55 protein-coding genes and 1 riboswitch (2 of these 56 cut by a window edge) are annotated in these 57,671 nt (G+C 50.9%); of the genes, 29 read left to right on the top strand and 26 right to left on the bottom strand.

The features are described from left to right. Positions 1-99: the 5' end (the start) of a 30S ribosomal protein S21 gene (gene rpsU / locus C7B16_RS09865; RefSeq protein ID WP_001144069.1), read on the bottom strand. The gene continues 117 nt to the left of window position 1, outside the view; 99 of the gene's 216 nt are visible here — the first part of the coding sequence; its start codon is at positions 97-99; the stop codon falls past the left edge of the window. Between the two features lie 237 nt (positions 100-336). Here rpsU and tsaD point away from each other — a divergent pair, with 237 nt between their 5' ends. Beyond that, positions 337-1,350 carry a tRNA (adenosine(37)-N6)-threonylcarbamoyltransferase complex transferase subunit TsaD gene (gene tsaD, locus C7B16_RS09855; RefSeq protein WP_001264356.1) on the top strand — a complete coding sequence of 338 codons (1,014 nt, stop codon included), beginning with the start codon at positions 337-339 and terminating at the stop codon, positions 1,348-1,350. Between the two features lie 44 nt (positions 1,351-1,394). On the opposite strand, the gene plsY is transcribed toward tsaD, so the two are convergent. Further along, a complete protein-coding gene (gene plsY, locus C7B16_RS09850) occupies positions 1,395-2,012 on the bottom strand; it encodes a glycerol-3-phosphate 1-O-acyltransferase PlsY (protein ID WP_001272800.1) in 618 nt (205 codons plus the stop codon). A 105-nt stretch (positions 2,013-2,117) separates the two neighbouring features. Here plsY and folB point away from each other — a divergent pair, with 105 nt between their 5' ends. Then, complete coding sequence (gene folB, locus C7B16_RS09845) at positions 2,118-2,486, top strand: bifunctional dihydroneopterin aldolase/7,8-dihydroneopterin epimerase (protein ID WP_010378860.1); 369 nt, start codon at positions 2,118-2,120, stop codon at positions 2,484-2,486. A 90-nt stretch (positions 2,487-2,576) separates the two neighbouring features. Beyond that, positions 2,577-3,398 carry an undecaprenyl-diphosphate phosphatase gene (gene bacA, locus C7B16_RS09840; RefSeq protein WP_105263505.1) on the top strand — a complete coding sequence of 274 codons (822 nt, stop codon included), beginning with the start codon at positions 2,577-2,579 and terminating at the stop codon, positions 3,396-3,398. A gap of 181 nt (positions 3,399-3,579) precedes the next feature. Here bacA and cca read toward each other — a convergent pair whose 3' ends face one another. Both cca and C7B16_RS09830 read right to left on the bottom strand, forming a co-directional pair. After that, complete coding sequence (cca, locus tag C7B16_RS09835; RefSeq protein ID WP_107179612.1) at positions 3,580-4,818, bottom strand: fused tRNA nucleotidyltransferase/2',3'-cyclic phosphodiesterase/2' nucleotidase/phosphatase Cca; 1,239 nt, start codon at positions 4,816-4,818, stop codon at positions 3,580-3,582. 63 nt (positions 4,819-4,881) lie between these two features. Then, complete coding sequence (locus C7B16_RS09830) at positions 4,882-5,502, bottom strand: TIGR04211 family SH3 domain-containing protein (RefSeq protein WP_001125318.1); 621 nt, start codon at positions 5,500-5,502, stop codon at positions 4,882-4,884. Positions 5,503-5,743: 241 nt separating this feature from the next. On the opposite strand from C7B16_RS09830, the gene ygiF reads away from it, so the two are divergent. From ygiF to hldE, 3 genes are read left to right on the top strand one after another with little or no spacing between them, the layout of a single operon-like run. Next, complete coding sequence (ygiF, locus tag C7B16_RS09820) at positions 5,744-7,045, top strand: inorganic triphosphatase (RefSeq protein ID WP_107179611.1); 1,302 nt, start codon at positions 5,744-5,746, stop codon at positions 7,043-7,045. A gap of 22 nt (positions 7,046-7,067) precedes the next feature. Continuing rightward, positions 7,068-9,908 (top strand): bifunctional [glutamate--ammonia ligase]-adenylyl-L-tyrosine phosphorylase/[glutamate--ammonia-ligase] adenylyltransferase, encoded by a 2,841-nt coding sequence (gene glnE, locus C7B16_RS09815; protein WP_010378851.1) that lies wholly within the window; start codon positions 7,068-7,070, stop codon positions 9,906-9,908. 47 nt (positions 9,909-9,955) lie between these two features. Then, positions 9,956-11,389, top strand: coding sequence for a bifunctional D-glycero-beta-D-manno-heptose-7-phosphate kinase/D-glycero-beta-D-manno-heptose 1-phosphate adenylyltransferase HldE (hldE, locus tag C7B16_RS09810; RefSeq protein WP_001517119.1), 1,434 nt, complete (start codon positions 9,956-9,958; stop codon positions 11,387-11,389). 118 nt (positions 11,390-11,507) lie between these two features. Here hldE and ibsE read toward each other — a convergent pair whose 3' ends face one another. The 3 genes from ibsE to C7B16_RS09795 all read right to left on the bottom strand — a co-directional run bounded on the left by ibsE (position 11,508) and on the right by C7B16_RS09795 (position 14,123). Continuing rightward, positions 11,508-11,567 (bottom strand): type I toxin-antitoxin system Ibs family toxin, encoded by a 60-nt coding sequence (ibsE, locus tag C7B16_RS09805; RefSeq protein WP_001387082.1) that lies wholly within the window; start codon positions 11,565-11,567, stop codon positions 11,508-11,510. Between the two features lie 238 nt (positions 11,568-11,805). Next, positions 11,806-13,467, bottom strand: a complete 1,662-nt coding sequence (locus C7B16_RS09800; RefSeq protein ID WP_000341014.1) for a flotillin family protein — start codon at positions 13,465-13,467, stop codon at positions 11,806-11,808. Between the two features lie 26 nt (positions 13,468-13,493). Next, the gene (locus tag C7B16_RS09795; RefSeq protein WP_001517116.1) at positions 13,494-14,123 is read right to left on the bottom strand and encodes an OB-fold-containig protein; all 630 of its coding nucleotides are present in this window, start codon (positions 14,121-14,123) and stop codon (positions 13,494-13,496) included. A gap of 268 nt (positions 14,124-14,391) precedes the next feature. Here C7B16_RS09795 and glgS point away from each other — a divergent pair, with 268 nt between their 5' ends. Further along, positions 14,392-14,592 carry a cell surface composition regulator GlgS gene (glgS, locus tag C7B16_RS09790; RefSeq protein ID WP_001517115.1) on the top strand — a complete coding sequence of 67 codons (201 nt, stop codon included), beginning with the start codon at positions 14,392-14,394 and terminating at the stop codon, positions 14,590-14,592. A gap of 33 nt (positions 14,593-14,625) precedes the next feature. On the opposite strand, the gene ubiK is transcribed toward glgS, so the two are convergent. Beyond that, positions 14,626-14,925 (bottom strand): ubiquinone biosynthesis accessory factor UbiK, encoded by a 300-nt coding sequence (gene ubiK, locus C7B16_RS09785; protein ID WP_001517114.1) that lies wholly within the window; start codon positions 14,923-14,925, stop codon positions 14,626-14,628. A gap of 122 nt (positions 14,926-15,047) precedes the next feature. Further along, a riboswitch (FMN riboswitch) is annotated at positions 15,048-15,196 on the top strand. 103 nt (positions 15,197-15,299) lie between these two features. Between ubiK and ribB the strand changes: the two genes are divergently transcribed. Both ribB and yqiD read left to right on the top strand, forming a co-directional pair. Then, positions 15,300-15,953 (top strand): 3,4-dihydroxy-2-butanone-4-phosphate synthase, encoded by a 654-nt coding sequence (ribB, locus tag C7B16_RS09780; RefSeq protein WP_001076995.1) that lies wholly within the window; start codon positions 15,300-15,302, stop codon positions 15,951-15,953. A gap of 262 nt (positions 15,954-16,215) precedes the next feature. Then, the gene (gene yqiD, locus C7B16_RS25615; protein ID WP_000469265.1) at positions 16,216-16,386 is read left to right on the top strand and encodes a protein YqiD; all 171 of its coding nucleotides are present in this window, start codon (positions 16,216-16,218) and stop codon (positions 16,384-16,386) included. Between the two features lie 57 nt (positions 16,387-16,443). Here yqiD and zupT read toward each other — a convergent pair whose 3' ends face one another. Then, a complete protein-coding gene (zupT, locus tag C7B16_RS09770; protein ID WP_000115865.1) occupies positions 16,444-17,217 on the bottom strand; it encodes a zinc transporter ZupT in 774 nt (257 codons plus the stop codon). A 142-nt stretch (positions 17,218-17,359) separates the two neighbouring features. Between zupT and ygiD the strand changes: the two genes are divergently transcribed. Beyond that, complete coding sequence (gene ygiD / locus C7B16_RS09765) at positions 17,360-18,148, top strand: 4,5-DOPA dioxygenase extradiol (RefSeq protein ID WP_024193608.1); 789 nt, start codon at positions 17,360-17,362, stop codon at positions 18,146-18,148. A gap of 48 nt (positions 18,149-18,196) precedes the next feature. Here ygiD and dsbI read toward each other — a convergent pair whose 3' ends face one another. The 6 genes from dsbI to tolC all read right to left on the bottom strand — a co-directional run bounded on the left by dsbI (position 18,197) and on the right by tolC (position 25,315). Beyond that, the gene (dsbI, locus tag C7B16_RS09760; protein ID WP_105281573.1) at positions 18,197-18,868 is read right to left on the bottom strand and encodes a protein-disulfide oxidoreductase DsbI; all 672 of its coding nucleotides are present in this window, start codon (positions 18,866-18,868) and stop codon (positions 18,197-18,199) included. Between the two features lie 14 nt (positions 18,869-18,882). After that, entirely contained in the window at positions 18,883-19,551 is a 669-nt protein-coding gene (locus tag C7B16_RS09755) for a thiol:disulfide interchange protein DsbA/DsbL (protein ID WP_000040026.1), read from the bottom strand. A 17-nt stretch (positions 19,552-19,568) separates the two neighbouring features. Next, positions 19,569-21,365, bottom strand: coding sequence for an aryl-sulfate sulfotransferase (locus C7B16_RS09750; protein ID WP_000459873.1), 1,797 nt, complete (start codon positions 21,363-21,365; stop codon positions 19,569-19,571). Between the two features lie 483 nt (positions 21,366-21,848). Next, positions 21,849-23,009: a glutathionylspermidine synthase family protein gene (locus C7B16_RS09745; RefSeq protein WP_000442874.1), complete on the bottom strand. Its 1,161-nt coding sequence runs from the start codon at positions 23,007-23,009 to the stop codon at positions 21,849-21,851. Positions 23,010-23,014: 5 nt separating this feature from the next. Next, positions 23,015-23,686 (bottom strand): DUF1190 family protein, encoded by a 672-nt coding sequence (locus C7B16_RS09740; protein WP_107179610.1) that lies wholly within the window; start codon positions 23,684-23,686, stop codon positions 23,015-23,017. A 147-nt stretch (positions 23,687-23,833) separates the two neighbouring features. Continuing rightward, on the bottom strand, positions 23,834-25,315 hold the full coding sequence (tolC, locus tag C7B16_RS09730; RefSeq protein WP_000735302.1) for an outer membrane channel protein TolC: 1,482 nt from the start codon (positions 25,313-25,315) through the stop codon (positions 23,834-23,836). A gap of 204 nt (positions 25,316-25,519) precedes the next feature. On the opposite strand from tolC, the gene nudF reads away from it, so the two are divergent. Genes nudF through parE form a run of 5 tightly spaced genes read left to right on the top strand, consistent with a single transcriptional unit; the run spans position 25,520 to position 29,926 of the window. Continuing rightward, positions 25,520-26,149 carry an ADP-ribose diphosphatase gene (gene nudF, locus C7B16_RS09725; protein ID WP_107179609.1) on the top strand — a complete coding sequence of 210 codons (630 nt, stop codon included), beginning with the start codon at positions 25,520-25,522 and terminating at the stop codon, positions 26,147-26,149. Beyond that, complete coding sequence (locus tag C7B16_RS09720; protein ID WP_000833390.1) at positions 26,150-26,572, top strand: DUF1249 family protein; 423 nt, start codon at positions 26,150-26,152, stop codon at positions 26,570-26,572. A gap of 24 nt (positions 26,573-26,596) precedes the next feature. Continuing rightward, positions 26,597-27,424, top strand: coding sequence for a 3',5'-cyclic-AMP phosphodiesterase (gene cpdA, locus C7B16_RS09715; RefSeq protein WP_000444754.1), 828 nt, complete (start codon positions 26,597-26,599; stop codon positions 27,422-27,424). Further along, entirely contained in the window at positions 27,424-28,005 is a 582-nt protein-coding gene (yqiA, locus tag C7B16_RS09710; protein WP_000105734.1) for an esterase YqiA, read from the top strand. Before cpdA ends, yqiA begins: the two co-directional genes overlap by 1 nt. Positions 28,006-28,033: 28 nt before the next feature. Continuing rightward, positions 28,034-29,926: a DNA topoisomerase IV subunit B gene (parE, locus tag C7B16_RS09705; protein ID WP_000195279.1), complete on the top strand. Its 1,893-nt coding sequence runs from the start codon at positions 28,034-28,036 to the stop codon at positions 29,924-29,926. 55 nt (positions 29,927-29,981) lie between these two features. Here parE and C7B16_RS09700 read toward each other — a convergent pair whose 3' ends face one another. Next, positions 29,982-32,123 carry a TonB-dependent siderophore receptor gene (locus tag C7B16_RS09700; RefSeq protein WP_107179608.1) on the bottom strand — a complete coding sequence of 714 codons (2,142 nt, stop codon included), beginning with the start codon at positions 32,121-32,123 and terminating at the stop codon, positions 29,982-29,984. A 373-nt stretch (positions 32,124-32,496) separates the two neighbouring features. Here C7B16_RS09700 and C7B16_RS09695 point away from each other — a divergent pair, with 373 nt between their 5' ends. The 5 genes from C7B16_RS09695 to C7B16_RS09675 are packed head-to-tail and all read left to right on the top strand — an operon-like array spanning position 32,497 to position 37,174. After that, positions 32,497-33,306 (top strand): ABC transporter ATP-binding protein, encoded by an 810-nt coding sequence (locus tag C7B16_RS09695; RefSeq protein ID WP_000940884.1) that lies wholly within the window; start codon positions 32,497-32,499, stop codon positions 33,304-33,306. Next, positions 33,303-34,286, top strand: a complete 984-nt coding sequence (locus C7B16_RS09690; protein ID WP_107179607.1) for a FecCD family ABC transporter permease — start codon at positions 33,303-33,305, stop codon at positions 34,284-34,286. The genes C7B16_RS09695 and C7B16_RS09690 overlap by 4 nt, the downstream gene beginning before the upstream one ends. 8 nt (positions 34,287-34,294) lie before the next feature. After that, positions 34,295-35,332: a FecCD family ABC transporter permease gene (locus C7B16_RS09685; RefSeq protein ID WP_143192594.1), complete on the top strand. Its 1,038-nt coding sequence runs from the start codon at positions 34,295-34,297 to the stop codon at positions 35,330-35,332. A 10-nt stretch (positions 35,333-35,342) separates the two neighbouring features. Further along, positions 35,343-36,290 carry an iron-siderophore ABC transporter substrate-binding protein gene (locus C7B16_RS09680; RefSeq protein ID WP_001517110.1) on the top strand — a complete coding sequence of 316 codons (948 nt, stop codon included), beginning with the start codon at positions 35,343-35,345 and terminating at the stop codon, positions 36,288-36,290. Beyond that, on the top strand, positions 36,287-37,174 hold the full coding sequence (locus tag C7B16_RS09675) for a MurR/RpiR family transcriptional regulator (RefSeq protein WP_001517109.1): 888 nt from the start codon (positions 36,287-36,289) through the stop codon (positions 37,172-37,174). Before C7B16_RS09680 ends, C7B16_RS09675 begins: the two co-directional genes overlap by 4 nt. A 44-nt stretch (positions 37,175-37,218) precedes the next feature. Here the strand turns inward: C7B16_RS09675 and C7B16_RS09670 are convergent, their stop codons facing one another. The 4 genes from C7B16_RS09670 to qseB all read right to left on the bottom strand — a co-directional run bounded on the left by C7B16_RS09670 (position 37,219) and on the right by qseB (position 40,260). Further along, on the bottom strand, positions 37,219-37,533 hold the full coding sequence (locus tag C7B16_RS09670; RefSeq protein WP_000633738.1) for a putative quinol monooxygenase: 315 nt from the start codon (positions 37,531-37,533) through the stop codon (positions 37,219-37,221). A gap of 30 nt (positions 37,534-37,563) precedes the next feature. Continuing rightward, entirely contained in the window at positions 37,564-38,145 is a 582-nt protein-coding gene (gene mdaB / locus C7B16_RS09665; RefSeq protein WP_000065441.1) for an NADPH:quinone oxidoreductase MdaB, read from the bottom strand. Positions 38,146-38,254: 109 nt separating this feature from the next. Next, complete coding sequence (gene qseC, locus C7B16_RS09660; RefSeq protein ID WP_000673336.1) at positions 38,255-39,604, bottom strand: quorum sensing histidine kinase QseC; 1,350 nt, start codon at positions 39,602-39,604, stop codon at positions 38,255-38,257. Beyond that, positions 39,601-40,260 carry a quorum sensing response regulator transcription factor QseB gene (gene qseB, locus C7B16_RS09655; RefSeq protein ID WP_001221482.1) on the bottom strand — a complete coding sequence of 220 codons (660 nt, stop codon included), beginning with the start codon at positions 40,258-40,260 and terminating at the stop codon, positions 39,601-39,603. Before qseB ends, qseC begins: the two co-directional genes overlap by 4 nt. Before the next feature lie 151 nt (positions 40,261-40,411). Here qseB and ygiW point away from each other — a divergent pair, with 151 nt between their 5' ends. From ygiW to C7B16_RS09620, 7 genes are all read left to right on the top strand, one after another. After that, positions 40,412-40,804 carry an OB fold stress tolerance protein YgiW gene (ygiW, locus tag C7B16_RS09650; protein WP_000712662.1) on the top strand — a complete coding sequence of 131 codons (393 nt, stop codon included), beginning with the start codon at positions 40,412-40,414 and terminating at the stop codon, positions 40,802-40,804. 51 nt (positions 40,805-40,855) lie between these two features. Next, positions 40,856-41,338, top strand: coding sequence for an AraC family transcriptional regulator (locus tag C7B16_RS09645; protein ID WP_061091053.1), 483 nt, complete (start codon positions 40,856-40,858; stop codon positions 41,336-41,338). Positions 41,339-41,446: 108 nt separating this feature from the next. Then, positions 41,447-43,054, top strand: coding sequence for an ABC transporter substrate-binding protein (locus C7B16_RS09640; RefSeq protein ID WP_107179605.1), 1,608 nt, complete (start codon positions 41,447-41,449; stop codon positions 43,052-43,054). Between the two features lie 137 nt (positions 43,055-43,191). Beyond that, on the top strand, positions 43,192-45,450 hold the full coding sequence (parC, locus tag C7B16_RS09635; RefSeq protein WP_001281917.1) for a DNA topoisomerase IV subunit A: 2,259 nt from the start codon (positions 43,192-43,194) through the stop codon (positions 45,448-45,450). A 228-nt stretch (positions 45,451-45,678) separates the two neighbouring features. Further along, the gene (gene plsC, locus C7B16_RS09630; protein ID WP_000965727.1) at positions 45,679-46,416 is read left to right on the top strand and encodes a 1-acylglycerol-3-phosphate O-acyltransferase; all 738 of its coding nucleotides are present in this window, start codon (positions 45,679-45,681) and stop codon (positions 46,414-46,416) included. Positions 46,417-46,487: 71 nt separating this feature from the next. Further along, positions 46,488-47,900 carry a cell division protein FtsP gene (ftsP, locus tag C7B16_RS09625; protein WP_107179604.1) on the top strand — a complete coding sequence of 471 codons (1,413 nt, stop codon included), beginning with the start codon at positions 46,488-46,490 and terminating at the stop codon, positions 47,898-47,900. A 110-nt stretch (positions 47,901-48,010) separates the two neighbouring features. Further along, positions 48,011-50,230, top strand: coding sequence for a YgiQ family radical SAM protein (locus tag C7B16_RS09620; protein ID WP_016249218.1), 2,220 nt, complete (start codon positions 48,011-48,013; stop codon positions 50,228-50,230). Positions 50,231-50,274: 44 nt separating this feature from the next. On the opposite strand, the gene yqhH is transcribed toward C7B16_RS09620, so the two are convergent. From yqhH to yqhD, 4 genes are all read right to left on the bottom strand, one after another. Beyond that, positions 50,275-50,532 (bottom strand): lipoprotein YqhH, encoded by a 258-nt coding sequence (gene yqhH, locus C7B16_RS09615; protein ID WP_001517105.1) that lies wholly within the window; start codon positions 50,530-50,532, stop codon positions 50,275-50,277. Between the two features lie 35 nt (positions 50,533-50,567). After that, a complete protein-coding gene (locus C7B16_RS09610; protein ID WP_001248952.1) occupies positions 50,568-51,497 on the bottom strand; it encodes a YbjP/YqhG family protein in 930 nt (309 codons plus the stop codon). Positions 51,498-51,696: 199 nt separating this feature from the next. Next, a complete protein-coding gene (gene dkgA, locus C7B16_RS09605; protein ID WP_000184343.1) occupies positions 51,697-52,524 on the bottom strand; it encodes a 2,5-didehydrogluconate reductase DkgA in 828 nt (275 codons plus the stop codon). A gap of 103 nt (positions 52,525-52,627) precedes the next feature. Further along, entirely contained in the window at positions 52,628-53,791 is a 1,164-nt protein-coding gene (gene yqhD, locus C7B16_RS09600; RefSeq protein WP_001058791.1) for an alcohol dehydrogenase, read from the bottom strand. Between the two features lie 193 nt (positions 53,792-53,984). Here yqhD and yqhC point away from each other — a divergent pair, with 193 nt between their 5' ends. Then, positions 53,985-54,884 (top strand): DNA-binding transcriptional regulator YqhC, encoded by a 900-nt coding sequence (gene yqhC / locus C7B16_RS09595; protein WP_016249216.1) that lies wholly within the window; start codon positions 53,985-53,987, stop codon positions 54,882-54,884. A gap of 39 nt (positions 54,885-54,923) precedes the next feature. On the opposite strand, the gene yghB is transcribed toward yqhC, so the two are convergent. Together yghB and metC are read right to left on the bottom strand one after the other, a co-directional pair. Next, on the bottom strand, positions 54,924-55,583 hold the full coding sequence (gene yghB, locus C7B16_RS09590) for a DedA family general envelope maintenance protein YghB (protein ID WP_000268420.1): 660 nt from the start codon (positions 55,581-55,583) through the stop codon (positions 54,924-54,926). Positions 55,584-55,722: 139 nt separating this feature from the next. Beyond that, positions 55,723-56,910, bottom strand: a complete 1,188-nt coding sequence (gene metC, locus C7B16_RS09585; RefSeq protein WP_016262554.1) for a cystathionine beta-lyase — start codon at positions 56,908-56,910, stop codon at positions 55,723-55,725. A gap of 251 nt (positions 56,911-57,161) precedes the next feature. Here metC and exbB point away from each other — a divergent pair, with 251 nt between their 5' ends. Continuing rightward, positions 57,162-57,671, top strand: partial view of a tol-pal system-associated acyl-CoA thioesterase gene (gene exbB / locus C7B16_RS09575; protein ID WP_000527841.1) — the 5' portion only. It continues 225 nt past the right edge of the window; 510 of the gene's 735 nt are visible here — the first part of the coding sequence; it begins with the start codon at positions 57,162-57,164; the stop codon falls past the right edge of the window.

The raw sequence follows: 57,671 nt of genomic DNA, 5'->3' as shown, positions 1-57,671 counted from the left end.
ACGAACTTCCGCCAGAACACCTGCTTTTTCGCAGGAACGCTTGAAGCGACGCAGAGCTACGTCGAACGGCTCGTTTTCACGTACTTTAATTACCGGCATGTGCCTCTCACCTTTGATTAATTCGGTTTGCCGCTGGCATCAACGCCAGCTTATTTCAAAATGGTGCGGAATTTTACTGCAATTGCTGCTGCTTTGTAAAGCACCGCGGCCTTTTTTGAAAGGGACTTTTATAAGGGTGAGGAGTATACACGAGGCTTTCTCCAGGGGCGAACAAAGTTTTACATCAACCCGCATTGGTCCTACACTGCGCGGTAATAAAGCGAGGTAAAACAAGTCATGCGTGTACTGGGTATTGAAACTTCTTGCGATGAAACCGGCATCGCCATTTACGACGATGAAAAAGGTTTGTTAGCCAACCAATTGTATAGTCAGGTGAAATTACACGCTGACTACGGCGGCGTAGTGCCTGAACTGGCCTCCCGCGATCACGTGCGTAAAACCGTACCGTTGATCCAGGCGGCGCTGAAAGAGTCCGGACTGACAGCAAAAGATATTGATGCAGTGGCCTATACCGCAGGCCCTGGATTAGTCGGCGCGCTGTTGGTTGGCGCAACGGTCGGGCGTTCGCTGGCGTTTGCCTGGGGCGTTCCGGCGATCCCGGTACACCATATGGAAGGGCATCTGTTAGCGCCGATGCTGGAAGATAACCCACCGGAATTTCCGTTTGTCGCGCTGCTGGTTTCCGGCGGTCATACGCAGTTAATCAGCGTCACTGGTATTGGTCAGTACGAGTTGCTCGGTGAGTCCATTGATGACGCTGCCGGGGAAGCGTTTGATAAGACCGCGAAGCTGCTGGGGCTGGATTATCCAGGCGGGCCGTTACTGTCGAAAATGGCCGCCCAGGGTACTGCCGGGCGCTTTGTCTTCCCGCGTCCGATGACCGACCGTCCGGGGCTGGATTTCAGCTTCTCTGGCCTGAAAACCTTCGCGGCAAATACCATTCGTGACAACGGCACCGACGACCAGACGCGTGCTGATATCGCTCGCGCCTTTGAAGATGCGGTGGTCGATACGTTGATGATTAAGTGTAAGCGAGCGCTGGATCAGACGGGCTTTAAGCGACTGGTCATGGCAGGCGGCGTGAGTGCTAACCGCACGCTGCGGGCGAAACTGGCGGAAATGATGAAAAAGCGTCGTGGCGAGGTATTCTACGCGCGTCCGGAGTTTTGTACCGATAACGGCGCGATGATCGCCTATGCCGGAATGGTGCGGTTTAAAGCAGGCGCGACGGCGGATCTCGGCGTGAGTGTGCGTCCGCGCTGGCCACTGGCAGAGTTACCGGCTGCGTAAGGCTATGATTCAGCCTGTGAAAAGGATAAGCACGGGCTGAAAAATCACTCAGGATCTTTTTCGCGCTTTCTTTTGAATTTCGTCCAGATTTTTGTCTCCTGGTGACGCCACAGACGCTGGATGTTGTCATGATGACGCAGCAGGATCAGGCAAGAGAGCATCGAAACCGGGAAGGTGAATTGTGGCTTAAACCACCAGACATAAAACGGAGCAATCAGCGCGCTGACAATCGCCCCCAGCGACGAATATCCACTCAATAGCACGGTAAGCAGCCAGGTTCCCGCCATCACGCCCGTTAAATCCCAGCCAATCGGGGCTATTGCACCAAAAGCGGTGGCAACGCCTTTCCCCCCTTTAAAACCGAAGAAAACCGGCCAGATATGTCCAAGACAGGCAGCTATGGCAATTAAGCCTAACCAGAAGGGGCTGACACCTAATACATACGCGCCCCAAACGGGCAACATTCCTTTCAGAACGTCGAAAATCAGTACTGCTACGGCTGCTCCCTTGCCACCGATACGTAATACATTGGTTGCGCCAGGATTACCGGAGCCGCTGGTTCGCGGATCGGGCAGACCACACAAGCGGCAAACCAGAATGGCACTGGAAATGGAGCCGCAGAGGTACGCGATGAGGATCATTCCAGGCGCGATTGCACTCATAAGCTGTTCCGTTTTGAAAATTCGTGTTTAACGATGAATCCGTGGATAATACGCACATTTCGCCGGAAGTGGTATCCGGGTTAGCCAAAAAGCGAGCAGGTCGTGATGGATATTGTATTTATAGAGCAACTTTCGGTAATCACCACTATTGGTGTTTACGACTGGGAACAGACCATCGAGCAGAAGCTGGTGTTCGATATCGAAATGGCGTGGGATAACCGTAAAGCGGCGAAAAGCGATGATGTGGCGGACTGCCTCAGCTACGCTGACATCGCAGAAACGGTGGTTAGCCACGTCGAGGGGGCGCGTTTTGCGTTAGTGGAACGCGTGGCGGAAGAAGTGGCGGAATTGCTACTGACTCGCTTTAACTCTCCGTGGGTGCGCATCAAACTCAGCAAGCCAGGTGCAGTGGCGCGCGCTGTTAATGTTGGCGTAATCATTGAGCGTGGCAATAATCTGAAAGAGAATAATTAATTTTATAGCTGTTAAACCAAATGGTTATAAGCGGGTCATACTGCAGTAGTTTGGACAAGCGGTATATTTTTATAATTTAGGGGTTTATTGATGAGCGATATGCACTCGCTGCTGATAGCGGCAATATTGGGTGTGGTCGAAGGATTGACAGAATTTCTGCCGGTATCCAGCACGGGCCACATGATTATTGTCGGTCATTTGTTGGGATTTGAGGGCGATACGGCGAAAACCTTTGAAGTCGTTATCCAGTTAGGATCGATTCTGGCTGTGGTTGTCATGTTCTGGCGGCGTTTGTTTGGCCTGATTGGCATTCATTTTGGCCGTCCATTGCAGCGCGAAGGAGAAAGCAAAGGCCGGTTAACGCTGATCCACATTTTACTGGGGATGCTCCCGGCAGTTGTCCTGGGGCTGTTATTCCACGATACGATTAAGTCATTGTTTAACCCGATAAATGTCATGTACGCGCTGGTCGTTGGCGGTCTATTGTTGATTGCCGCGGAATGCCTGAAGCCGAAAGAGCCGCGCGCGCCGGGTCTGGATGATATGACATATCGTCAGGCGTTTATGATTGGCTGTTTCCAGTGTCTGGCGCTGTGGCCGGGTTTCTCCCGCTCCGGAGCGACTATTTCTGGTGGGATGCTGATGGGCGTGAGTCGTTACGCCGCTTCTGAGTTCTCGTTCCTGCTGGCGGTGCCGATGATGATGGGCGCAACGGCGCTCGATCTCTATAAAAGTTGGGGGTTCCTGACAACCGGTGATATCCCGATGTTTGCCGTTGGGTTTTTCACCGCCTTTGTGGTGGCGCTGATTGCGATTAAAACCTTCCTGCAATTAATTAAGCGGATTTCGTTTATCCCGTTCGCCATTTATCGCTTTATTGTGGCGGCTGCGGTGTACGTTGTGTTCTTTTGATGTGAAGAACAGTGTCGGATGCCTGGAATTGTCCACGATTGCGTAGGCCGGATAAGTCGTTCACGCCGCATCCGGCAATCAACGCCTGATGCGACGCTTGCGCGTCTTATCAGGCCTACAACCGTCGTTGACATGTAGCCGGATAAGGCGTTTATGCCGCATCCGGCAAAATGCCCAAAACTTATTCAGGCTTTGGGCAACGTTGTTCCTTCCAGGTAGCCACCGCCGCAATTCGGCGTCGTGTCAGCTCCTCGCGGATCTCCACGCCTTTAAATCCCGCGTCAACAACCGCCTTTGTTGGTACTGACTGCGCTACTTCCCACGCTTCACGTAACCAGCGTCCTTGTGGGTAATCTGCCGCTTCAAAACCGGTTCGACCGCGCACGTCTGCCTCGCTGGTCAGCGCCAGTTGCTCGACACGCTGCGGTTTACGCCAGGCATCGATGGAATCAAACAATTTGACGATGGTTTTCGGATTCAGCATTGGGAAGGTGTGGATGAGATCGTGAAACTCCGCGACCAGTTTGGCTAAATCGCGGATTTCATTAGGGACGCGCAGGCGCTGGCACAATTGTTCTACTAATTTCACGCCTGCCGGACCATGACCATGATGACGTGGCCACAGCTCCGGCGGCGTTAGCCCTTTACCGAGATCGTGGCATAACGTTGCGAAACGGACATCGACCTGCGGACTTAGCATCGCCGCCATTGAGAGTGTCATTAAGGTGTGAATACCAGTATCGATTTCCGGGTGCCATTTCGCCGGAGCGGGGACATCAAACAACGCGTCGATCTCCGGGAATAAAACGCGTAATGCGCCGCAATCGCGTAGTACCTGAAAGAACACCTGTGGATTGCGGGTTGTGAGGGCGCTTTCAGTTTCTTTCCACACGCGTTCGGGCGTCAGGTGTTCCAGTTCACCCGCGTGGGTCATCTCGCGCATCAACGTCATTGTTTCATCGGCAATACGAAAACCGAGATGAGCATAACGTGCGGCAAAACGCGCTACGCGTAGCACGCGTAGCGGATCCTCGCCAAAAGCGGGGGAAACATGGCGCAGAAGACGGCTTTGCAGATCGCCCAGACCGTTGTACGGATCGATAATATCGCCGTCATCATCCTGGGCCAGCGCATTGATAGTCAGATCGCGACGCTGAAGATCATCTTCCAGCGTGACATCAGGCGCGGCATAACAGGTAAAACCTGTGTATCCCGAACCGGATTTCCGCTCGGTACGCGCCAGCGCATACTCTTCATGCGTTTGCGGATGCAGAAAAACAGGAAAATCGCGGCCTACCTGCTGGTAGCCCGCGTCAAGCATCTGTTGTGGCGTGCTGCCGACAACCACCCAATCTCTGTCTTTGACCGGTAGCCCTAATAACGCATCCCGAACCGCACCACCGACCAGATAAATCTTCACGCCATTTTCCCTTCGTCAAATACACAATTCCTAATAATAAGATAGTGTGACGAAGAAGGCGATTTAGTTCATCCAGCGATCTTTACGTTTGCGCGTTGGGATCAGGTGCGGCAATACCAGACCGAGCAGCAAGCCAAGCCCCAGCACGCCGCCACCATACATAAACCACTGCATGATGATGGTGCGCTGTTTGTCATCCAGTTGCACGCTGGCGGCATCAACTTTTTTCTGGGCGACAATCAGTTCGTTTTTCAGCTTCTGATTTTCTTCTTTTAACCCGTTGATCACGCTGTCGCTCTGCGCCACTTTCTGCTGCATTTCTGCCGTGCGCTGATTCCAGGTGTTATCGATATTAGTGAGCTTATTGGTCAGGGTTTTGACCTGATTTTCCAGATCTGGCACACGGGAGCGTAGACTTGGCTCTGTGCTAAGTTGTTTCAACGGGATCCAGGCGGTACGACCAGAGCTGTCTTTCACCTGGGCGTAACTGGTGTTGGCGTCAGTTTGTAATAATGTCACTTCCTCACCGGCGTTAACCGTGCCCACGAGGCGATAATTATCTCCCGGGCCACTGCGGACCCAGGTATTCAGTTCGTCAGAAACATAGCGCTTTTCTTCCGCGTGAGAGACGGCAGTGGCGCTAAGCGCGAGTAAAGTTAGTGCGATCAGGCGTAATTTTGGCATCAGGCTGTCGTTATTGTCATGGAAAGTGGAACGATAGTAGTGGCATCAGTGTCGCTACGCAAAGCATTCGGCATCAATCGGAATCCTCTGTGTCAGCTCTTGCCACTGTTTCAAACTTTTACGCCCGTCAAAATGCTCGTTGCATGGCAATTTGGCGCAAAATACTATCTACTGACAAAAAAGATCGCATTTAGTTCGCCGTTCATCGTCACTTATGTGACATAACCGATAAGTAAAGGCCATGGCTCAGGAAATCGAATTAAAGTTTATTGTTAATCACAGTGCCGTTGAGGCGTTGCGTGACCATCTCAATACGCTGGGCGGTGAGCATCATGACCCCGTGCAGTTGCTCAACGTCTACTACGAAACGCCGGATAACTGGCTGCGTGGGCACGATATGGGCCTGCGTATTCGTGGCGAAAATGGTCGCTATGAGATGACCATGAAAGTTGCCGGGCGGGTAACGGGCGGGTTACACCAGCGACCGGAATATAACGTTGCGTTGAGTGAGGCGAACCTCGATCTGGCACAGTTTCCAGTAGAAGTCTGGCCAAACAATGAATTACCTGCCGATCTTGCTTCCCGCGTACAGCCGCTGTTCAGCACTGATTTTTATCGCGAAAAATGGTTGGTAGATGTTGATGGCAGCCAGATTGAGATTGCCCTCGATTTGGGGGAAGTGAAAGCCGGTGAATTTGCTGAACCCATCTGCGAACTGGAGCTGGAATTACTTAGCGGTGAAACGCGCGCGGTGCTGAAACTGGCGAGCCAACTGGTATCGCAAACCGGATTGCGTCAGGGCAGCCTGAGCAAAGCCGCACGTGGTTATCACCTGGCACAGGGCAATCCTGCGCGTGAAATTAAACCCACCTCTATTCTGCATATTGCGGCAAAAGCGGATGTCGAGCAGGGGCTGGAAGCGGCGCTGGAGCTGGCATTAGCGCAATGGCAGTATCATGAGGAGCTGTGGGTACGCGGCAACGATGCGGCGAAAGAGCAAGTGTTGGCAGCCATCGGCCTGGTTCGTCATACGCTGATGCTGTTCGGTGGCATTGTCCCACGTAAAGCGAGCACTCACTTACGTGATCTGCTGACCGAATGTGAAGCGACAATTGTTTCTGCGGTTTCTGCCGTAACGGCTGTCTACTCTACCGAAACGGCAATGGCGAAACTGGCGTTGACCGAATGGCTGGTAAGCAAAGCCTGGCAGCCGTTTTTAGATAGCAAAGCGCAGAGCAAAATGAGTGATTCCTTTAAACGCTTTGCTGATATCCATCTCTCCCGCCACGCCGCTGAGCTGAAAAGTGTTTTTTGCCAGCCGTTGGGCGATCGCTATCGTGATCAGTTGCCACGTCTTACGCGTGATATTGACTCCGTATTGCTGCTGGCAGGTTATTACGATCCTCTCGTCGCGCAAGCCTGGCTGGAGAACTGGCAGGGGCTGCGTCACGCTATTGCGACCGGGCAACGCATTGAAATTGAACATTTCCGTAATGAGGCAAACAATCAGGAACCGTTCTGGTTGCACAGCGGAAAACGTTAATCAGGCAAGGATAAAATCGCGTATGAAGCCGCTCTCTTCACCGTTACAGCAGTACTGGCAGACCGTTGTTGAGCGGCTGCCAGCGCCTTTAGCCGAGGAATCACTTAGCTCACAGGCGAAGTCAGTACTTACCTTCAGTGATTTTGTGCAGGACAGTGTGATTGCGCATCCAGAGTGGTTGGTGGAACTGGAAAGCGAACCACCGCAGGCCGACGAATGGCAGCATTACGCTGCATGGTTACAGAAGGCGCTCAGTGATGTAAACGATGAAGCCAGCTTAATGCGCGAACTGCGGCTGTTCCGTCGGCGCATTATGGTGCGTATTGCCTGGGCGCAAACACTGGCGCTGGTTGCGGAAGAGAACATTTTGCAGCAACTCAGCCATTTGGCGGAGACGCTGATTGTCGCGGCGCGTGACTGGCTGTATGACGCCTGCTGCCGCGAATGGGGAACGCCGTGTAATGCGCAGGGCGAAGCGCAACCGCTGCTGATTTTAGGCATGGGTAAGCTGGGTGGTGGAGAACTGAATTTCTCCTCGGATATCGATCTGATTTTTGCCTGGCCGGAACATGGTTGCACGCAGGGAGGACGTCGCGAACTGGATAATGCTCAGTTCTTTACCCGCATGGGCCAGCGGCTGATTAAAGTGCTGGATCAACCGACGCAAGATGGCTTTGTCTATCGCGTGGATATGCGGCTGCGCCCGTTTGGTGAAAGTGGCCCGCTGGTGCTGAGTTTCGCGGCGCTGGAAGATTATTACCAGGAACAGGGGCGTGACTGGGAGCGTTACGCGATGGTCAAGGCGCGGATTATGGGCGATAGCGATGGCGTTTATGCTAACGAATTGCGTTCGATGCTGCGTCCGTTTGTTTTCCGCCGTTACATCGATTTCAGCGTGATCCAGTCGCTACGCAACATGAAAGGGATGATTGCCCGTGAAGTCCGCCGTCGTGGCCTTACTGACAACATCAAACTTGGTGCCGGTGGCATTCGTGAAATTGAATTTATCGTCCAGGTGTTTCAGCTCATTCGCGGTGGACGCGAACCGTCGCTGCAATCACGCTCTTTACTGCCAACACTCAGCGCCATTGCCGCGCTGCATCTGCTTTCTGAAAACGATGCCGAACAATTGCGAGTGGCATATCTGTTTCTGCGTCGTCTGGAAAACTTGCTGCAAAGCATTAATGATGAACAAACCCAGACGCTTCCAGCCGATGAGCTTAACCGTGCGCGGCTGGCGTGGGCGATGGATTTCGCTGACTGGTTGCAACTGACCGGAGCGCTGATCGGACATATGACCAATGTGCGCCGGGTATTTAACGAACTGATTGGCGATGACGAAAGCGAAACTCAGGAAGAGTCGCTATCGGAGCAGTGGCGTGAGTTGTGGCAGGATGCGTTGCAGGAAGATGACACCACGCCGGTGCTGGCGCATCTTAGCGAGGATGATCGCAAACAAGTGCTGGCGCTGATTGCCGATTTCCGTAAAGAGTTAGACAAACGTACCATCGGGCCGCGCGGACGTCAGGTACTCGACCATCTGATGCCGCATCTGCTGAGTGACGTTTGTGGGCGTGAAGATGCCGCCGTCACGCTGTCGCGTATTACCGCCTTGTTGGTGGGGATTGTCACTCGTACCACTTATCTTGAGTTGCTCAGTGAATTTCCGGCGGCGCTTAAACATTTGATTTCGCTGTGCGCTGCATCTCCGATGATTGCCAGCCAACTGGCGCGTTATCCATTATTGCTGGATGAACTGCTCGATCCGAACACGCTCTACCAGCCGACGGCGACTGATGCATATCGTGATGAACTGCGCCAGTATTTGCTGCGCGTGCCAGAAGATGATGAAGAACAGCAGCTTGAGGCGTTGCGTCAATTTAAACAGGCACAGTTGTTACGTATTGCTGCCGCGGATATTGCCGGAACGCTGCCAGTGATGAAAGTGAGCGATCACTTAACCTGGCTGGCGGAGGCGATGATCGATGCTGTGGTACAGCAAGCATGGGGACAAATGGTTGCCCGCTATGGTAAACCGAATCACCTGAGTGAACGCGAAGGCCGCGGTTTTGCGGTGGTCGGCTACGGTAAGCTGGGGGGCTGGGAGTTAGGCTACAGTTCTGATCTTGATCTGATCTTCCTGCACGATTGCCCGATGGATGTAATGACCGACGGCGATCGGGAAATCGACGGACGGCAGTTTTATCTGCGTCTGGCGCAACGCATTATGCACCTGTTCAGCACACGTACTTCTTCCGGCATTTTGTATGAAGTGGATGCGCGGCTGCGCCCGTCCGGAGCGGCGGGAATGCTGGTTACCTCCACAGAAGCGTTTGCCGATTATCAGAAAAACGAGGCCTGGACGTGGGAGCATCAGGCGTTGGTGCGTGCGCGTGTGGTGTATGGCGATCCACAACTGACAGCGCAATTCGACGCGGTGCGTCGGGAAATTATGACACTGCCGCGTGAAGGTAAAAACCTACAAACGGAAGTGCGGGAAATGCGCGAGAAAATGCGCGCTCATCTCGGCAATAAACATCGCGATCGCTTTGATATCAAAGCCGATGAGGGCGGAATTACCGATATCGAATTTATTACCCAATATCTGGTGTTGCGCTACGCTCATGAAAAACCAAAGTTAACGCGCTGGTCAGACAACGTGCGCATTCTGGAACTGCTGGCGCAAAACGACATTATGGAAGAGCGGGAAGCGATGGCGCTAACCCGTGCTTACACTACGCTTCGCGATGAACTTCACCACCTGGCGTTACAGGAGTTGCCGGGCCATGTGCCGGATGAGTGCTTCACCGCAGAGCGTGAACTGGTGCGGGCAAGCTGGCAGAAGTGGCTGGTGGAGGAATGAAGTGTGATATTATCGCGCGCAAATTTTGAATCTCTCAGGAGACAGGAATGAAAGTAACGCTGCCAGAGTTTGAACGTGCTGGAGTGATGGTGGTTGGTGATGTGATGCTGGATCGTTACTGGTACGGCCCCACCAGTCGTATTTCGCCGGAAGCGCCGGTGCCTGTGGTTAAGGTCAATACCATTGAAGAACGTCCGGGCGGCGCAGCCAACGTGGCGATGAACATCGCTTCTCTCGGTGCTAACGCGCGTCTGGTTGGGCTGACAGGTATTGATGATGCGGCGCGCGCGCTCAGTAAATCACTGGCGGACGTGAACGTAAAATGCGACTTCGTTTCTGTGCCGACGCATCCAACCATTACCAAACTGCGGGTGCTTTCCCGTAACCAACAGCTTATTCGCCTGGACTTTGAAGAAGGTTTCGAAGGCGTCGATCCGCAGCCACTGCACGAGCGGATTAATCAGGCGCTGGGTTCGATTGGCGCGCTGGTGCTTTCTGACTACGCCAAAGGCGCGCTGGCAAGCGTACAGCATATGATCCAACTAGCGCGTAAAGCGGGCGTTCCGGTGCTGATTGATCCAAAAGGTACTGATTTTGAACGTTACCGTGGCGCTACGCTGCTGACGCCGAATCTCTCTGAGTTTGAAGCTGTTGTTGGTAAATGTAAGACCGAAGAAGAGATTGTTGAACGCGGCATGAAACTGATTGCCGATTATGAACTCTCTGCGCTGCTGGTAACCCGTTCTGAACAAGGGATGACACTGCTGCAACCGGGGAAAGCGCCGCTGCATATGCCAACTCAGGCGCAGGAAGTTTATGACGTAACTGGCGCAGGCGATACGGTGATTGGCGTGCTGGCGGCAACGCTGGCTGCGGGTAATTCACTGGAAGAAGCTTGCTTCTTTGCGAATGCGGCAGCAGGCGTTGTTGTCGGTAAATTGGGGACGTCCACGGTTTCACCGATCGAGCTGGAAAACGCAGTACGTGGACGTGCGGACACCGGCTTTGGCGTGATGACTGAAGAAGAACTGAAGCTGGCTGTAGCCGCGGCGCGTAAACGCGGTGAAAAAGTGGTGATGACCAACGGCGTCTTCGATATTTTGCATGCCGGGCACGTCTCCTATCTGGCAAATGCCCGTAAACTGGGCGATCGCTTGATTGTCGCCGTGAACAGCGATGCCTCCACTAAACGGCTGAAAGGGGATTCTCGTCCGGTTAATCCGCTCGAACAGCGCATGATTGTACTGGGCGCACTGGAAGCGGTCGACTGGGTGGTATCATTTGAAGAAGATACGCCGCAGCGCCTGATCGCCGGGATCCTGCCGGATCTGCTGGTGAAAGGCGGCGACTATAAACCGGAAGAGATCGCCGGGAGTAAAGAAGTCTGGGCCAACGGCGGTGAAGTGCTGGTGCTCAATTTCGAAGATGGTTGCTCGACAACCAACATCATCAAGAAGATCCAACAGGATAAAAAAGGCTAACTGGAAAGCGGTTCGCAGATCTCGCTTCGTGCCAGGTAGAGCTATTGGCGCTGTTGTTTTTTCAACCTAAGGTAAAGGAACAAGGGTAAGGGAGGATTTCTCTCCCTCTGATGAGTTGTTAGTAAGTCGGGAAACTTAACAGTAACAACACAACCAGTATGATGACGAACTTCATCATAACCCTTTCCTTCTATAAGGCCCCTTCCTTGGGAGGGGCTTTTCCGTTTCAACCCCTTACTGACTCTCCGAGTGTTGATGAGTGACAGACCCCGCACAATGCTTTCTCTGATGCAGTTTGGTCTTCCCCGAGCGGTCACGCAAAACGCTGCAACAGTCTGATCATTTGCACTTTTTGCTGGAACGTAGATATAAAAAATCCCCGGCTTTTTGAGCCAGGGATGTGAATATAAGAAGATTTATTCTACTTTATCTGCGACGGGAATCGATGAAGCCAATGGTGAAGTCAGTGCCGCCAGCGAACCGCCTGAAACACCGATTTCATTAAGTAGAGAGTCAATAAGCGGTGCCTGTGTACGGTAAGAAAGAGCGGCTGATAATGCCTGCTCCGCCAGGTTTCCTCCGCCAACGCTGCCTGATGTCGCATCACCCGCAGCGCCGCCACGATTTAAGCCATCGACCTGAATAATCTTGATACCGTCAATAGACTTCATCGGCTCAACGGATTTCTCGATTACAGCAGGCAGAGACTGCAATAGTGCCAGCTTGAATTTAAGGCTGGTTTGTTCGTCAGAAAGTACGTTGATGGCGTCGTTCAACGCTCGTTGCGCTTCTGCTTCTGCCAGGCCTTTTTTACGCGTAGCTTCGGCTAACTCAACAATGGCTGCCGCCTGCATTTCTGCAGCTTCTTTCTCTGCTTTCGCCCGCACGGTCAGTTCAACTGCTTTGGTTTCCGCATCCTGTGCTGCTGCAATCAGCGCTACCTGCTTGGCACGGTCAGCTTCGGCGGTCTGACGTGTCGTTTCTACGTTTTGCTGGGCGCTTACTGCTTCTGCTAAAGCCAGGTTGGCACGGGCTTCTGCCTGCGATTGTTGTTCCGATTTGGCCGCAATGGCGATCGATTTCGTTTGGTTGGCGATTTCGGTGACTTGTTGCTGTTCGATTTCTTTAATGCGAACTTCACGTTCAGCCTCAACTTTTCTGGAGCGGACGGCCTGCTCGCGGTCGATTTCGGTTTCCTGAATCTGACGTTCAGCAAGAATACGCGTTTGCTCTGCTTCACGCCGACGTTCAGCTTCAAAAGCAGCAATTTTTGCGTTCTGCTCGGCAGTGCGGGTTTTCACCTGCTGCTCCTGCTCAAGGGTCATAAACGCTTCTTGCTGTTCAATTTCCAGCTTCCGCGACAGCGCATCACGGTTTTTTTCACGAACCGCAACTTCTACATCTTGTTCAACCTCGTTACGTTCGCGGCGGCGACGTTCTGTTTCCTGGGTCAGCTTGGTCAAACCCTCAGCGTCAAAGGCATTATTCGGGTTGAAATGTTCTTTGGAGGTCTGGTTAAAGTTGGTGAGTGACACGCTTTCCAGTTCCAGGCCGTTTTTCGATAAGTCTTCTGCAACGGTATTTTGCACTCCCTGAACGAAGTTTTCGCGCGTATCTTGCAACTCATGCATCGTCATTTGTGCCGCTGTCGCACGTAGGGCATCGACGAATTTATCTTCGACCAGCATACGTAAATCTTCAGGCGACAGAGTGCGTTGCCCCAGCGTCTGAGCTGCGGTGGCAATTCCTTCAACTGAAGGTTTTACGCGCACAAAGAAAGCGACAACCACATCGACGCGCATACGGTCTTTCGTGATCAGACTATCAATTGTCGAGCGACTGACTTCCAGTTTCAATGTATTCATATTGATGGGGATTATTTCATGGAAGATAGGCATAACAATTGCGCCGCCGCTCATGACTACTTTTTGCCCGCCTAATCCGGTACGGACAAATGCCTGCTCGGCGGATGCCCGACGATAAAGCCGCGCGAAAATAATACCGATAATAAATAGAATGCATACGGCAACAATCGCGGTAAACATCCATGACGGAACTAAGTTGACAATATCATCCATTATTAAATTTCCTTTTAATTAAATAATTACAATATGTTTGGCCAGGGATTTTTTTCAGCCAAATACCGCGTTGTAGAAAGTCGACAAATAATTAATACTTTATCGCCTTTATTGAAGAATATCCCTTTTTCGGGTTCCAGTAATAAATAGTGTATTTGACCAAATTGATCAGTGAGTTTTCCTTCACAGGGTTTTCCGGAAGAGGCCTGATGACCAGTAATTAATGCCATGCAGCCAATATATTCTTCTTCTGTAATGGCAGTACTATGGTCGCGAGGGATCCAGGGCGCAATCACCTTGCCGGTATAATGCACCATGATAATTGTGAGCAGTAAACTAACTGGAACTACGAACAGGTTTGGGAGTGGTGTTTGCCAGAGCATGACACAGACATGCTGAAGAAGAATGCCAATGAGGCCAAAAAAGCCTGCCAACAGACAGAGGACGACGAGGGCTGGCAGTTTTCCAATATTGAGATAATGAAGTGCCTGGCTAATATTACCTGTGGTTATGGAATCGTAATGATCAAGATGTGCATCAAGAGCGCCGGAGAGCATATGGCCACAGATAATGGCAATAATTTCCAACAAACCGATCAATAGTACAAAGGAAATAGCAAAAAGATAAGGTGCGTTATAGTCGGTAAATAAAATCATTTGTCACTCCATCGTCCATTCAGTGACGCATTGTTTACAATGGTATTGTTTCCTTTCTTACATTTGCCTTTGCTAATAATAACATGTGTTGGTGATGTTTTAAAAGGGGAAGTCCATTAATGTTATTTTTTATTTTTCGATAAAAAGTGTGATCCGAAACAATATATTTACGCACGTTATGTTTAAAGGCACTACACTGATTAAGGAATACTGAAATCAGAAAAAGCATATAGCCTTAAAAGGTATGCGATAACCGGAGGATGTGCTTATGGATCATAGTCTTAATTCTTTAAATAATTTCGATTTCCTGGCGCGTAGTTTTGCCAGAATGCATACTGAAGGCCGCCCGGTCGATATTCTGGCCGTCACCGGTAATATGGATGAAGAACATCGAACCTGGTTTTGCGCCCGCTATGCATGGTATTGCCAGCAGATGACACAGCCAAGAGAACTGGAATTAGAACATTGATATTACGGGCCATTTGGCCCGTTTTTGTTTATTTTATTCAGGCTTATCAACTGGTGGGATAGCTGGTGGAGATTGAGTTTCTGCTGTCGGGGTGCAGCGTGTTTCCAGTTCACTGATGCGCTGTTCCAGCAATGCCAGTTTCTCACGAGTCCGTAACAAGACCTGCGTCTGAACGTCGAATTCTTCACGGCTTACCAGATCGAGACGCGTCAACTGCGCTTGTAGGGTTTGGCGGATTTTCTTCTCCACATCTTCCCCGAACTCCCTGATTCCTTTAGGCATCGATTCGTGAACCTGGCGAGCGATTTGCTCAATTTTTTTCGGGTCAATCATTGTAGTTTCCCTGAACTGATAGGTATTGAGTAACATTGTAGTGCGATAAGAGACAGGCATAAACCAGAATTATGTGAACCTGCAGCGTTGCTGCCGCTAGCCATTAGCGTTATAGTGATCTCGCTTATTCTCAGGGCGGGGCGAAATTCCCCACCGGCGGTAAATCAACATAGTTGAAAGCCCGCGAGCGCTTTGGGTGCAAACTCAAAGGACAGCAGATCCGGTGTAATTCCGGGGCCGACGGTTAAAGTCCGGATGGGAGAGAGTAACGATTCTGTCGGGCATGGACCCGCTCACGTTATTTTGGCTGTATGCCGCCACTCCTAAGACTGCCCTGATTCTGGTAACCATAATTTTAGTGAGGTTTTTTTACCATGAATCAGACGCTACTTTCCTCTTTTGGTACGCCTTTCGAACGTGTTGAAAATGCACTGGCTGCGCTGCGTGAAGGACGCGGTGTAATGGTGCTTGATGACGAAGACCGTGAAAACGAAGGCGATATGATCTTCCCGGCAGAAACCATGACCGTTGAGCAGATGGCGCTGACCATCCGCCACGGTAGCGGTATTGTGTGCCTGTGCATTACCGAGGATCGCCGTAAACAACTTGATCTGCCAATGATGGTAGAAAATAACACCAGTGCCTATGGCACCGGTTTTACCGTAACCATTGAAGCTGCTGAAGGTGTGACTACCGGTGTTTCTGCTGCTGATCGTATTACGACCGTTCGTGCCGCCATTGCCGATGATGCGAAACCCTCTGACCTCAATCGTCCGGGTCACGTATTTCCATTGCGTGCACAGGCGGGGGGGGTACTGACTCGCGGTGGTCATACTGAAGCGACTATCGATCTGGTGACGCTGGCAGGCTTTAAACCAGCAGGTGTGCTGTGTGAATTGACTAATGATGATGGCACTATGGCGCGTGCGCCAGAATGCATTGAATTTGCCAATAAACACAATATGGCGCTGGTCACCATTGAAGATTTGGTGGCGTATCGGCAGGCGCATGAGCGTAAAGCTAGCTGAAAACGGCTGCTTAAACTGGCGCGATAATCAAAGAAACCGAAGCGGTAGCAGGCTTCGGTTTTATTTTGTCTTCACCTGACGGAATGTAAATATCCCCTCTTTTTCTATGAAAAAATTTCACTGATATCAGCCAACCTTTTTCATTATGATCAAAATCATATATTTGTTCCGTTATTATGCGACCATATGAATATATCCGAAAAGGGTATGTGAAATTTATGCGCCAAATGTTTAGTATTGTTAAATATTAAGGGTAAAAAGGATGTTTATCGCCTGGTACTGGATTGTATTGATTGCGCTGGTTGTAGTGGGTTATTTCCTGCATTTGAAACGTTATTGTCGGGCTTTTCGCCAGGATAGAGACGCACTGCTGGAAGCGCGAAACAAATACTTAAACAGTACGAGAGAAGAGACGGCCGAAAAGCTAGAATAGGGCTTTATGGGAGCCAGCAGATGTTGTCCATGTATAGGACAACATCTGAAATTGTTTTTAGCCAATTCCTGCCGTTTGTAGCAGCACTAAACTGAATCCCATCACTGACATTCCGCATAGCACGCCATAGCTCGGGTTATTATTGGGGTCTATCTCTTTCGCTAACGGCATTAATTCGTCAACAGAGAGCGCCACCATAATCCCAGCCACCGCCGCCATAATTGCCGCCATAACGACGGGTGAAATCATGCTGCCGAGGATCAACCACGCCAGAATGCCGCCGAGTATTTCCGCCAGCCCAGAAATTCCCGCCCACAGAATCGCTGTTCGTTTTGACCCCGTAGCTGCATAAACAGGACCCGCAACTGCCAGACCTTCAGGAATATTGTGTAATGCAACGGCCAGCGCGATGCCAAAGCCCAGTTCCAGATTGCTGCTTGCCGTTACAAAGGTAGCGATACCTTCCGGGAAGTTATGCAGACTGATGCCAAGAGTGAGCAGAATGGCAGTACGCTTGATCGATTTTGGTAACGGTTGCACCGATTTTTGCATTAAATCCTGCGGATGCGCATGCGGTAACATACGGTCCAGACCAAAATAGCCCAGCAGACCAAAGATAAACATCCCATAGCCCAGAACAGGGGACATCCCTTCAGCGGCTAATGCGGCAGGTAGCATCTCCATCAATGAGATAAGCAACATGATCCCCGCTGCAAATCCTAGCGAAAACGCCAGTAGCCGGTTCGAGGGTTTTTGCCCGAGAACGCCGAGAAACGCGCCAATAAACGTGGCTGCCCCCGCCAGTATGGTCAGAATGAGAGGTACTGACATCGACTACTCCTTATAAATCTTCACCTTCAGGCGGATCTTCAAAATAACTGATGATGATCATCATTGTTATCCGGGTTCTTACTCCGCCGAACAAGCGTATTGTGAGGATATCAAAATGACACCTTTAGTTAAGGATATCATCATGTCTTCAACACGTATGCCAGCATTGTTTTTAGGTCACGGTAGCCCGATGAACGTGCTGGAAGATAATCTATATACCCGTAGCTGGCACAAGTTGGGGATGACGTTACCGCGCCCGAAAGCGATTGTTGTGGTTTCGGCTCACTGGTTTACCCGGGGAACAGGAGTTACTGCGATGGAAGCGCCGCCCACTATTCATGACTTTGGTGGCTTTCCGCAGGCGCTTTACGACACTCATTACCCGGCTCCAGGATCGCCAGCATTGGCGCAACGTCTGGTTGAATTGTTAGCGCCAGCCCCTGTCACGTTGGATCAAGAAGCCTGGGGTTTTGATCACGGTTCGTGGGGCGTGCTGATTAAGATGTATCCGCAAGCTGATATTCCGATGGTGCAGTTGAGTATCGATAGTACTAAACCCATCGCCTGGCATTTCGAAATGGGGCGTAAACTGGCGGCGCTGCGCGATGAAGGAATAATGTTAGTCGCCAGCGGCAACGTGGTGCATAACCTTCGCACAGTAAAATGGCATGGTGACAGCTCACCGTATCCGTGGGCGATGTCGTTCAATGAGTATGTGAAAGCGAATTTGACGTGGCAAGGGCCGGTGGAACAGCATCCTCTGGTGAACTACCTGGACCATGAGGGCGGGGCGTTATCGAACCCAACACCGGAACACTATCTACCGCTTTTGTATATTTTAGGCGCATGGGATGGGCAAGAGGCAATTACCATTCCAGTCGATGGCATAGAAATGGGGAGTTTAAGTATGCTATCGGTGCAGGTAGGTTAATAGATGAAGAAAACCGAAGCCAAATTGTTGGCTTCGGTTTGCATTACCTTACTTTCTCAGCAGTTTAAGTCCCCACGCACCGCTCATCACCAGTAGCAGCAACAAACAGAGACCAAAAGCCAACATACAGGCCTGTGCCATGTTCATAAAGTGCCACGGTGGTAGCAGATACCAACCTTCAGATTGCTGATACATCTCCACAAACCACTGCTGCATACTGCTCAGTGTGACGCCATCAGGAACGATTGGCGCATCATAGCCGCAATCCCCGGTAGGCTTGAACCAGTTTGGAGCCCATTGTGCCAGCGGCAGATTAAAGGGAAAAGTGGGATCGGTCGAGCAACCCTGTACGCCAAACAGTGAATCGGGGTCCGGGTTATGCACTGCATGATGGATATCGTTCAGTTTGAGCGAAAACTTCAGTCCCATAACGCTGCCGTAAAAGGCCATCACACAGCCAATCAACTTAAGGACGATATTCTTCGGATTAATCGCCGCAACCAATCCACCAATAACCATCACAAACATGGCGTAGCGAATGTAAACACACTGCTCACAGGGTGCCATGTAGAGATAGATCTGGAAGAAAGAGTGCGCCAGGATAATCAGCGCGCCCATCGCAACAGCCATTAACAACCATAAAAAGCGTTGTTCCTGCCATCTTACCAGCGTGTTCACCGGTGAAGTGCTAAGGTCTTTCCACATTCCCTTAATACCCATAGCCTGTTTCCCTGTTATTTGCTTGCTAACTCACGGATAAGGTCTGCCATAGCGTCGATAGATTTAATGCTCTTGGTATAGATCAAGTATTTACCATTGACGACATAGGCCGGAACGCCCTGAATTTTGGCTACGTCATAGGCCGCTTTCCATTTTTCCAGTGTTTCCTGTACCGCAGGCTCTTTCAGTGCGGCGTCAAAATCCGCCTGGCTCATACCTGCGGCATCCAGACCGGTTTTGATAAAAGCAGCCGGATCTTTACCGTCAGACCAGCGTTCTTTTTTGTCGTGATAAGCCGCGTAGTAAGCAAACTTGGCTTTCTTAAACTGCGAGTTAGCATCAAATAAAGAAATGCCGGCCGCTTTATCTTTATTAATCAATACTGCAAAGACTTCGCTTGCCTGCTTACCGTATTCACCTTTGGTTTCCAGATGGAATGGGGTAAAAGCGACGACATCCTTCACTTTCTCCGATACCGGGCCGGTAACTGCTTTGTCATATTTGTAGCAGAACGGGCAGGCATAGCTGAAAACCTTGATCAGCGTTTTGTCGGCGTTCGGAATGGGTTTTTCCAGAACCATATAATCCGTGCCTTCGGTGAAGGCGGAAGCAGTAAATGAAACCGCCAGAGTAGCGGTAAGTAGCACGCTTTTAAGCAGTGATGAGATCCCTAATTTCGACATTTTTATTCCCTTCTTAATTATTTAAACATCTGTTTTGGATGGACTAACAGCGCGCGATAGTGAGTCTGGTTGGGTTTATCAGACAGCACGTCGATTTCCACTTTCACTTCTTTGGTTTTGTAGTCGATTTCGTTCAACTTACCGACGGTAGGCTGACCGACGTCGAACAGATGAATGGAACCGCCGAAGCCGAACATGGTGTTACGGTCGGCCTGATATTCGATGATGGAGGTGATTGGGCTATAGAAATCGTAACCGCGTTCTTTACCGTATTCCCAAACTTGCTGAACAGTACCTTTCTTCTCATCAATCTTATATTCCACGAAGCGTGAATATTTCATGGTCGGTAAGGCGGGCTGTTCCAGATGGCGACCGTCGCCATTATCAAAGATAGTGAGCGTACCTTTGCTGGAGATCCATGCGGTATGTTGGGTGTAGGTGAAGTCGAAATCCGAGTTTTCACATAAGCCATTTTCGTTACAGGCGATAGGTTTACCATTGGCATCCACAGGTTTCAGCAGTTTGCTGGCCAGCGGTTTTTCCCAGCCTTTGGATGGTGCAAGGATCCATTTCACTTGCTTATCACGACCAATCTTCACTACGCCCTGATGACGAGAGGAGAGAATAATTGAGTCATCTTTGGCGTCATATGCGATGGAGTTAACGTGCGCCCAGTTACGGCCTGGTCCTACACCCAGAGCGTCACCGAACGGTGTATCCGGTTCCAGTTTTGCCTGCTGACCCGCGTGGGCCAGATCAACGTTAACGCAAACTGCGCCGGCATCCAGTGCGCCAAGCAGAGCATCACGTTTCGGATCGAGGATCTTTGTCAGATCCCATACATCGACAACGCGACCCGATTTATCGACTTCAAGAATGTGATCACGAATGGTCGTGACGTGTATGCCATCATCGCGACGGTAGTTGCTCTTGCCTACGCGCAGCAGTACCGTGCCGTTAGGCGTCTCAATGGATTCATGGGTAGCGTCAGCGAATCCACGCGGCAGTTTGTGATCTTCCAGCACCTGGCCCATCATGTCGAACTCATACCAGTGCTGGCCTTGTACTGCGGTAAAGGTGCCACGCGGTGTTTCGCGGATACCCATCAGATAACCACGTTTGTTGATGTTGCGGTCACGGCCATCATAGAAGGTGTCTTGATCCAGCCACCAGCGATATTCACCTTCGGTATCGACAATGAAGGTAAAGGGGGCGATATCAAAAGGCAGTGCACCGGTTGCCGGGCCTGCATCGAGGATACCGGCATTTTTATCTTTTTCGCCGTGCCAGTGGAGATCGGAACCTTGTGCGGTAAAGGTATGGGTATTAACCAGATAGAGGCGGTCTTCAAAACCGGGGGCGACTTTAACAACTTTGGTCTGCTGTAGATCGGAGATGGAGCGGTTATCCATGTAATTGTTGACGATGGCTGAAGTCTGCACCACGTAGTCATCTTTCATGGCTTTGCCGTTTTCTTTCCATTCAACGGTCACTTTGTTTGCAAATTTCTGATAAAGACCAAAAATCGGTACGCCATCATAAGTTTTTAGTGACTCCTGACCCACGGGATAGCTGATTTCAACGCCTTTTTCGCCCTTACCGTGGACGGTAACTTTGACGTCTGAAATGACGTGACTGTCTAAATTAACCACAGCGGTCAGAGGTGCATTACCGTAGGGATCAACGATGACAGCACCGAGTTGCCCGGCTGGTGGCGCTGGTTTAAAACCTGCAGCCATCACGCCAGTTGCAGATAAACCCAGAGCTAATGCCACAGTTCCGGCTACCAGTGTTTTTCTGTATTTATCAAACATGGATATATCTCCTTATATAACGCAAATATATAATAATGATGAATATCGACTGTTGAGATAGGACTAATAAATTCATTTTATGAATGAAGATGCAGGTTAAATAAATAGTGAGAATGTTTTTGTTGTTTTTTAATATATTGTCATTCTCTGAAATGAATATTTATCTTTAATGGATAGTAGGGTGGCGATATATCAATAACAATATTCAATATTGTGTAGTGTGATCTCTGCGGCATTGTTTTTTTATTATTAAATCAAATTTTAATGTAATAAAAACAAAATATTTAAGGAATATCAGTGGCTTGTATTGTGATTTCTTTACTTGTTTTAATTACAAAACCGTCTGTATATGACGATTTAACATTAGATTGATTATTAATGTTAAATAAAATGTAGAGATGTATGTGGTTATATATTGATTGGAGTTATGAATTGCGGATTAATAATGAATTGCCCCGGTTATCGGGGCAATTTTAAGCAGTATTATTCAACAAAAATATGGGGGTAGAAGCGAGACATATCCTGGGTGATCAATGCACGGTCTTCACGAATGCCAATTCCGGCAGGTTGATCGTTCACCAGCCAGCTTCCAATCAGCATATAGCTGTCGCCAAATTTCGGCAGCGGATGGAATTGCTGAACAATCATTCCTTCTTCGCCATACGGGCCTTCCGCCGCTTCAATGGTTTTACCGTTCTCAATGATCGACACGTTTGCACCTTCACGTGAGAAGATCGGCTTAACCACATATTTTTCCATTTGCGGATGATCATCTTCCGCAAAATAAGCGGGCAACAGGTTCGGGTGATTCGGGAACATCTCCCACAGCAGTGGCAGAAGCGCCTTGTTGGAGATAATGCTCTTCCACGCCGGTTCCAGCCAGCGTACGCCAGCATCTTCCAGCTTGGTAGAGAACATTTCGCGCAGCATAAATTCCCACGGATATAGTTTGAACAGGTTAGCGATGACCTGATCCTGTAAATCCGTGAACTGACCTTTTTCACCTAAACCGATATCGTCGATATACAGAAACTCGGTAGCGATTTCAGCTTCGGTCGCGCAGTCCTGCAAATACTGAATAGTGCCGCGATCTTCCACCGTGTCGCGACAGCAGGTGAGATGCAGCAACTGAAAGCCATACTGTTCACGTAGCTCGGCAAAGCGATCAATCAGCTTTTCTTGCAGGCTATTAAACTGATCGCTGCCTTCCGGCAGGTTGCCAGCGTTAAGCTGATCTTCCAGCCAGAGCCACTGAAAGAACGCTGCTTCATACAGTGATGTTGGCGTATCAGCGTTATTTTCCAGTAACTTAGGTTCGCCTGTACCGTCCCACGCCAGATCAAGACGTGAATAAAGCGACGGCTGGTGGGTCAGCCATGACTGACGTACAAAGCTCCAGGTATGCTTTGGAATGCGGAATTTGGTCATCAGCTCATCGCTGGCGATCACTTTTTCCACCACTTTCAGGCACATCTGGTGCAGTTCGGCGGTAACTTCTTCCAGTTTTTCAACCTGGGCGAGGGTCAACTTGTAGTAGGCATCTTCACACCAGTACGGCTCGCCGTACATGGTGTGAAAATTGAAACCGTATTCGTGGGCTTTTTCGCGCCAGTCCGGGCGCTCGGTAATACTGACTCTTTCCATCGGTATTAACCACCCATTGAACGAGAAGAGGTGCCGGCTGCGCTACGCTGCATGGTGCTTTGTTTGGCAACAGACTCGCCAAAGCCGCCGCGGGTAACGGTGGTGGTGGTCGCTGGTTTTGGTGCCATTGCTGTTTTCGGTACGGTCATGGTGCGGCCTGGCTGGGCTGCGCCATAGTTTTTACCGGTTGCGTCGGTATATTTACCGTAAGCCGGGCTGGCAGGGTTCTTTGAGGAGAACAGCGGTTGCTGTGCAAAACCCGCTCCGCCGCCCATCAGACGACCCATCATGTAACCTGCCATTAGCGGCATCCAGAAGCTTCCGCTGGATTGCTGGGCCTGCGCCTGGTTTTCTGGTGCCATGCCTGCCTGGGCAGGTGCCTGCTGGCATTGACCTTCGCCAAATTCGGCAACACAGTCTTCACGGGTGGCGTATTTCGGCGCGGTACGTTCGGCTTCTTTCAGCGCATTGTTGTACGCGGTGGTGCATTCTGCGCTTTTGCCTGGGTTTGCGGCTGAACAATCATCAGCGTTTTGATACAGAGACACGGTCTCATCACTCTTTTCACAGCCCGCCAGCATAAAAACAGTGGCAACAGCAAGAGCGACAGGTGTCAGATGGCGTGCGCTCCAGTTTTTGCGGAACGATGCGTGGCGTATGGATTTTGTCCGTTTCATTTTTGTCTTCCGGAACCAGTGGTAAATACCCATCAGAATAGAGGATGGCTGGTCGAAATTGAAGCGAGAAGGGGGAAGAATGCGGCAGATAACCCGTATCTTTACGTTGCCTTACGTTCAGACGGGGCCGAAGCCCCGTCGTTGTCATCAGTTACGGAAAGGGTTATGACCGTTACTGGTGGAAGTGCGTGCGGATACCTGCTGAACGGCTGGTGCCGGGCTATCAGGTGCATAACCATCAGCGATAGCATTTTGTTCCGGCGTTTGCGGCGCGACGTTTTCCGGGTTAGTGGAAACCGGTTTGCTCAGCGCATTGTTCAATGCCAGCAGATCCTGCTCGTTCAACGTACCCAGAGCTGATTTAATATTTAACTGGTTAATCAGGTAGTTATAACGTGCATTCGCCAGTTCTTGCTTGGCGTTGTACAGCGTCGTGGTGGCGTCCAATACATCAACAATGGTACGCGTACCGACCGAGTAACCAGCTTCCATCGCGTCTAATGAGCTTTGGGCGGAAATAACGGCTTGTTTGTAAGCGTTAATGCTACTGATAGATGCATTAATGTTGTTGAAGGAGGAACGCACGGTTTGCACGACGCTACGGTGTGCGCTTTCCAGTTGCTCGCTGGCACCCACGAAGTTGTACTGCGCCTGTTTCACCTGCGAGTTAACCATTCCGCCCTGATAAATCGGCAGCGAGAAGCTCAGGCCCACTTTGTTCTGACCCATATTGCTGTCGTCATACTGGCCTGCGGTCGCACCACGGGTTTTCGAACCACTGTAGGAGGTGTCAGAAATTCCGGTAGAGGCCGTTAAATCCAGAGTCGGTAAGTGACCGTCCTGCGCCTGGCGAATTTGCTCGCGTGCCAGGTCCTGGCTCAAACGTGCCTGTAACAGCGACAGGTTACGCTTTTCAGCTTCTTTCAGCAGAGTGTTCACCGGCTGTGGTTTGTCGGTTTTAAAGTTTTCAACATTCAGCGCCGCCAGTTCCGGGTAGTAATTACCAGTGATCTGACGCAGTTGCTCAACGGCATTGTCGAGATTGTTACGTGCGGTCACTTCGTTTGCCAGCACGGTATCGTACTGTGCGCGGGCGTTCTGCACGTCGGTGATCGCCACCAGACCCACGTTAAAACGTTGGGTGGTTTGATCTAACTGACGGTAGATCGCTTCTTTTTGCGCCTGGGTATAGGAAAGAACGTCAATCGCATTCAACACGTTGAAATAAGCGGTCGCGGTGTTGAGGATCAGAGTTTGTTGATCGGTCTGGTAAGTGACGTCCTGAATTCCGGCCGCTTTTTCCTGCAAGGTCAGCGCACGCCATTTCGACATATCGAAAATGGACTGGGTCAACTGCAGGGACGCACTGGTCGCGTTAGAGTTGATGCCGTTCGCGTCGCGATAGCCGTTGCTGTAGGTGTAATCTGCACCTAAACCCAACTGTGGCAGTAATGGACTGCGCGCTTCATTAATTTTTTCAAAGGCAGCATCACGATCGGCGGCAGACTTACGCAATTCCGGGTTACTAAGGCGTGCTTGCTGATAAACTTGCATCAGGTTCTCGGCCTGGCTCAACGTACTGAACCCAGAAAGGCTCAGGCCGATAAGAATGGGGAGCAATTTCTTCATTTGCATTCCTTGTGGTGAAGCAGTATTTAGCGCGATCAAACTGTAAAATTATTGCGGATTCTAGCAGAAGCCGCCACCGCAAAAGGTTGGCGTTACGTGCCATAGGGCATTAATGTGCCTCAATTTAACACATGACCGCTCAAACGGCAGTCAAACGTCGCTGAAATTCACATTTAATTCACTATTAGTGTCAGGACATTAACAATGCTTAAGCCAGACAACCTGCCCGTTACATTTGGCAAAAACGATGTAGAAATTATTGCACGAGAAACACTTTATCGCGGCTTTTTTTCATTAGATCTTTATAGATTTCGTCATCGTCTATTCAACGGGCAAATGAGTCATGAGGTCCGGCGGGAAATTTTTGAGCGCGGGCACGCCGCAGTCTTGCTACCCTTTGACCCAGTACGCGATGAAGTTGTGCTGATTGAGCAGATTCGGATTGCCGCGTATGACACCAGTGAAACGCCCTGGTTATTGGAAATGGTTGCCGGGATGATCGAAGAAGGTGAAAGCGTAGAAGATGTCGCCCGTCGCGAAGCGATTGAAGAGGCGGGACTGATAGTCAAACGGATCAAACCGGTGTTAAGTTTTCTGGCAAGCCCGGGCGGCACCAGTGAGCGTTCGTCAATTATGGTGGGCGAAGTGGACGCCACGACCGCAAGCGGTATTCACGGTCTGGCTGATGAAAACGAAGATATTCGCGTTTATGTGGTAAGCAGGGAGCAGGCATACCAGTGGGTAGAAGAGGGGAAAATCGACAACGCAGCGTCGGTCATCGCTTTGCAATGGCTGCAACTGCATCATCAAGCGTTAAAAAATGAGTGGGCATAAATGAAGCGTTACACACCTGACTTTCCTGAAATGATGCGCCTGTGCGAGATGAACTTTTCACAATTGCGCCGTTTGTTGCCGCGCAATGACGCACCCGGCGAAACTGTAAGCTATCAGGTGGCAAACGCACAATATCGGTTAACGATTGTGGAATCGACCCGATACACTACCTTGGTGACAATTGAACAGATTGCACCTGCAATCAGTTACTGGAGCCTTCCGTCAATGACGGTGCGTCTGTATCATGACGCGATGGTGGCTGAAGTGTGTTCAAGTCAGCAGATTTTTCGCTTTAAAGCGCGGTATGATTATCCTAATAAAAAGTTGCATCAACGCGACGAAAAGCATCAAATTAATCAGTTTTTAGCGGACTGGTTGCGATACTGTTTAGCACATGGAGCGATGGCGATTCCGGTTTATTAGCGTCGTGAAACCTAAGGACACCATTTGGAAAGCCTGTTAACCCTTCCTCTGGCTGGTGAGGCCAGAGTCAGGATTTTACAAATTACCGACACTCACCTGTTTGCACAAAAGCACGAAGCCCTGCTGGGGGTAAACACCTGGGAGAGCTATCAGGCGGTGCTGGAGGCGATTCGCCCACACCAGCACGAATTCGACCTGATTGTCGCGACAGGTGATTTGGCACAGGATCAATCCTCTGCGGCCTATCAGCACTTTGCAGAAGGCATCGCAAGCTTTCGTGCGCCCTGCGTCTGGCTGCCGGGTAACCATGATTTCCAGCCTGCGATGTACAGCGCATTACAGGATGCGGGCATCTCCCCGGCGAAGCGTGTGTTTATTGGTGAGCAATGGCAAATCCTGATGCTGGATAGCCAGGTGTTTGGCGTACCGCACGGCGAGTTGAGCGAGTTTCAGCTTGATTGGCTGGAACGTAAACTGGCCGATGCGCCAGAACGTCATACTTTGCTGCTGCTGCACCATCATCCGTTGCCTGCGGGTTGTAGCTGGCTTGACCAGCACAGTCTGCGTAACGCGGGTGAACTGGATAACGTGCTGGTGAAGTTTCCGCACGTCAAATATCTGTTGTGCGGACATATCCATCAGGAACTCGATCTCGACTGGAATGGTCGCCGCCTGCTGGCAACGCCGTCAACCTGTGTGCAGTTTAAACCACACTGTTCCAACTTTACGCTGGACACTATTGCCCCTGGCTGGCGTACGCTGGAACTCCATGCCGATGGCACCCTGACTACCGAAGTGCACCGCCTGGCGGACACTCGTTTCCAACCAGATACCGCTTCAGAAGGCTACTGATGTCAACGCTTCTTTATTTGCATGGATTCAACAGTTCGCCGCGTTCAGCGAAAGCGAGCTTGTTGAAAAACTGGCTGGCGGAGCATCACCCTGACGTTGAGATGATTATTCCGCAGTTGCCGCCGTATCCTTCCGATGCGGCAGAACTGCTGGAATCCATTGTGCTGGAACATGGTGGTGATTCGCTGGGTATCGTTGGTTCGTCACTTGGGGGTTATTACGCTACCTGGTTGTCGCAATGTTTTATGCTGCCAGCGGTAGTGGTAAACCCGGCTGTGCGCCCGTTTGAACTGCTGACGGACTATCTCGGTCAGAACGAGAACCCCTACACCGGGCAGCAATATGTGCTAGAGTCACGCCATATTTACGATCTCAAAGTCATGCAGATTGACCCACTGGAAGCACCGGATCTTATCTGGCTGCTGCAACAGACGGGAGATGAAGTGCTGGATTACCGCCAGGTGGTGGCGTACTACGCCTCCTGCCGCCAGACTGTAATAGAAGGCGGCAACCACGCATTCACGGGCTTCGAAGATTATTTCAACCCGATCGTCGATTTTCTTGGTCTGCACCATCTCTGACGATCAACTCGAATTGCTAACTTAAACCATGACGCAAACTTATAACGCTGATGCCATTGAGGTACTCACCGGGCTTGAGCCGGTTCGCCGCCGCCCGGGGATGTATACCGATACCACTCGCCCAAACCATTTGGGGCAAGAAGTTATTGATAACAGTGTCGATGAAGCACTGGCCGGTCACGCAAAACGCGTGGACGTTATTTTACATGCTGACCAGTCGCTGGAGGTCATTGACGATGGCCGTGGAATGCCGGTGGATATTCACCCGGAAGAAGGTGTTCCGGCGGTCGAATTGATCCTCTGCCGTCTGCACGCGGGTGGTAAGTTCTCCAATAAAAACTATCAGTTCTCCGGCGGCCTGCACGGCGTGGGGATTTCGGTGGTTAACGCCCTGTCAAAGCGCGTAGAAGTCAACGTGCGCCGCGATGGCCAGATTTATAACATCGCGTTTGAAAATGGCGAAAAAGTACAGGATTTGCAGGTTGTCGGCACTTGCGGTAAACGCAATACCGGCACCAGCGTACATTTCTGGCCGGATGAAACCTTCTTTGACAGCCCGCGTTTTTCTGTTTCGCGCCTTACGCATGTGCTGAAAGCCAAAGCGGTACTGTGCCCCGGCGTTGAGATCACTTTTAAAGATGAGATCAACAATACCGAACAACGCTGGTGCTATCAGGACGGTCTGAATGATTACCTCGCGGAAGCGGTAAATGGCTTGCCGACGCTGCCGGAAAAACCGTTTATCGGTAATTTTTCTGGCGATACCGAAGCGGTGGACTGGGCGCTCTTGTGGCTGCCGGAAGGTGGCGAACTGCTGACCGAAAGCTACGTCAACCTGATCCCAACGATGCAGGGCGGGACGCACGTTAATGGTCTGCGTCAGGGCCTGCTGGACGCGATGCGCGAGTTCTGTGAATACCGCAACATTCTGCCGCGCGGCGTGAAACTGTCAGCGGAAGATATCTGGGATCGCTGCGCATATGTGCTGTCAGTAAAAATGCAGGATCCGCAGTTTGCCGGGCAGACCAAAGAACGTCTCTCTTCGCGTCAATGTGCGGCATTCGTTTCTGGCGTGGTGAAAGATGCGTTCACCCTGTGGTTGAACCAGAACGTCCAGGCTGCTGAATTGCTGGCGGAGATGGCGATTTCCAGCGCCCAGCGTCGTATGCGTGCGGCGAAGAAAGTGGTACGTAAAAAGCTGACCAGTGGCCCGGCGTTGCCTGGCAAACTGGCTGACTGTACCGCGCAGGATCTCAATCGTACCGAACTGTTCCTCGTGGAAGGTGACTCCGCAGGTGGATCAGCCAAGCAGGCGCGCGATCGTGAATATCAGGCGATCATGCCGTTGAAAGGTAAGATCCTTAACACCTGGGAGGTCTCTTCTGATGAAGTGTTGGCCTCGCAGGAAGTGCATGATATTTCAGTGGCGATCGGTATTGATCCTGACAGCGCCGACCTTAGCCAGTTGCGTTATGGCAAGATCTGTATCCTGGCGGATGCGGACTCCGATGGCCTGCACATTGCTACGTTGCTTTGCGCACTGTTTGTAAAGCACTTCCGCACGCTGGTGAAACACGGCCACGTTTACGTTGCTCTGCCACCGCTCTACCGCATTGACCTCGGGAAAGAGGTTTATTACGCGCTGACGGAAGAAGAAAAAGAGGGCGTGCTTGAGCAGTTAAAACGCAAAAAAGGCAAGCCTAACGTCCAGCGTTTTAAAGGTCTGGGCGAAATGAATCCGATGCAATTGCGCGAAACCACGCTTGATCCGAATACTCGCCGTCTGGTGCAGTTAACCATTGATGATGAAGACGATCAGCGTACTGACGCGATGATGGACATGCTGCTGGCGAAGAAACGCTCGGAAGACCGCCGTAACTGGTTGCAAGAGAAAGGTGATATGGCGGAGATTGAGGTCTGATAATTCCCGCCAGGAGAATAAAATATAGCCCGGTAAACATACCGGGCTTTTTTTATCAAAATTCCATTTTCACCGTGAATTGCACTTCACGCGGATCGCCAATCTGATTACCCAGATTATTTGTGGCTATGGAAGAGGTGTAATACGTTTTATCAAACAGGTTTTTGACGTTTAATTGCAGAGTGACCGGATACTGCAATTTCATTTTATATGCGGCGAAGGCATCGGCAACGAAATAGCCCGGCAGATAGTAGTCAGCCCCATTGGTTGCTGAACGACGGCTTACGCCATGTCCGCCACCGCCAAACGTCAGCGTGTTATTGCCAGGCATATTATGAATGTCATAGGTCAGGAATAGCGAACCGGTATGACGAGGAACATTCGGCAATGGTTTTCCTGCATAATCAGGATCTTCCAGAACCTTAGCATCGGTATAGCCGTAGCTGGCAATAATATTAATATTTTCAGTTAATGCTCCCGCAAGGTCGACTTCTACCCCTCTTGAACGAACGCGGCCTGCCGTTTTGGCGATGGTTTCGTCACCAATACTTTCGGTATACAACACGTTGCGTTTATGGATATCAAACAGCGCAATATCTGCGGTTATACCATCGAACAGCTCGAATTTTGCCCCGACTTCGTAAGCATTAGATGATTCCGGGGGAAGATCGCCAATGTAGCTGGCAATTGACGATTGCGGCATAAATGTTTGCGAATAATTGGCAAATAAGGATACCGATGGCGTCAGTTTGTAGACCAACCCCAGTTTGGGAGTCCATTGCTCATCGCGGCTGTCAGTATTGACATTAAAAGGACGGCCTTTACCCGCATACTGCGTGTAATACTGATAGCGGATCCCGGCGACGGCAATCCAGTTATCGGTCAGATAGAGCGCGTCCTGAGCATAAGCTGAGTAGCTCTCCTGTTTGATCGTCTGATCACTGTCCGATGCCGAGACCGTTGTACATTTGCTGGTATTGCCATAAACAGGGCTGTAGATATTGAAATCTTTAGCGTTTTTACAGCGAATCATATCTGTGCGCAGAAGATCATAATATTCATATGACACCCCGCCCAGAATCTCATTATAGAATCCAGCGATATCGACATTCCCTTGCAGATCCGCACGAGTAGAATGCATGCGCTGAGTAGAGCCCTGAGTTGCATCAACACGCCGTGTCAGCGTTCCTGTTGTTGCATCATACGCGGTAACGCGAGCTTGATTATCGCTGTATTTATCCTGGCTGTAGCTGTAATCAAAGCGCGCAGTCCACTGGCTATTGAGATGATATTCTGCGTTGAGTTGCGCCAGATCGGACTGACCATCTGTAATATTAAACGGTTCGTCGAAACGTATTTTTCGATCAACGTTTACGGGCTGTTTCGTCGTAAGATCGAAAATTGTTCCGCGATCGAATGGCGTTTTATAGTCCCGATGTGAATAGAGCATGGTTACTGTTGCATTATCACCAAACCAGGTGAGTGATGGGGCAATAAATGTACTGCGCTCTTTACCGAAGTTCCGCCAGTAGTCTTCATCCTGCACTTCCCCCGTCAGGCGGTAGGCCAGTTGAGTGCCTTCAATGGGACCTGTGATATCAAGTTGCCCTGTACCACCACCAAAACTGGAGGACGTGGCTGAGACAGAACCATGGAACGTTTTTTCCGGGCGCTTTGTCACGACGTTAATCAGCCCACCAGGATCGAGAATGCCATACAGCGTGGAGGCCGGGCCTTTTAGCACTTCCACACGTTCTGTTGCGGCGTTGAAACTGCGAGGAAGTACGGTTCGCAGGCCGTTGGTCATGATGGAGCCATCCCGGTTTGCACCAAACCCACGACGTACAAAAGCGTCCTGAGTCCCGCCTAATGTATTGGTTTGCACCACGTTACTGACGTTATAAAGCGCCTCATCCAGCGTCGTCGCATGCTGATTTTCCAGAACTTGATCGCTAACCGTATTGACCACCTGCGGAATATCCAGCATCGGCATATCGGTTAATGTCGCCGTGGAGGTGCTCAGAGGCTGATAACCGTCGGTCGCCTCAGTTGCGGTATTCGCATCCGCGGTAACCGTGATGGTTTCGCCATCTTTGGTCGTTACAGTGTCTGTTGCATGAATCATCGGTGCCGCAAAGAGCAGTGAAAAGAGCGCCCGACCTTTGACTCCTGAGAATGAAGGTGTGAACTTAGCCATTTAGTCTTTTATCCCAAAAACTCGCGGATTGTCGCGAGTGAAAATTGTTTCTTGTTGCTCACTAAGCACTATCCGTTTGTTATTTCGCCATCGGATATGTAATTGAGAATCATTCAATCATGCAATAATGTAGTAGTAAATGAGAAATAACGAAAAAATGCTACAGGTGTTTTCACGATGATTTAATGCAGGTTGATTGTTTTTAACCCATTAATATTTAATGTTTTAATTTTTATTTTCAAAAAGATTTTACCTGTTATTTACCTTGTTTTTGTGTGGCTTTTAACTTCTTGACTACTACATTTTGTGGCGTCAAACTCTCAAAGGAGAATGAGTTTTATTTTTGTTTGTCTTTGATTAAGTTGGCGTACACGTGGCACATAACGCAAAAGGGCAGGGGCTGATCCTCGACAATGTTTCTGCCGGGTATCACAAGAACATCATTGTTGATGGTGTTTCTTTCTCCGTTCCCACAGAGAAAATGACCGTTCTGGTTGGGGCAAACGGCTGTGGAAAGTCGACGTTGCTCAGTACCATTGCGCGTATATTGCAACCCATGGGCGGCTCGATATTGCTTGATGGCAAAGCGATTCACGAGCAACCAACGAAAGCGTTATCCCGCAGACTTGGGATCTTACCGCAGTCGCCATTATTGCCGGAGGGCTTAACCGTTTATGAACTGGTGTCGCGCGGGCGCTTTCCCTGGCAGAATTTTATACGTCAATGGAGCGACGCTGACGAGCAGGCGGTAGAAGAGGCCCTGAAATTAACCGGTACGCAGGAGTTTGCGCATTTACCTGTTGAAAAACTCTCTGGTGGGCAGCGCCAGCGGTGCTGGATTGCGATGGTGTTGGCGCAAAAGACGCCTTATATCCTGCTGGATGAACCAACAACCTGGCTTGATTTACGTTATCAGGTTGAAATTCTTGAGTTATTACATGACTTAACGCGTCATCACGGGCGTACAGTCGTTGTGGTGTTGCATGATCTGAATTTTGCCGTCAATTATGGCGATACGCTGATATTTTTACGCCAGGGGAAAGTGGTGCGTGTGTTGAATGAGGGGGAGCATTGCACGCCTGAGCTGGTGAAAGCTGTCTTTGACGTTGATGTTCACGCATCAATAAATCCTCTGACGGGAAAACCGTTTTTCATGCCGTTTCGTGGTGTAGAAAAAGTATGATGCGCACGGGGCTGGTTACTGTTTTTTTCCTCACCTTACTGCTGGTGGGATGCGTTGTATATCCTGGGATTGGTGCCCGATTTATTGCACCACAAACGGTGTTGCAGGCATTTTTCCATTTTGAACCGCAAAACTTCGATCACAACGTGATTATAAGACTCCGTTTGCCGCGTTTGGCGGCAGCATTGCTTACTGGTGCTTCTCTTGGTGTTGCTGGTGCTTTGTTGCAGGCTGTCATTCGTAACCCATTGGGGGAGCCACATATTTTAGGCTTAAATGCCGGAGCCGCCCTGGCTGTCGTTGCTGCCAGTGCACTAGGACTGGTATTTCCTGTTGGGCGTCCATTGCTGGCATCAGCGGGAGGCGCGGTACTGTTCCTGCTGATATTGCTGCTCTCTTCCGCAGGACGTTCAGGGTTAACGCCAATGAAAGTTACCTTATGCGGCGTGGCGCTATCGGCGTTCGTTTCCTCAATAACGGCTGCAATCCTGATTCTTGACGAACAAACGTTGTTGGCGATGCGGACATGGTTAGCGGGTGATTTAGCGGGGTTGGATTGGGCGACGCTTGGTACGTCCGCCTGGTTTTCTCTGGGGGGATTTGTATTAGCTCTTTATCTTGCGCCCTCTCTTAACATGTTGGCACTGGGCGATCGCATGGCGCAGGGCCTGGGCGTCTCGGTACTACGCACGCGAACATTCACTCTGATTGCGATCGCGTTGCTCTGTGGCGCGGCCGTATCGATTGCTGGCCCGATTGGTTTTGTCGGCTTGCTCGTACCGCAGATTGTCCGGCGTCTGGTATCAACGGATCTGCGCGTTCTGCTACCTCTTTCAGCTTGTGTCGGAGCCTTACTGCTATTACTGGCAGATATTATTGCCAGGACGCTTTTCACGCCCCATGAGCTGGCGACAGGTGTCATGACGGCATTAGTTGGTGCACCTGTTTTTGTCATTATGGCGACGAGGATGTTCAAATGAGCCGGATAATGAACGTTGGGTTACGCCCGCTACGTGTTGGTGAGTTTTCGACACTGGTACGCCCTAAAAATCTGGTGTTGCTTGGTGGACTGTCTCTGTTTGCTGTTGGAATACTGATATTCGGTCTGATGCATGGTTCTTTTTCTGTCCCGGCATCGGAAGTCGGACGAGCGTTGTTCTCTCCAGAAAATGTGAACACAGACACACGTTATATTGTGCAGGATATTCGCTTGCCGAGAGTCATCATGGCGTTGCTATGCGGAGCCATGTTAGGTATGGCGGGAGCCGCAATGCAGTCTATTGCTCGTAACAGCCTTGCGGATCCCGGTCTTATCGGGGTCAAGGATGGATGTAGCGTGGCAGTGCTGTGGCTGATTTTCCAGTTTCCAATGCTGGGGATGTTCTGGCGTCCAGTGGCTGGCCTTGCTGGCGGCTTATTCGTTGCGTTAGTGGTGATTTTCTGTGCACGCGATATTTCCCGCCCGCGATTTGTTTTGATCGGCATTGGCGTTTCCTGGTTTTTCGCCGCGGGGATCGGTGTATTTATGACCACAGCAGATATTCGTGACGTACAAACTGCATTGATGTGGTTATCGGGAAGCCTACATGCAGCCAACTGGATGTTAGTCGGTATTTCAGCCTGTTGGATGTTGCCAGCCGCTCTTTTATTGCTGTTCACAGCCCGGACGGCGGATATTGCTCTGCTTGGTCATCAGGTTGCAACCGGATTAGGCGTGAATAGTTCTCGTCTGGCGTTGTTGCGTGTAGCCGCGCCAATAATCCTGACAGCCGTCTGCGTTTCTTGTGTTGGCAACATCGGCTTTGTCGGGCTGATAGCACCTCATATATCACGTTTTATTCTGCGTGGTGGACAGACGACATTACTGCTGGGGAGCGCCGTATCGGGGGCGTTGTTAGTCATTCTGGCGGATAGCATTGGTCGTTTGGCTTTTTTGCCTTTGCAACTCCCTGCAGGAATCGTTATCTCACTGATTGGTGGACCATTCTTTCTGCTACTTCTCTGGCAACGCAGGAACAGTTTTTAACGGGAGTTATATGCGTTTATTTTTTTCTCTGCTGATACTGTTGTCATTTTTTGCTCGTGCAACAGAACCTGTTCAGGTGTTTACCGATGATTTAGGGCGCAAAGTCACAGTGCCTGCACATCCAAAGAGAATCGTTTCTTTACACGATCTTGATATCACCATTCCTCTGATTGAACTCGGTGTACCTCCTGTCGCCAGCCACGGGCGTACACGGCCTGACGGTAGCCATTTCATTCGATCAGGTGCGTTACTGACAGGTGTTGATTTCGATAATTCATCGATCGCCTTCATTGGAACAGCCGATATTGATATTGAAGCGATTGTGGCGGCAAAGCCGGACCTGATCATCACAGAACCGACCCGTAATACGCCCATTGAACAACTGGAGAAAATTGCGCCCACGGTGAGCATTGATCATCTCAAAGGGGGCGCGCCAGAAATCTACCGCAAGTTGGCCGAACTTACAGGAACACAGGCGCGGCTGGCGATACTTGAACGCCGCTATCAGGCGCAAATCAATGCGCTGAAGGCGACGCTGGACAGTCAAAAAATAACGGTATCGGTGATTCAGGCAAATCAGGGAAAAATTAATGTGATGCATAGCTATCATTCGCTGGGGCGGGTATTACGCGATGCTGGTTTTCGCTTTCCGCCGCTGATTGAGAGCATTCCTGAAGGTGGGCGAATGGATGTGAGCGCGGAGCGTTTGCCTGAACTGGATGCCGATTTTGTTTTTGCAACCTGGCGCGGTGATTCTGGTGGTAAACCTCAGGACGAGCTGGCAGCAATGGAAAAAGTCATGCCGGGATGGTGTCAGTTTCTGACAGCCTGTCGTTCCGGACGTTATGTGTTGATTTCGCGTGAAGAGGCGATTTCTAACTCCTTTGCATCTCTGGGATTGATGGCTGCGCAGATACAATCACAAATTGCGGGGCGACCTTTACCGGAGGCCAAATGATCCAGAAAGACAAAACGCGGGTTGATATTTTTGGGGAGCGTTTTCGTACTCGTGCGAGTCAGTTAACGCCAGGGTTAAGAACCGTCGCCAGCTACATTAATGAGCACCGTGAAGTGGTCCTCGAGCAAACGGCGATGGAAATTGCGGCCACGTTAAACACTTCCGATGCCACAGTAATTCGGGCTATACAGGCTCTGGGGTTTGCCGGGCTGCGCGATCTGAAACGTACTCTGGAACAGTGGCTTGGCCCAGCCCTTAGCTCCAGCGAAAAGATGTCTACGACGGTGAGTAACTTGACGAGCGATGTTAACACCGCAATCGACTTTGTTCTTGAAGGGCATCTGTATACCTGCAATGTCCTGTCAGAGCCTGAAAACCGCCACTCGCTTGCGCAAGCGGTAGCCTTGTTGGTGCAGGCGCGGCAAGTTGCTATTTTTGGCATTGGCGCTTCGGGTATTCTGGCGGATTATACCGCGCGGCTATTCAACCGCATTGGCTTGCCCGCCACGGCGCTAAACCGTACGGGTATTGGCCTTGCCGAGCAATTGATCGCGCTTCAGCGTGGCGATGTGCTGATCATGATGGCGCAAAAATCTGCACACCGGGAAGGGCTGACAACGCTGCGTGAAGCGAAACGGCTGGGGATCCCGGTTATTTTGCTGACAAACGCTTTGGATTCGCGTTTTAGTAAAGACGCCAGTATCGTCATCCACGTTCCGCGCGGGGATGAAAAGGGGAAAACGCCGCTACATGGTACGGTATTGTTGTGCCTGGAAATGATTGTCTGGTCGGTGGCCTCAGCGGTGCCGCAGCGTGCGGTTAAAACCATTAAGCGAATTAACGATTTCCATCGGGGTTTGAAAACGGGAAGAAAGAATGGCTAATCAGGCCTGAGACCGGTAGCAACACCGGCCTCTTTTCAGGAACATCAAAGTCCCGGCTGCAGGATACGAATATTCATCTCCAGCACATCGCCTTTTACGGCTTCGCTATATGCTTTCATGTGCGGGGTTTGCAGATGCGCTTCAAGGTGCGCGATGCTTTCCCACTGCTCAATCATCACAATAGAGTCCGGCGCCATAGACTGGAAACTCACGCCAGCAGCGCAATCCACCATTGGCGCGTAGCCGTGGCAACCTTCTTCCTTCAGAACTGTTGGAACGATTTTAGCAAACTGATCCAATACCGCCTGACGGTGATGTTGGCCAGGGCGAGTACGGATTTCTGCGATTACTGTAATCATGGTTAACTCCTTCTAAAGCCAGAGCTCTAGTTAACCAAAAATTTCCACAAGATGCTTGCGATATTCTTCAGTATAGCGGGGAACATCAGGCATTTTTATCACGTCATTAGCGATAAATGTCGGCAGCGGTTCCATGCCGAGGAATTGGTTTGCTTTATGGAACGGTAGATACACACCGTCAACGCCAACGCCGTGGAAGAACTGATCTTTTTCGGTGAAGGCTTCCATTGGGGCGTTCCAGGTCAGCGAGAGCATATATTTTTTACCCTGTACCAGACCGCCAGAACCGTATTTTTTCGACGGATCTTTGCGGGTACGACCATCGCTGGCATACAGCGTGCCGTGACCTTCGGTGAACACATCATCAATGTATTTTTTCACCGTCCACGGCGCGCCCATCCACCAGCCAGGCATCTGCCAGATCACCACATCAGCCCAGAGAAAGTTTTGTACTTCGGCTTTGACATCGTAGTCGCTCTCAGCGCGAACGATGCGGACATCATGCCCGAGGTCGCGCAGCGTGCCATCCGCGACTTCGGTCAGGGTGTCGTTCAGTTGACCATTGGAGTGGGCGAATTTTTTCGCACCGTTGATAATCAGAATGTTGCTCATTTTTTATCCTCAAGGAGAGACGTTTACCGACAATAGTACGTCACAGAGCGGTGCGGTGAAATTAGCAAAATGTGCAAAGTCTTTTGCGAATTTTGCAAAAGTCTCACCACTACCAGCTCACTTTCGCCTCAAATCCACCTTGTTTCGCATTCCCAAACACAACATTCATGCCATGCAATTTTGCGATCCGCTGGACAATCGACAACCCCAGTCCGCTACCGGTTGCGGTTTGTCCTGGTGGGCGGTAGAAACGTTCGCCAATTCGCGCCAGCGCCTCTGGCGTCACGCCGGGGCCGTTGTCTCTTACGGTGAAATTATCTGCATTCAGAGTGACATCCACTACGCTGCCCTGTGGACTGTAGCGTACTGCGTTATCCAGCAGATTTCGTACCAGTAGACTTAGCAATAGCGGTTGTCCGGTGCGTTTGATGCCGTGGGCATTGAGCGTCAGCCGTACGTCAATTTTTGCCTGCTGCGCCGTGTGGTAGATATCCATCACCGCCGATTGCAGGAGATCTTCAAGTGGGATCTCCGCGACGTCCTGAAGGTTATCCAGCGAGTCGAGCCGCGATAGTGTGAGCAGTTGATCAACCAGACGGGTGGCGCGATCGATCCCCGAATGTAATTGCGTCAGTGCTTTTTTCCGTGCCTGCGGATCATCGTCAGAGAGTTGCGCAACTTCGGTTTGAACTTTCAGCGCCGTTAATGGGCTACGCAGTTCGTGAGCGGCGTCAGAGGTAAAGCGCCGTTCACGCACCATCATCGCATGTGTACGGTCGAACAGTTGATTCAGCGACTCGACTAGCGGACGCACTTCGCTGGGTACGCCCGCGGCGTTGAGTGGTTTTTCCGAGTCGGGATCGCGCATACGTAGCGCCAGCGCTAGTTTGTTCAGTGGCGAGAGCTCACGACCCAGTAACACCATCATGAAAATTAACATAATGGGTAGCGCAACAAGCCAGGGGATGAGCTGGCCGGTGACGATTGCCAGCGCCATGTCTTCACGGTATTCCCATTCCTGGCCGACAACGATGCGATATTTACCATCAGGTGATGTCATCCAGATAAAGCGCCATTGATCTTTATCACCCACCAGTTGCCCGTCAGCAAAACCTTCACGCTGATAGCTATAGGGAATATCTTCTCCATTATCGCCATCGTTAAGAACCATTCTGCCGTCGCGGGTAAAAATGGCAAATGTCAGGGCATCGTCATCCACATGGCCGTGTTTGAATTTATCCGGCGTTCTTGCCATACGATCTGCCGCATTAATTTCGTTAAGATCGAGCGTACTTAATCGTTTGGCAAACAGCATTAACTGGGTATCGAACAACTCATCGACATTATCAATCGTTTGTTTCCAGGCTACAAAGCTGGAGACAACCCAGGTCAGCGAGGCCAGAATCAAAAAGATCAGCGTCAGCCTGACTCGCAGACTAAGGCGTTGGGTAAATTTCATTTCTCACCTAATGTGTAGCCAATACCGTGAACGGTGCGAATAAAGTCACTGCCGAGTTTGCGTCGCAGATGATGCACATGTACTTCGACGGCATTGCTGGTGACCTCTTCGTCCCAGGTATACAGTTTTTCTTCAATCAGTTTGCGTGGTAGAACACGACCAGCGTTACGCATCAGTAATTCCAGCAGGGCAAATTCTTTTGGCTTGAGTGTTAAGGATTCACCTGCCAGGGTGGCGATCCGTTTGCCCGGGTCGAGCATGACGTTGCCGTGATGTAGCTCGTTGCTGGCATGGCCGTTGGTTCGGCGCATCAGCGCTTCCAGCCTGGCGGCGACTTCTATCAATGCAAAAGGTTTACACAGATAATCGTCGGCCCCCAGACGCAAACCTTCCACGCGTTCCGCCAGTGCGTCGCGTGCGGTCAGGATCAGTACCGGCTCACGCTGACCTTTATCCCGCCACTCGCGCAAAATATCGCGGCCATCCATTCCCGGTAAGGTGAGATCAAGGATCACCGCGTCATAAGGTGCGCTATAAAGCGCCTCTTTTCCCTGACGACCTTCCGTAAACCAGTCAACACTAAAGCCCATCTTACTAAGACCTGTTTTGATGCCGTCACCAATCAGCATGTCATCTTCTATCAGTAAAATTCGCATCTTTTCATCCCTGCGATAGCTGTATTCGTTGTCAGTAAACCGTGTTGTAACGCGCTCTGTACAGTACTAAATTTTCTTTTTTTTCCTTAAGAAGTTGTTAAGGACTATCTTGTTTAATGCCTGGAAACAGACATCAAAGGGAGTAACAAACATGAAAAAATTCGCAGCAGTAATTGCAGTAATGGCCCTGTGTAGCGCACCGGTTATGGCAGCAGAGCAGGGGGGCTTTTCTGGCCCATCGGCAACACAAAGTCAAACCGGAGGATTCCAGGGGCCGAACGGCAGCGTAACTAACGTAGAAAACGCGAAATCTTTGCGTGACGACACCTGGGTAACTCTGCGTGGCAATATCGTTGAGCGCATCTCTGACGATCTGTATGTGTTCAAAGATGCCAGCGGCACCATCAATGTCGATATCGACCACAAACGCTGGAACGGCGTGACAGTTACGCCGAAAGATACGGTTGAGATTCAGGGGGAAGTGGATAAAGACTGGAACTCTGTTGAGATTGACGTGAAACAGATCAGTAAAGTCAATCCGTAATTGTTACTGCTCCCGGGACGCGTTCCCGGGAATAATTTCGCAGGGAGCAACATGAAAAACTGTGCACTGGACGTAAATATTATCGATTTCCCATCAACCCGCGTGGCGATGTTGCCGCATCGCTGTAGCCCTGAGTTGCTCAACTACAGCGTGGCGAAATTTATCATGTGGCGCAAAGACACGGGGTTATCTCCCGTTAACCAAAGCCAGACTTTTGGCGTCGCTTGGGACGATCCTGCCACCACTGCGCCAGACGCGTTTCGCTTTGATATTTGCGGCAGCGTTAACGAGCCTGTTCCGGAGAATCGTTATGGTGTGAGTAATGGCGAACTCACCGCAGGGCGTTATGCGGTTGCCCGTCATTCTGGCGACCTGGATAACATATCTCACACTATCCGGGCCATCATTCGCCGTTGGCTTCCTGATAGCGGCGAGAAAATGCGTAACGCACCGATATTGTTTCACTACACCAACCTGGCCGAAGGGATGTCAGAGAAGCGGCTGGAAACGGATATTTATGTGCCGTTAATGTGAAGGGGGATCTTTTCCGGAGTGTGAGCCAAATCACTCGCGATAAGTTTGAGCTAACAATGCCACTGGCGTATTGTTGTCAGGCTTATAATTTCTCCGGTAAGGAATACCATGTATACGCGAAATTTATTATGGCTGGTCAGCCTGGTAAGTGCGGCTCCTCTCTATGCTGCTGACGTTCCCGCCAACACACCGCTCGCCCCGCAACAGCTCTTTCGTTACAACAATCATAGCGACCCCGGCACGCTTGACCCGCAAAAGGTTGAGGAGAATACCGCCGCGCAGATTGTGCTGGATCTGTTTGAAGGTCTGGTATGGATGGACGGCGAAGGTAAAGTGCAACCTGCCCAGGCTGAATCCTGGGAAGTGTCAGATGGCGGCAAACGCTATATTTTCCATTTACGCAACGGCTTACAGTGGTCTGATGGTCAGCCTCTGACAGCGCAGGATTTTGTCCTCGGCTGGCAGCACGCGGTTGACCCCAAAACGGCAAGCCCTTTTGCTGGCTATCTGGCGCAGGCGCATATTAAAAATGCAGCGGCTATCGCGGCGGGAAAATCGGATGTCTCATCGTTAGGCGTGAAAGCGACGGATGACCGCACTTTTGAAGTCACGCTTGAGCAGCCCGTACCGTGGTTTACGACAATGCTAGCCTGGCCGACGCTGTTTCCGGTTCCGCATCATATGATTGCGAAGTATGGCGATAGCTGGAGTAAGCCAGAGCATATGGTTTACAACGGTGCTTTTGTGCTTGATAAATGGGTGGTTAACGAAAAGATTACCGCACGCAAAAATCCAAAGTACCGCGATGCACAACATACGGTATTGCAGCAGGTTGAGTATCTGGCACTGGATAATTCAGTCACCGGCTATAACCGCTATCGTGCGGGTGAAGTCGATCTCACCTGGGTTCCGGCACAACAAATTCCTGCTATTGAAAAATCACTGCCTGGTGAGTTGCAAATTATCCCGCGTCTGAACAGTGAATATTATAATTTCAATATCCAGAAACCACCGTTTGACGATGTTCGTGTCCGGCGGGCGCTATATCTGACGGTCGACAGGCCGTTGATTGCGCAAAAGATACTCGGGTTGCGAACGCCTGCAACCACGTTGACGCCGCCAGAGGTAGAAGGCTTTAACGCGACGACGTTTGATGAACTGCAAAAGCCGATGAGTGAGCGCGTGGCGACGGCAAAAGCCTTGCTCAAACAAGCGGGGTACGATGCATCTCATCCGCTACGCTTTGAACTGTTCTACAACAAGTATGATTTGCATGAAAAAACGGCAATTGCGTTGTCTTCCGAATGGAAAAAATGGCTTGGTGCACAGGTGACGCTGCGCACGATGGAGTGGAAAACCTATCTTGATACCCGGCGAGCCGGTGATTTCATGCTATCGCGGCAGTCGTGGGATGCGACGTACAATGATGCTTCCACTTTCCTGAACACGCTCAAAAGCGATAGTGAAGAGAATGTCGGTCACTGGAAAAATGCGCAGTATGACGCGTTGCTAAATCAGGCGGCGCAGACCACTGACGCGACAAAGCGTAATGCGTTGTATCAGCAGGCAGAGATGATCATTAATCAGCAGGCACCGCTCATTCCCATCTACTATCAGCCGCTGATCAAATTGCTTAAACCTTACGTTGGCGGTTTCCCGCTGCATAATCCCCAGGATTATGTCTACAGCAAAGAGTTGTATATCAAGGCACATTGATGCCTTTATCGCCGTCGGAGCACGTCTGGCGGCGCTATTCACGCTGATCTCCTGTGACTCGACGCGACAGATAATGTAGTATCTCCGGCAATATTGCCCCTTTGAAGGCTGGCGAATAAGTTGAGGAATCAGAATTAATGAGCGATATGGCAGAGCGCCTTGCGCTACATGAATTTACGGAAAACGCCTACTTAAACTACTCCATGTACGTCATCATGGATCGTGCGTTGCCGTTTATTGGTGATGGTCTGAAACCCGTTCAGCGCCGCATTGTGTATGCGATGTCTGAGCTGGGTCTGAATGCTACCGCCAAATTTAAAAAGTCGGCCCGTACCGTCGGTGACGTACTGGGTAAGTACCATCCGCACGGCGACAGCGCCTGCTATGAAGCGATGGTTCTGATGGCGCAGCCGTTTTCTTACCGTTATCCGCTGGTTGATGGTCAGGGGAACTGGGGCGCGCCGGACGATCCGAAATCGTTCGCGGCAATGCGTTACACCGAATCCCGTCTGTCGAAATATTCCGAGCTGTTATTGAGCGAGCTGGGGCAAGGGACGGCGGATTGGGTGCCAAATTTCGACGGCACCTTGCAGGAGCCGAAAATGCTGCCTGCCCGCCTGCCGAATATTTTGCTTAACGGCACCACCGGTATTGCTGTCGGGATGGCAACGGACATTCCGCCACATAACCTGCGCGAAGTCGCACAGGCAGCAATCGCCTTAATCGACCAGCCGAAAACCACGCTCGATCAGTTACTGGATATTGTGCAGGGGCCGGATTACCCGACCGAAGCGGAAATCATCACCTCCCGGGCGGAGATCCGCAAAATCTACGAAAATGGTCGTGGTTCTGTGCGTATGCGCGCAGTGTGGAAGAAAGAAGATGGCGCGGTGGTCATCAGTGCCTTACCGCATCAGGTTTCTGGTGCGCGCGTACTGGAGCAAATTGCTGCGCAAATGCGTAACAAAAAGCTGCCAATGGTTGACGATCTACGCGATGAATCCGACCACGAGAACCCGACCCGTCTGGTGATTGTGCCGCGCTCTAATCGCGTGGATATGGATCAGGTGATGAATCACCTCTTCGCCACCACCGATCTGGAAAAGAGCTATCGCATTAACCTTAATATGATTGGTCTGGATGGGCGTCCGGCGGTGAAAAACCTGCTGGAAATCCTCTCCGAATGGCTGGTATTCCGTCGCGATACCGTGCGCCGCCGTTTGAACTATCGTCTGGAGAAAGTCCTCAAGCGCCTGCATATCCTGGAAGGTTTGCTGGTGGCGTTTCTCAATATCGACGAAGTGATTGAGATCATTCGTAATGAAGATGAACCGAAACCGGCGCTGATGTCGCGTTTTGGCCTCACGGAAACCCAGGCGGAAGCGATCCTCGAATTGAAACTGCGTCATCTCGCCAAACTGGAAGAGATGAAGATTCGCGGTGAGCAGAACGAGCTGGAAAAAGAGCGTGACCAGTTGCAGAGCATTCTGGCTTCCGAGCGCAAGATGAATAATCTGCTGAAGAAAGAGTTGCAGGCCGATGCGCAAGCATATGGTGACGATCGCCGTTCACCGTTGCAGGAACGCGAAGAAGCGAAAGCAATGAGTGAGCACGACATGCTGCCGTCTGAACCCGTTACCATCGTGCTGTCGCAGATGGGCTGGGTGCGTAGCGCTAAAGGCCACGACATTGACGCCCCAGGTTTGAACTACAAAGCGGGTGACAGCTTTAAAGCTGCGGTGAAAGGCAAGAGCAACCAGCCAGTGGTGTTTGTTGATTCTACCGGACGCAGCTATGCCATCGACCCAATTACGCTGCCGTCGGCGCGTGGTCAGGGCGAACCGCTTACTGGCAAACTGACGTTGCCGCCAGGTGCTACCGTTGACCATATGCTGATGGAAAGCGACGATCAGAAACTGTTGATGGCTTCCGATGCGGGTTACGGTTTTGTCTGCACCTTTAACGATCTGGTGGCGCGTAATCGTGCAGGTAAAGCATTGATCACTTTACCGGAAAATGCGCATGTCATGCCGCCGGTAGTCATTGAAGATGCTTCTGATATGTTGCTGGCAATTACTCAGGCAGGCCGCATGTTGATGTTCCCGGTAAGCGAGCTTCCGCAACTGTCGAAGGGTAAAGGCAACAAGATCATCAACATTCCGTCGGCAGAAGCCGCGCGGGGCGAGGATGGTTTGGCACACCTGTATGTACTGCCGCCGCAAAGTACCCTGACCATTCATGTCGGGAAACGCAAAATCAAACTGCGCCCGGAAGAATTGCTGAAAGTTACCGGTGAGCGTGGCCGTCGCGGCACCTTGATGCGTGGTTTGCAGCGTATCGACCGTGTCGAGATTGATTCGCCTCTCCGCGCCAGCAGCAGCGATAGCGAAGAGTAATATGCCGGAGGGGGCTTTCTCCCGTTTGCAAGGACTGCCGGATGGAACGTTAAGTCGTCATCCGGCAGCGTAATCAGCCCTAGGAAACGATAAAAATTCCCTTGAAACCGTTGTTTATTCATGCGTTGCGATTAACAATACGCTTTTCCAGAGAGCGGCTTTTAACAATGCCCTAACCTGATTTCAGGTGACGTACAATGCCAGTCTCTCAGATCTTCAGAGGGTGTTATGCTATATATCTTTCGTCTTATTATTACCGTGATTTACAGCTTGTTAGTCTGTGTTTTCGGCTCCATTTACTGTCTGTTCAGCCCGAGAAATCCGAAGCATGTGGCCACCTTTGGGCATATGTTTGGTCGTCTTGCGCCGCTGTTCGGCCTTAAAGTTGAGTGTCGCAAACCCGCTGATGCTGAAAGTTATGGTAATGCTATCTATATCGCTAACCACCAGAACAACTATGACATGGTGACGGCATCGAATATCGTGCAGCCACCGACAGTCACTGTGGGTAAAAAGAGTTTGCTGTGGATCCCCTTTTTTGGTCAGTTGTACTGGTTAACTGGCAACTTATTGATCGACAGAAACAATCGTACTAAAGCGCACGGCACTATCGCGGAAGTGGTGAATCACTTCAAAAAACGCCGTATTTCCATCTGGATGTTCCCGGAAGGAACGCGCAGCCGTGGTCGTGGCCTGCTGCCGTTTAAAACAGGGGCATTTCATGCGGCGATTGCGGCAGGCGTCCCCATTATTCCCGTGTGTGTTTCCACAACTTCGAATAAGATTAATCTTAACCGACTGAATAATGGTTTAGTGATCGTAGAAATGCTGCCGCCAATTGACGTCAGTCAATATGGTAAAGATCAGGTTCGCGAGCTGGCTGCCCATTGTCGTTCGATAATGGAACAAAAAATAGCCGAGCTCGATAAAGAAGTCGCAGAGCGCGAAGCCGCCGGAAAAGTTTAAGTCGGCAGTCTGTTTTTGCGGGAATGTTTTCCTGCACGGTATTACTTTAGCCAGTTTTACATGGAGCAAATATGTCACTCAGTCGGCGTCAGTTCATTCAGGCATCGGGGATTGCACTGTGTGCAGGAGCAGTCCCCCTGAAGGCAAGCGCAGCCGGGCAACAGCAACCGCTGCCCGTTCCGCCGCTGCTTGAATCTCGCCGTGGGCAACCGCTGTTTATGACAGTACAACGTGCGCACTGGTCATTTACGCCAGGAACGCGCGCGTCGGTTTGGGGTATCAATGGTCGCTACCTTGGGCCGACTATCCGCGTCTGGAAGGGCGATGATGTTAAGCTGATTTACAGCAACCGACTGACAGAAAATGTCTCAATGACAGTCGCCGGGCTACAGGTGCCAGGCCCGCTGATGGGGGGGCCTGCACGCATGATGTCGCCAAATGCTGACTGGGCACCTGTACTGCCAATTCGTCAGAGCGCCGCGACCCTGTGGTATCACGCCAACACACCGAACCGCACGGCACAGCAGGTTTATAACGGCCTTGCCGGGATGTGGCTGGTGGAAGATGAAGTCAGCAAGTCGCAGCCAATCCCTAATCATTATGGAGTGGATGATTTTCCGGTCATTATCCAGGATAAACGGCTGGATAACTTTGGCACGCCGGAATACAACGAGCCGGGAAGCGGCGGTTTTGTTGGCGATACGCTACTGGTCAATGGCGTACAAAGCCCGTATGTTGAAGTTTCGCGCGGTTGGGTGCGCCTGCGTTTATTGAACGCGTCGAACTCCCGTCGTTATCAATTACAGATGAGTGACGGACGTCCGTTGCACGTGATTTCTGGCGACCAGGGGTTCCTGCCTGCACCCGTGTCGGTGAAACAGCTTTCGCTGGCACCGGGCGAGCGTCGTGAGATTCTGGTGGATATGAGCAACGGTGATGAAGTGTCGATCACCTGTGGTGAAGCGGCGAGCATTGTTGATCGTATTCGTGGCTTCTTTGAGCCATCCAGCATTCTGGTTTCCACGCTGGTGCTGACGCTGCGCCCGACCGGTCTTCTGCCGCTGGTGACAGACAGCCTGCCGATGCGTTTGTTACCGACCGAAATAATGGCCGGCTCTCCGATTCGCAGCCGTGATATTAGCCTGGGTGACGATCCTGGCATCAACGGGCAGTTGTGGGACGTCAATCGTATTGATGTCACCGCGCAGCAAGGTACGTGGGAACGCTGGACGGTGCGGGCAGATGAGCCGCAATCATTCCATATTGAAGGCGTGATGTTCCAGATCCGTAACGTGAACGGCGCGATGCCATTCCCGGAAGACAGAGGCTGGAAAGACACTGTCTGGGTTGATGGGCAAGTGGAACTGCTTGTCTATTTCGGTCAGCCTTCCTGGGCGCACTTCCCGTTCTACTTTAATAGCCAGACGCTGGAAATGGCGGATCGCGGTTCCATCGGGCAACTGTTGGTTAATCCGGTGCCTTAATCTCCATACTCGCCCGAGAAGGGCGAGTATGGAATACCTTTCGATTTCTCTTTCGTTCCGGCTTATAATCCCCGGCCTTTGATTATTTTTTTACCATTTCTGGAAGCAAAATGAGCTCTATCTCCCTGATCCAACCGGATCGCGACCTGTTCTCCTGGCCGCAGTACTGGGCCGCCTGTTTTGGACCGGCACCGTTTTTGCCGATGTCTCGTGAAGAGATGGATCAACTTGGCTGGGATAGCTGCGACATCATTTTGGTTACTGGCGACGCGTATGTTGATCACCCGAGCTTCGGGATGGCGATTTGCGGTCGTATGCTGGAAGCGCAAGGCTTTCGTGTCGGGATCATCGCCCAGCCGGACTGGAGCAGCAAAGATGATTTTATGCGTCTGGGCAAACCGAATCTGTTTTTCGGCGTGACTGCAGGCAACATGGACTCGATGATCAACCGTTACACTGCCGATCGTCGTTTACGTCATGACGATGCCTACACCCCGGATAATGTCGCGGGTAAGCGTCCGGATCGCGCGACACTGGTTTATACCCAGCGTTGTAAAGAAGCATGGAAAGATGTACCGGTGATCCTCGGTGGTATCGAGGCCAGCCTGCGTCGTACCGCGCATTATGATTACTGGTCTGACACCGTGCGCCGTTCGGTGCTGGTAGATTCCAAAGCCGACATGCTGATGTTCGGTAACGGTGAGCGTCCGCTGGTGGAAGTGGCGCATCGTCTGGCGATGGGCGAGCCGATTAGTGAAATCCGCGATGTACGTAATACCGCGATTATCGTGAAAGAAGCGCTACCTGGCTGGAGTGGCGTGGATTCTACTCGTCTCGACACTCCCGGGAAAATTGACCCGATCCCGCATCCGTATGGCGAAGATTTGCCGTGCGCGGATAACAAACCGGTGACACCGAAAAAACAGGAAGCGAAAGCCGTTACTGTGCAGCCGCCGCGTCCGAAACCGTGGGAAAAAACCTACGTGTTGTTGCCTTCATTCGAGAAAGTGAAGGGCGATAAAGTGCTGTACGCACATGCTTCGCGTATTCTGCACCACGAAACCAACCCAGGCTGCGCTCGTGCGCTGATGCAAAAACATGGCGACCGCTATGTGTGGATCAACCCGCCAGCCATTCCGCTTTCTACCGAAGAGATGGACAGCGTCTTTGCGTTGCCGTACAAGCGCGTGCCGCATCCGGCTTACGGTAATGCCCGTATTCCGGCTTACGAAATGATCCGTTTCTCGGTCAATATTATGCGTGGCTGCTTTGGCGGCTGTTCTTTCTGTTCTATTACCGAGCATGAAGGGCGCATTATTCAGAGCCGTTCGGAAGACTCGATCATTAATGAGATTGAAGCGATCCGCGATACCGTTCCGGGCTTTACGGGCGTGATTTCCGATCTCGGCGGGCCAACGGCCAACATGTATATGTTGCGCTGCAAATCGCCACGCGCCGAGCAGACCTGCCGCCGCTTGTCGTGTGTGTATCCGGATATTTGTCCGCATATGGACACTAACCACGAGCCGACGATCAATCTCTATCGCCGTGCCCGCGATCTGAAAGGCATTAAAAAGATCCTGATCGCCTCCGGCGTGCGCTATGACATCGCCGTAGAAGATCCGCGCTACATCAAAGAGCTGGCGACCCATCACGTCGGTGGTTATCTGAAGATTGCGCCGGAACATACCGAAGAAGGGCCACTGTCGAAGATGATGAAGCCGGGCATGGGTAGCTATGACCGCTTTAAAGAGCTGTTCGACACCTACTCGAAACAGGCAGGCAAAGAGCAGTATCTGATCCCGTATTTCATCTCCGCACACCCCGGTACGCGTGATGAAGATATGGTGAACCTGGCGCTGTGGCTGAAAAAACACCGCTTCCGTCTCGACCAGGTGCAGAACTTCTATCCGTCGCCGTTGGCTAACTCGACCACCATGTATTACACCGGCAAAAACCCGCTGGCGAAGATTGGTTATAAGAGCGAAGACGTCTTCGTACCGAAGGGCGACAAGCAGCGACGTTTGCATAAAGCGTTATTGCGTTACCACGATCCGGCAAACTGGCCGTTAATCCGCCAGGCGCTGGAAGCGATGGGTAAAAAGCATCTGATTGGCAGTCGTCGCGATTGCTTAGTGCCTGCGCCAACCATTGAAGAGATGCGCGAGGCCCGTCGCCAGAACCGCAATACCCGTCCGGCGTTGACCAAACATACGCCAATGGCGACCCAGCGCCAGACACCTGCCGGAGCAAAGAAAGCGCCACCCGCGCAATCTCGCCCGGTGAATGCAGGGGCGAAGAAACGCCCAAAAGTGGCTGTTGGTCGTTAAGTTAATTATCCCCGGTAGCAGAATTGCTACCGGGGATATTTTTATCATTCCGCATACATACGCAAGCAGCGCAGGCAATCAAAATAGTCTTGCGCATCAAGGCGTGTATTGGCTCTGTTAGCTTCGGATTTGGCGGCGTAGATCTGCGGGCGTAATGCTTTTATATCCTGCTCAAGTCGGGCGATTTTGGCATTTAATGTTTGTACATTACCCGCCAGTTGACTGACCTTTTGTTCATTGACGCAGCCACTTAGTAAGCTGGTCGCCAGAACAACAGCTCCCACGGTGAAAATCGTTTTCATATAGTGTTCCCTTTTATTTATTATTCCTATTCAACTCACTGCTTTAATCTGGCCGCAGTCTTCGCTTCAATCTGTTTAAGCAAACTTCCGCTATTCGGACGGATGAAATCTGCAATTTCCCACAGCCCTTCGCGCCGCTGTAAAACCAAATCCTGCTCTTCGCTGTTGCCATTGGTCAGCGCAATACGAACATGGATGCGGGCGGAATCAGCGGTTTTCTCCAGTACACGGATTTCATTAATGCGAGAAAATAGCGTTTCTTCGCCAAAACAGATCGGATTATCGTAAATAAATTGCCGCTCGATTTGCATATCTTCATCGGGGTTGCTGTCAGTTTTGAAGGTAGTTTTATAGAAGGCATTAACGGCCTGACGATAAGTGTCGGAAACAACCCACGTCCAGGGCCAGCTATAATCGGCAATATGCTCAAATAGTTCACTGACAAAAGCTTCTGGCTGTTCTTTTTGCAGCGATGCCAGCGTTGCCAGGATTTTTTCATTCTCGCTATTAACTGCCTGCCAGACGCTACCATGATTGCTGGCAATATCGTCAATGACCCAACGATCATTTTCGGCCACCATTTTCAGCGTTTGTGTGGTCTTTTCTTTATCGTCTTTGAAGGCACGAAAGCGCACAACGGCATCCGCGTGGTCGGCGTCTATTTGGGTAATCGCTACGCTTTCTAACACCAGATCGCCAAAATCCTGACAGTCACAAATCGGATCGTAATCCAGCCAGCCAATATTGCCCGGTAGAGTGAGATTATCATTCAGGGTTAGCACCTTTTGTATGCGTTCAGATGTTATTGCCTGCTCTCCTGTTGCACCGAAATAAGGCGCACTGGCATCCGATTTATAGTTTTGATAAATCAGGCGAACTGTTTGTTCAGCGGTTAGCGATGGTGATTGTGCCTGAGTCGTGAAGCTTGCAAAAACAGCCAAAAACAGAAGAAGTATTTGTCTCATCTGTTTTTTACCTCACCGTCGCGTTTATCCATATTGTAGATGCTTTGTTGCTTTAAGAGCTTCCAGCTCCGCATGATGATGTCCTTAAATGTGGCATTTCTGAACGGAGGAGAGTAACAACGGGCGGGAGGCGAGGGGAATAAATGATTTCTGAAAAGTCCGGTAGCGGAGCATTACCGCCACCGGGAGAATTTGTGCGTTAGCCGCCGAACTGGTCGGGATCGGGACCGAGGCGTTTACCTTGATCGAGTTTCGCGATTTCACCAAGTTCGTCTTTGTCGAGACGGAAATCCCAGACATTAAAGTTTTCGGCAATGCGTGAAGGTGTGACTGATTTTGGGATCACCACCAGGCCGTTATCCAGATGCCAGCGGATGACAATCTGTGCTGGAGTTTTGCCGTATTTATCCGCCAGATCGCGAATGATTTTCTGGTCAAAGACACCTTTTCCGCCTTGCGCTAACGGGCTCCAGGATTCGGTCTGAATTTTGTGCGTAGCGTTCCAGGCGTGAAGCTGGCGTTGCTGCATCAGCGGATGAAGTTCGATCTGATTAATCACGGGGGGCACGCCAGTTTCATCAATCAGACGTTGCAAATGGTGGATCTGGAAGTTACAGACGCCGATGCTTTTGATTAACCCCTCTTTTTGCAGCTCGATCATTCCCTTCCATGCTTCGACATAATGGTCGATAGCGGGAACGGGCCAGTGCATTAAGTAGAGATCGATATAATCAAGCTGGAGTTTTTTCAGGCTGTCCAGCAGGGCTTCACGGGGACGCTTGTGGTCGTCGTTCCACAGTTTGGTAGTGATGAACAACTCTTCTCTGGCAAGTGCGGCATTTTTCAGTGCCTTGCCGACGCCTTCTTCGTTTTTATAGGCCGCGGCGGTATCAATCGAGCGATATCCCACTTCCAGGGCTTTTTGAATCGCGGTGATTACCTCCTCATTACTTGCTTGCCAGACGCCCAGTCCCAACTGGGGCATGACATTGCCATCCTGTAGCTTAATAACGGTTGGATTAGTCATATGTTCCTCCTTATATGAACTCACCGGAGCAGGCTCCGGTGAGGTGTTGTGAACTTAAGTCTGGACGAAATACCCAAAAACGAAAGTGTGAGGAGGAAAAAGCTTAACGGGCTGCTTCGTAAATGCGACGGCTGACATCCAGCGTAATATCATGATTTTCGCCCAGTTGGGTCATGCCGTGTTCTTCCAGCTTCTTCAGTAATGCCGGGATAGAACTGCCGTCCAGACCGTAGTCGGACAGGCGCGTCGGCACGCCTAATTGCTCGAAGAAGTTGCGGGTAGCGGCAATTGCGGCGTCAATACGCTCGTCATCGGAACCTTCGGTGATGTTCCAGACACGTTCAGCGTATTGCAGCAGTTTCGCGCGCTTGGTGTCGCGTTTTTCATTCCATAGCGCAGGCAGGACGATAGCCAGCGTTTGCGCGTGATCCAGGCCGTGCATAGCAGTCAGTTCGTGGCCCAGCATATGCGTTGCCCAGTCCTGCGGTACGCCCGCGCCAATCAAACCGTTCAGTGCCTGAGTCGCTGCCCACATGACGTTCGCGCGCACATCGTAGTTTTCTGGCTCTTTCAGGGCTTTCGGGCCATCTTCGAGAAGCGTCAGCAAAATACCTTCTGCGAAGCGATCCTGAATTTTGGCATCAACCGGTTTGGTAACATACTGTTCTACGGTGTGTACAAAGGCGTCCACTACGCCATTAGCCACCTGGCGCGGCGGCAGGGTGTAGGTATAAACCGGATCGAGCACGGCAAATACCGGCTGAACGTGGGCAGAATGAAACGCCTGTTTGTCACCGGTGGTTTTGCGAGAGATCACCGCACCTGCGTTGGATTCTGAACCGGTCGCTGGCAGCGTCAGCACGCAGCCCATTGGGATGGCACTTTTAATCTCTTTACCACCCGTTTGCAGGATGTGCCACGGATCGACATTCTCAGGATAATTTGCTGCTGCGGCGATAAACTTGGTGCCGTCCAGTACGGAACCGCCACCAACCGCCAGCAGGAAAGTCACTTTCTGTTCGCGAACCAGTTTCACGGCGTTCATCAGCGTTTCATAAGTCGGGTTTGGTTCGATACCGCCAAACTCCAGCACGTCCATGCCTTTCAGGGAATCCAGTACTTGATCCAGAACGCCGGTTTTTTTAACGCTACCGCCGCCGTAAGTAATCAATATGCGGGCATCGTGAGGGATTTGCTCGCGTAAACCGGCGATAGCGCCTTTACCAAACAGAATGCGGGTTGGGGTATGCAGATTAAAGTTGTTCATTACTTGCTCTCTTTGCTGGGCCAATATGAGGGCAGAGATCAGTCTGCCTGATGTTTGTCATTGTGGTCGCCAGCGCCGTGGCTCTCAATGCTCATTTCTGCCAATGTCTTGCCTATTTCTCCAGAGTGCTGGAGAAATAGTACAAAATTGCGCACAATCAAATTGCCGCATTAATCCTAAGAAATTACACGATATGAAACGTGAAGAGATTTGCCGACTGCTGACGGATAAAATTAATAATCTGAAAAATAAAGAAAATAGTTTGTCAGAACTGTTGCCTGATGTGCGCTTGCTGTTTGGCGAGAATCCCGGGGCACGTACGCCGGTAATGTACGAGCCAGGCATCATAATTCTCTTTTCCGGGCATAAAATCGGTTATATCAATGAACGAGTGTTTCGTTATGATGCCAATGAATATCTGCTACTGACGGTGCCATTACCCTTTGAGTGCGAAACTTACGCTACGCCGGAGGTGCCATTAGCGGGCTTACGTCTCAATGTTGATATTTTGCAGTTACAGGAACTGTTGATGGACATTGGCGAGGATGAACATTTTCAACCGTCGATGGCAGCCAGCGGCATAAACTCCGCCACGCTGTCAGAAGAGATTTTATGTGCGGCGGAGCGGTTACTGGATGTGATGGAGCGACCGCTGGATGCGCGCATTCTCGGCAAGCAGATCATCCGCGAAATTCTTTACTACGTGCTGACCGGACCTTGCGGCGGAGCATTACTGGCGCTGGTCAGTCGCCAGACGCATTTCAGTCTGATTAGCCGCGTGCTGAAACGTATTGAGAATAAATACACCGAAAATCTAAGCGTCGAGCAACTCGCGGCAGAAGCCAATATGAGTGTTTCTGCCTTCCATCATAATTTTAAATCTGTCACCAGCACCTCGCCTTTGCAGTATTTGAAGAACTACCGGCTGCATAAGGCGCGAATGATGATCATCCACGATGGCATGAAAGCCAGTGCGGCAGCGATGCGTGTAGGTTATGAAAGTGCATCACAGTTCAGCCGCGAATTTAAACGTTACTTCGGTGTGACGCCGGGTGAAGATGCAGCAAGAATGCGGGCGATGCAGGGGAGTTAAATGCGTTCCCGGCATTGCTGCCGGGAACAGAGGAAAATGTCAGGCGTTACCGTATTTTTTTTTAATTACCACAAACAGCGTGCCTAACAGGCCTGCGGTTAACAGGGCAATTGGCAGGATCATCAGAAACGTCATCACTTGATCTTCATGGCGTTTAACGAACGGGATCATGCTTAAGGCGTAACCAAAACTGGTCACCACGCTGACCCACAGCAGTCCACTTAGCCAGTTGAAAAACTGGAAGCGACGGTTTGGCAGACCGGAAATCCCCGCCATTGTTGGCAGCAGCGTGCGGACAAATGCGAGAAAACGCCCAGCCAGCAGAGCCAGCAAACCGTGGCGGTCAAACATACAGGTGGCGCGTTGATGATATTTAGCCGGAAGCTGCGCCAGCCAGCCTTTCACCGTTTTGGTATTACCTAACCAACGTCCCTGAATATAACTTAACCAGCAGCCCAGACTGGCTGCGGCAGTCAGAATCGCGATTGTTGGCAGAAAATCCATAACCCCCTGGGCAATCAGTGCGCCAGCCAGTATTAACAAGCTGTCGCCTGGCAAAAACGAGGCGGGCAACAGGCCGTTTTCTAAAAACAGCGTGGCAAACATGACAAAGTAAACAACGCTAACAATATGAGGGTCCGCCAGCGCGGCAAAGTCGTGTTGCCAGAGCGCAGCGATAATGTCTTGAATAACAGCCATGGACTTTCCTGTGGAACAGCGTTTAAGCCTTTATTTGCCTATTGTACTCCTGAATCGTCCGGGACGCCTTGATCCCGGACGCAACAATTTAAGACTAATCACAATTAAATGTCTGCAAAATTGTCCAAATTTGGCAATGTTACACAATTCGTGCAAAGCCCGCGTCCAGATCGGCAATCAGATCGTCGACGTTTTCCAGACCAATATGCAGGCGAATCAACGTGCCGCTGAAATCAATCTTTCCTTGTGGGCGGATGGCTGCGATATGTTCCGGCTGATTCGCAAGGATCAACGATTCATAGCCGCCCCACGAGTAGGCCATGCTAAATAAACTGAAGTTATCCAGATAGTTCGCCAGTTCTTCGTCGTTGAGTTTTTTCTTCAGCACAAAGGAAAATAGTCCGCTGCTACCTGTAAAGTCTCGTTTCCAGAACTCATGGCCTTTACTTTCCGGCAGAGCAGGGTGGTTAACCCGCTCAACCAGCGGATGCGCTGCCAGCCATTCCGCAACTTTCAGACTGCTTTCATGATGCTGACGCAGACGCACGCCTAAAGTGCGCAAGCCACGGCTGGTCATATAGGCGGTATCGGCATCGACCATCTGCCCCATCAGATAAGAGTTCTCCCGCAGTTGCTCCCAACAACGGGCATTGCACACCGCGGTGCCGATCATCGCATCTGAGTGACCCACAAGATATTTGGTGGCGGCCTGAATGGAAATATCGATACCAAAATCAAGGGCTTTGAACAGCACACCGGCAGCCCAGGTGTTATCAATCATAATGATGGCATCTGGCACCACGCTGCGCACGGCGGCGACAATCGCCGGAACATCATGCACTTCCATAGTGATGGAACCTGGCGATTCCAGAAATACCACTTTGGTATTTGGCCGCAGATGTTTAACGATATTCGCGCCAATCAGCGGATCAAACCACGATGTCGTTACGCCCAATTTGCTGAGGATTTTGCTACAAAAATCCTGACTCGGTTCGTAGGCTGTGTTGGTCATCAACACATGATCGCCTTGTTCGACAAACGCGAGAATGGAATTGGCAACGGCTGCCGCCCCGCAAGGAAACAGCACGCAGCCTGCGCCACCTTCCAGTTCACACATCGCTTCTTGCAATGAGAAGTGCGTTAACGTTCCGCGGCGGCCATAGAATAATTCACCATTGGCACGATTACGCGTCGCGTGTTTTTTTGCTTCCACACTATCAAAGACCAGCGAAGAGGCGCGCTGAATCACGCTATTTACCGCGCCAAGGGTATATTTTTTGCTGCGTCCTGCATTGACCAGTTGAGTATCAAGTTGTTTGTTTGCCATGTTGGGATTCCTGTTTTTATACGTCTGGATGTCTAAACTAGCATGAATAATAGTGGGCGCATCCTGAAGAATTGGCATAAAGCAGAAAATTTTCGCAAATGGCGTGCTGGTGACTTTTTTACTGCGTAAACGCAAAGAAAAGAAAGCAAAGGTACGGCAGTATGCAAATAGTAATGAGAACTACTATCAATTCGACGTCGTTTTGATATTATTGTGCGCAGATTTTGTGACTTGCGTCCTGGAGATACACAGTGGGTAATAATTTAATGCAGACGGATCTTTCCGTCTGGGGTATGTATCAGCACGCCGATATTGTCGTTAAGTGCGTGATGATTGGGCTGATTCTGGCCTCCGTAGTCACTTGGGCAATCTTCTTCAGCAAGAGCGTTGAGTTCTTCAACCAGAAGCGTCGCCTGAAGCGTGAACAGCAACTGCTGGCTGAAGCTCGCTCCTTAAACCAGGCCAACGATATCGCCGCTGATTTTGGTAGCAAAAGCTTAAGTCTGCATTTGCTCAATGAAGCGCAGAACGAGCTGGAACTGTCAGAAGGCAGCGACGATAACGACGGTATTAAAGAGCGCACCAGTTTCCGTCTTGAACGTCGGGTCGCCGCAGTGGGGCGTCAAATGGGGCGCGGTAACGGCTACCTTGCAACCATCGGCGCGATTTCGCCGTTTGTGGGGCTGTTTGGTACAGTCTGGGGCATCATGAACAGCTTTATCGGTATTGCGCAAACGCAGACTACCAACCTGGCAGTTGTT

Source organism: Escherichia sp. 20412-1, assembly GCF_003027595.1.
Classification (GTDB): Bacteria; Pseudomonadota; Gammaproteobacteria; order Enterobacterales; family Enterobacteriaceae; genus Escherichia; species Escherichia marmotae.
Note: the sequence above shows the minus strand (reverse complement) of the source record. Positions and strands in the feature narration are given on the sequence as shown.

Coding starts and splice junctions, on each gene's coding strand:
- glgS (WP_001517115.1), top strand. CDS start 14,392: ATGGATCATAGTCTTAATTCTTTAAATAATTTCGATTTCCTGGCGCGT.
- C7B16_RS09745 (WP_000442874.1), bottom strand. CDS start 23,009: ATGGAAAGAGTCAGTATTACCGAGCGCCCGGACTGGCGCGAAAAAGCC.
- C7B16_RS09740 (WP_107179610.1), bottom strand. CDS start 23,686: ATGAAACGGACAAAATCCATACGCCACGCATCGTTCCGCAAAAACTGG.
- C7B16_RS09670 (WP_000633738.1), bottom strand. CDS start 37,533: ATGATTACAGTAATCGCAGAAATCCGTACTCGCCCTGGCCAACATCAC.
- C7B16_RS09750 (WP_000459873.1), bottom strand. CDS start 21,365: ATGTTTGATAAATACAGAAAAACACTGGTAGCCGGAACTGTGGCATTA.
- yghB (WP_000268420.1), bottom strand. CDS start 55,583: ATGGCTGTTATTCAAGACATTATCGCTGCGCTCTGGCAACACGACTTT.
- hldE (WP_001517119.1), top strand. CDS start 9,956: ATGAAAGTAACGCTGCCAGAGTTTGAACGTGCTGGAGTGATGGTGGTT.
- C7B16_RS09680 (WP_001517110.1), top strand. CDS start 35,343: ATGCGTTTATTTTTTTCTCTGCTGATACTGTTGTCATTTTTTGCTCGT.
- bacA (WP_105263505.1), top strand. CDS start 2,577: ATGAGCGATATGCACTCGCTGCTGATAGCGGCAATATTGGGTGTGGTC.
- C7B16_RS09795 (WP_001517116.1), bottom strand. CDS start 14,123: ATGATTTTATTTACCGACTATAACGCACCTTATCTTTTTGCTATTTCC.
- yqhH (WP_001517105.1), bottom strand. CDS start 50,532: ATGAAAACGATTTTCACCGTGGGAGCTGTTGTTCTGGCGACCAGCTTA.
- ribB (WP_001076995.1), top strand. CDS start 15,300: ATGAATCAGACGCTACTTTCCTCTTTTGGTACGCCTTTCGAACGTGTT.
- plsY (WP_001272800.1), bottom strand. CDS start 2,012: ATGAGTGCAATCGCGCCTGGAATGATCCTCATCGCGTACCTCTGCGGC.
- C7B16_RS09720 (WP_000833390.1), top strand. CDS start 26,150: ATGAAGCGTTACACACCTGACTTTCCTGAAATGATGCGCCTGTGCGAG.
- nudF (WP_107179609.1), top strand. CDS start 25,520: ATGCTTAAGCCAGACAACCTGCCCGTTACATTTGGCAAAAACGATGTA.
- yqiD (WP_000469265.1), top strand. CDS start 16,216: ATGTTTATCGCCTGGTACTGGATTGTATTGATTGCGCTGGTTGTAGTG.
- C7B16_RS09685 (WP_143192594.1), top strand. CDS start 34,295: ATGAACGTTGGGTTACGCCCGCTACGTGTTGGTGAGTTTTCGACACTG.
- C7B16_RS09755 (WP_000040026.1), bottom strand. CDS start 19,551: ATGTCGAAATTAGGGATCTCATCACTGCTTAAAAGCGTGCTACTTACC.
- metC (WP_016262554.1), bottom strand. CDS start 56,910: ATGGCAAACAAACAACTTGATACTCAACTGGTCAATGCAGGACGCAGC.
- tolC (WP_000735302.1), bottom strand. CDS start 25,315: ATGAAGAAATTGCTCCCCATTCTTATCGGCCTGAGCCTTTCTGGGTTC.
- zupT (WP_000115865.1), bottom strand. CDS start 17,217: ATGTCAGTACCTCTCATTCTGACCATACTGGCGGGGGCAGCCACGTTT.
- C7B16_RS09675 (WP_001517109.1), top strand. CDS start 36,287: ATGATCCAGAAAGACAAAACGCGGGTTGATATTTTTGGGGAGCGTTTT.
- yqiA (WP_000105734.1), top strand. CDS start 27,424: ATGTCAACGCTTCTTTATTTGCATGGATTCAACAGTTCGCCGCGTTCA.
- dkgA (WP_000184343.1), bottom strand. CDS start 52,524: ATGACTAATCCAACCGTTATTAAGCTACAGGATGGCAATGTCATGCCC.
- tsaD (WP_001264356.1), top strand. CDS start 337: ATGCGTGTACTGGGTATTGAAACTTCTTGCGATGAAACCGGCATCGCC.
- qseC (WP_000673336.1), bottom strand. CDS start 39,604: ATGAAATTTACCCAACGCCTTAGTCTGCGAGTCAGGCTGACGCTGATC.
- C7B16_RS09640 (WP_107179605.1), top strand. CDS start 41,447: ATGTATACGCGAAATTTATTATGGCTGGTCAGCCTGGTAAGTGCGGCT.
- C7B16_RS09690 (WP_107179607.1), top strand. CDS start 33,303: ATGATGCGCACGGGGCTGGTTACTGTTTTTTTCCTCACCTTACTGCTG.
- plsC (WP_000965727.1), top strand. CDS start 45,679: ATGCTATATATCTTTCGTCTTATTATTACCGTGATTTACAGCTTGTTA.
- C7B16_RS09620 (WP_016249218.1), top strand. CDS start 48,011: ATGAGCTCTATCTCCCTGATCCAACCGGATCGCGACCTGTTCTCCTGG.
- parE (WP_000195279.1), top strand. CDS start 28,034: ATGACGCAAACTTATAACGCTGATGCCATTGAGGTACTCACCGGGCTT.
- parC (WP_001281917.1), top strand. CDS start 43,192: ATGAGCGATATGGCAGAGCGCCTTGCGCTACATGAATTTACGGAAAAC.
- ubiK (WP_001517114.1), bottom strand. CDS start 14,925: ATGATTGACCCGAAAAAAATTGAGCAAATCGCTCGCCAGGTTCACGAA.
- folB (WP_010378860.1), top strand. CDS start 2,118: ATGGATATTGTATTTATAGAGCAACTTTCGGTAATCACCACTATTGGT.
- C7B16_RS09830 (WP_001125318.1), bottom strand. CDS start 5,502: ATGCCAAAATTACGCCTGATCGCACTAACTTTACTCGCGCTTAGCGCC.
- C7B16_RS09800 (WP_000341014.1), bottom strand. CDS start 13,467: ATGGATGATATTGTCAACTTAGTTCCGTCATGGATGTTTACCGCGATT.
- C7B16_RS09610 (WP_001248952.1), bottom strand. CDS start 51,497: ATGAGACAAATACTTCTTCTGTTTTTGGCTGTTTTTGCAAGCTTCACG.
- ygiW (WP_000712662.1), top strand. CDS start 40,412: ATGAAAAAATTCGCAGCAGTAATTGCAGTAATGGCCCTGTGTAGCGCA.
- yqhD (WP_001058791.1), bottom strand. CDS start 53,791: ATGAACAACTTTAATCTGCATACCCCAACCCGCATTCTGTTTGGTAAA.
- C7B16_RS09645 (WP_061091053.1), top strand. CDS start 40,856: ATGAAAAACTGTGCACTGGACGTAAATATTATCGATTTCCCATCAACC.
- yqhC (WP_016249216.1), top strand. CDS start 53,985: ATGAAACGTGAAGAGATTTGCCGACTGCTGACGGATAAAATTAATAAT.
- C7B16_RS09700 (WP_107179608.1), bottom strand. CDS start 32,123: ATGGCTAAGTTCACACCTTCATTCTCAGGAGTCAAAGGTCGGGCGCTC.
- qseB (WP_001221482.1), bottom strand. CDS start 40,260: ATGCGAATTTTACTGATAGAAGATGACATGCTGATTGGTGACGGCATC.
- dsbI (WP_105281573.1), bottom strand. CDS start 18,868: ATGGGTATTAAGGGAATGTGGAAAGACCTTAGCACTTCACCGGTGAAC.
- mdaB (WP_000065441.1), bottom strand. CDS start 38,145: ATGAGCAACATTCTGATTATCAACGGTGCGAAAAAATTCGCCCACTCC.
- glnE (WP_010378851.1), top strand. CDS start 7,068: ATGAAGCCGCTCTCTTCACCGTTACAGCAGTACTGGCAGACCGTTGTT.
- ftsP (WP_107179604.1), top strand. CDS start 46,488: ATGTCACTCAGTCGGCGTCAGTTCATTCAGGCATCGGGGATTGCACTG.
- ygiD (WP_024193608.1), top strand. CDS start 17,360: ATGTCTTCAACACGTATGCCAGCATTGTTTTTAGGTCACGGTAGCCCG.
- ygiF (WP_107179611.1), top strand. CDS start 5,744: ATGGCTCAGGAAATCGAATTAAAGTTTATTGTTAATCACAGTGCCGTT.